At 73.4% G+C, this 56,904-nt stretch carries 46 protein-coding genes, 2 tRNA genes and 1 pseudogene (2 of these 49 cut by a window edge); 17 read left to right on the top strand and 32 right to left on the bottom strand.

Features of this window, described 5'->3' with window-relative positions; genetic code table 11:
* The 5 genes from QPK52_RS17440 to ehuB form a co-directional block, all read right to left on the bottom strand.
* On the bottom strand, positions 1-645 hold the 5' portion of the coding sequence (locus QPK52_RS17440) for an IclR family transcriptional regulator (RefSeq protein WP_410538414.1). 81 nt of this gene lie to the left of the window's left edge; 645 of the gene's 726 nt are visible here — the first part of the coding sequence; the start codon lies at positions 643-645; the stop codon falls past the left edge of the window.
* 307 nt (positions 646-952) lie between these two features.
* The gene (ehuA, locus tag QPK52_RS17445; RefSeq protein WP_410538415.1) at positions 953-1,768 is read right to left on the bottom strand and encodes an ectoine/hydroxyectoine ABC transporter ATP-binding protein EhuA; all 816 of its coding nucleotides are present in this window, start codon (positions 1,766-1,768) and stop codon (positions 953-955) included.
* Positions 1,758-2,408, bottom strand: a complete 651-nt coding sequence (gene ehuD, locus QPK52_RS17450; protein ID WP_410538416.1) for an ectoine/hydroxyectoine ABC transporter permease subunit EhuD — start codon at positions 2,406-2,408, stop codon at positions 1,758-1,760. The genes ehuA and ehuD overlap by 11 nt, the downstream gene beginning before the upstream one ends.
* On the bottom strand, positions 2,405-3,160 hold the full coding sequence (ehuC, locus tag QPK52_RS17455; protein WP_410538417.1) for an ectoine/hydroxyectoine ABC transporter permease subunit EhuC: 756 nt from the start codon (positions 3,158-3,160) through the stop codon (positions 2,405-2,407). Before ehuC ends, ehuD begins: the two co-directional genes overlap by 4 nt.
* Positions 3,157-4,017 (bottom strand): ectoine/hydroxyectoine ABC transporter substrate-binding protein EhuB, encoded by an 861-nt coding sequence (ehuB, locus tag QPK52_RS17460; RefSeq protein ID WP_410538418.1) that lies wholly within the window; start codon positions 4,015-4,017, stop codon positions 3,157-3,159. Before ehuB ends, ehuC begins: the two co-directional genes overlap by 4 nt.
* A gap of 229 nt (positions 4,018-4,246) precedes the next feature.
* On the opposite strand from ehuB, the gene QPK52_RS17465 reads away from it, so the two are divergent.
* The gene (locus QPK52_RS17465; RefSeq protein WP_093654195.1) at positions 4,247-4,747 is read left to right on the top strand and encodes a DUF3830 family protein; all 501 of its coding nucleotides are present in this window, start codon (positions 4,247-4,249) and stop codon (positions 4,745-4,747) included.
* Here the strand turns inward: QPK52_RS17465 and QPK52_RS17470 are convergent.
* Positions 4,728-6,281, bottom strand: a complete 1,554-nt coding sequence (locus QPK52_RS17470; RefSeq protein ID WP_410538419.1) for an amidase — start codon at positions 6,279-6,281, stop codon at positions 4,728-4,730. The genes QPK52_RS17465 and QPK52_RS17470 overlap by 20 nt on opposite strands.
* Positions 6,278-7,300: a D-2-hydroxyacid dehydrogenase gene (locus tag QPK52_RS17475; protein ID WP_410538420.1), complete on the bottom strand. Its 1,023-nt coding sequence runs from the start codon at positions 7,298-7,300 to the stop codon at positions 6,278-6,280. Before QPK52_RS17475 ends, QPK52_RS17470 begins: the two co-directional genes overlap by 4 nt.
* A gap of 236 nt (positions 7,301-7,536) precedes the next feature.
* Here QPK52_RS17475 and QPK52_RS17480 point away from each other — a divergent pair, with 236 nt between their 5' ends.
* From QPK52_RS17480 to QPK52_RS17490, 3 genes are all read left to right on the top strand, one after another.
* Positions 7,537-8,481, top strand: coding sequence for an aspartate/glutamate racemase family protein (locus QPK52_RS17480; RefSeq protein WP_410538421.1), 945 nt, complete (start codon positions 7,537-7,539; stop codon positions 8,479-8,481).
* Between the two features lie 96 nt (positions 8,482-8,577).
* Entirely contained in the window at positions 8,578-9,372 is a 795-nt protein-coding gene (locus QPK52_RS17485; RefSeq protein ID WP_410540367.1) for a decarboxylase, read from the top strand.
* 75 nt (positions 9,373-9,447) lie between these two features.
* Positions 9,448-10,602 carry an LLM class flavin-dependent oxidoreductase gene (locus QPK52_RS17490; RefSeq protein ID WP_410538422.1) on the top strand — a complete coding sequence of 385 codons (1,155 nt, stop codon included), beginning with the start codon at positions 9,448-9,450 and terminating at the stop codon, positions 10,600-10,602.
* On the opposite strand, the gene QPK52_RS17495 is transcribed toward QPK52_RS17490, so the two are convergent.
* Positions 10,572-12,341, bottom strand: a complete 1,770-nt coding sequence (locus QPK52_RS17495; RefSeq protein WP_410538423.1) for a putative bifunctional diguanylate cyclase/phosphodiesterase — start codon at positions 12,339-12,341, stop codon at positions 10,572-10,574. The two genes, QPK52_RS17490 and QPK52_RS17495, sit on opposite strands and share 31 nt — an antisense overlap.
* A 538-nt stretch (positions 12,342-12,879) precedes the next feature.
* Here QPK52_RS17495 and QPK52_RS17500 point away from each other — a divergent pair.
* Positions 12,880-14,100 (top strand): M6 family metalloprotease domain-containing protein, encoded by a 1,221-nt coding sequence (locus tag QPK52_RS17500; protein ID WP_410538424.1) that lies wholly within the window; start codon positions 12,880-12,882, stop codon positions 14,098-14,100.
* A 132-nt stretch (positions 14,101-14,232) separates the two neighbouring features.
* On the opposite strand, the gene QPK52_RS17505 is transcribed toward QPK52_RS17500, so the two are convergent.
* The 6 genes from QPK52_RS17505 to QPK52_RS17530 all read right to left on the bottom strand — a co-directional run bounded on the left by QPK52_RS17505 (position 14,233) and on the right by QPK52_RS17530 (position 19,615).
* Positions 14,233-14,306 (bottom strand) — tRNA-Lys (locus QPK52_RS17505).
* The gene (locus QPK52_RS17510) at positions 14,297-14,944 is read right to left on the bottom strand and encodes a hypothetical protein (protein WP_410538425.1); all 648 of its coding nucleotides are present in this window, start codon (positions 14,942-14,944) and stop codon (positions 14,297-14,299) included. The genes QPK52_RS17505 and QPK52_RS17510 overlap by 10 nt, the downstream gene beginning before the upstream one ends.
* A 209-nt stretch (positions 14,945-15,153) precedes the next feature.
* Positions 15,154-15,516, bottom strand: coding sequence for a hypothetical protein (locus tag QPK52_RS17515; protein ID WP_093654211.1), 363 nt, complete (start codon positions 15,514-15,516; stop codon positions 15,154-15,156).
* 105 nt (positions 15,517-15,621) lie between these two features.
* Positions 15,622-16,899, bottom strand: coding sequence for an AAA domain-containing protein (locus QPK52_RS17520; protein ID WP_410540368.1), 1,278 nt, complete (start codon positions 16,897-16,899; stop codon positions 15,622-15,624).
* Positions 16,900-17,021: 122 nt separating this feature from the next.
* Positions 17,022-18,557, bottom strand: coding sequence for a hypothetical protein (locus QPK52_RS17525; protein ID WP_410538426.1), 1,536 nt, complete (start codon positions 18,555-18,557; stop codon positions 17,022-17,024).
* Positions 18,557-19,615, bottom strand: a complete 1,059-nt coding sequence (locus QPK52_RS17530; protein ID WP_410540369.1) for a hypothetical protein — start codon at positions 19,613-19,615, stop codon at positions 18,557-18,559. Before QPK52_RS17530 ends, QPK52_RS17525 begins: the two co-directional genes overlap by 1 nt.
* A gap of 443 nt (positions 19,616-20,058) precedes the next feature.
* On the opposite strand from QPK52_RS17530, the gene QPK52_RS17535 reads away from it, so the two are divergent.
* Entirely contained in the window at positions 20,059-20,667 is a 609-nt protein-coding gene (locus QPK52_RS17535; protein WP_410538427.1) for a histidine phosphatase family protein, read from the top strand.
* A 22-nt stretch (positions 20,668-20,689) separates the two neighbouring features.
* Here the strand turns inward: QPK52_RS17535 and QPK52_RS17540 are convergent, their stop codons facing one another.
* Entirely contained in the window at positions 20,690-22,198 is a 1,509-nt protein-coding gene (locus QPK52_RS17540; RefSeq protein WP_410538428.1) for a hypothetical protein, read from the bottom strand.
* 185 nt (positions 22,199-22,383) lie between these two features.
* Between QPK52_RS17540 and QPK52_RS17545 the strand changes: the two genes are divergently transcribed.
* The 3 genes from QPK52_RS17545 to QPK52_RS17555 all read left to right on the top strand — a co-directional run bounded on the left by QPK52_RS17545 (position 22,384) and on the right by QPK52_RS17555 (position 24,761).
* Positions 22,384-22,779 (top strand): hypothetical protein, encoded by a 396-nt coding sequence (locus tag QPK52_RS17545; RefSeq protein ID WP_410538429.1) that lies wholly within the window; start codon positions 22,384-22,386, stop codon positions 22,777-22,779.
* A 57-nt stretch (positions 22,780-22,836) separates the two neighbouring features.
* Positions 22,837-23,715 (top strand): spermidine synthase, encoded by an 879-nt coding sequence (locus QPK52_RS17550; protein WP_410538430.1) that lies wholly within the window; start codon positions 22,837-22,839, stop codon positions 23,713-23,715.
* A gap of 122 nt (positions 23,716-23,837) precedes the next feature.
* Complete coding sequence (locus QPK52_RS17555) at positions 23,838-24,761, top strand: FAD-dependent oxidoreductase (RefSeq protein ID WP_410538431.1); 924 nt, start codon at positions 23,838-23,840, stop codon at positions 24,759-24,761.
* Between the two features lie 54 nt (positions 24,762-24,815).
* On the opposite strand, the gene QPK52_RS17560 is transcribed toward QPK52_RS17555, so the two are convergent.
* Entirely contained in the window at positions 24,816-25,358 is a 543-nt protein-coding gene (locus tag QPK52_RS17560; protein ID WP_410538432.1) for a hypothetical protein, read from the bottom strand.
* A 96-nt stretch (positions 25,359-25,454) separates the two neighbouring features.
* Here QPK52_RS17560 and QPK52_RS17565 point away from each other — a divergent pair, with 96 nt between their 5' ends.
* From QPK52_RS17565 to QPK52_RS17575, 3 genes are all read left to right on the top strand, one after another.
* The gene (locus QPK52_RS17565) at positions 25,455-26,162 is read left to right on the top strand and encodes a response regulator transcription factor (protein WP_177213818.1); all 708 of its coding nucleotides are present in this window, start codon (positions 25,455-25,457) and stop codon (positions 26,160-26,162) included.
* 63 nt (positions 26,163-26,225) lie between these two features.
* Entirely contained in the window at positions 26,226-27,644 is a 1,419-nt protein-coding gene (locus QPK52_RS17570; protein WP_410538433.1) for an ATP-binding protein, read from the top strand.
* A gap of 107 nt (positions 27,645-27,751) precedes the next feature.
* Positions 27,752-27,964, top strand: a complete 213-nt coding sequence (locus QPK52_RS17575; protein WP_410538434.1) for a hypothetical protein — start codon at positions 27,752-27,754, stop codon at positions 27,962-27,964.
* Between the two features lie 193 nt (positions 27,965-28,157).
* Here the strand turns inward: QPK52_RS17575 and QPK52_RS17580 are convergent, their stop codons facing one another.
* The 4 genes from QPK52_RS17580 to QPK52_RS17595 all read right to left on the bottom strand — a co-directional run bounded on the left by QPK52_RS17580 (position 28,158) and on the right by QPK52_RS17595 (position 32,943).
* Positions 28,158-29,609, bottom strand: a complete 1,452-nt coding sequence (locus tag QPK52_RS17580; RefSeq protein WP_410538435.1) for a GH1 family beta-glucosidase — start codon at positions 29,607-29,609, stop codon at positions 28,158-28,160.
* Between the two features lie 76 nt (positions 29,610-29,685).
* Entirely contained in the window at positions 29,686-30,618 is a 933-nt protein-coding gene (locus QPK52_RS17585) for a carbohydrate ABC transporter permease (protein ID WP_410538436.1), read from the bottom strand.
* Positions 30,615-31,631 carry a carbohydrate ABC transporter permease gene (locus QPK52_RS17590; protein WP_410538437.1) on the bottom strand — a complete coding sequence of 339 codons (1,017 nt, stop codon included), beginning with the start codon at positions 31,629-31,631 and terminating at the stop codon, positions 30,615-30,617. Before QPK52_RS17590 ends, QPK52_RS17585 begins: the two co-directional genes overlap by 4 nt.
* A 28-nt stretch (positions 31,632-31,659) precedes the next feature.
* Positions 31,660-32,943, bottom strand: a complete 1,284-nt coding sequence (locus tag QPK52_RS17595) for an ABC transporter substrate-binding protein (RefSeq protein ID WP_410540370.1) — start codon at positions 32,941-32,943, stop codon at positions 31,660-31,662.
* 337 nt (positions 32,944-33,280) lie between these two features.
* On the opposite strand from QPK52_RS17595, the gene QPK52_RS17600 reads away from it, so the two are divergent.
* Positions 33,281-34,318, top strand: coding sequence for a LacI family DNA-binding transcriptional regulator (locus QPK52_RS17600; RefSeq protein ID WP_410538438.1), 1,038 nt, complete (start codon positions 33,281-33,283; stop codon positions 34,316-34,318).
* Between the two features lie 133 nt (positions 34,319-34,451).
* On the opposite strand, the gene QPK52_RS17605 is transcribed toward QPK52_RS17600, so the two are convergent.
* On the bottom strand, positions 34,452-36,197 hold the full coding sequence (locus QPK52_RS17605) for a glycoside hydrolase family 6 protein (protein WP_410538439.1): 1,746 nt from the start codon (positions 36,195-36,197) through the stop codon (positions 34,452-34,454).
* Between the two features lie 605 nt (positions 36,198-36,802).
* Between QPK52_RS17605 and QPK52_RS17610 the strand changes: the two genes are divergently transcribed.
* Both QPK52_RS17610 and QPK52_RS17615 read left to right on the top strand, forming a co-directional pair.
* Positions 36,803-39,763, top strand: a complete 2,961-nt coding sequence (locus QPK52_RS17610; RefSeq protein ID WP_410538440.1) for a glycoside hydrolase family 48 protein — start codon at positions 36,803-36,805, stop codon at positions 39,761-39,763.
* Between the two features lie 769 nt (positions 39,764-40,532).
* Entirely contained in the window at positions 40,533-41,117 is a 585-nt protein-coding gene (locus tag QPK52_RS17615) for a M23 family metallopeptidase (RefSeq protein WP_410538441.1), read from the top strand.
* 114 nt (positions 41,118-41,231) lie between these two features.
* Here QPK52_RS17615 and QPK52_RS17620 read toward each other — a convergent pair.
* The 3 genes from QPK52_RS17620 to QPK52_RS17630 form a co-directional block, all read right to left on the bottom strand.
* Positions 41,232-41,304, bottom strand: a tRNA-His gene (locus QPK52_RS17620).
* Between the two features lie 142 nt (positions 41,305-41,446).
* Positions 41,447-42,052, bottom strand: a complete 606-nt coding sequence (orn, locus tag QPK52_RS17625; RefSeq protein ID WP_093654239.1) for an oligoribonuclease — start codon at positions 42,050-42,052, stop codon at positions 41,447-41,449.
* 10 nt (positions 42,053-42,062) lie between these two features.
* Complete coding sequence (locus tag QPK52_RS17630) at positions 42,063-43,325, bottom strand: helix-turn-helix domain-containing protein (protein WP_410538442.1); 1,263 nt, start codon at positions 43,323-43,325, stop codon at positions 42,063-42,065.
* A 762-nt stretch (positions 43,326-44,087) separates the two neighbouring features.
* On the opposite strand from QPK52_RS17630, the gene QPK52_RS17635 reads away from it, so the two are divergent.
* Positions 44,088-44,609 (top strand): universal stress protein, encoded by a 522-nt coding sequence (locus QPK52_RS17635; protein WP_093654243.1) that lies wholly within the window; start codon positions 44,088-44,090, stop codon positions 44,607-44,609.
* 259 nt (positions 44,610-44,868) lie between these two features.
* On the opposite strand, the gene glmS is transcribed toward QPK52_RS17635, so the two are convergent.
* From glmS to QPK52_RS17655, 4 genes and pseudogenes are all read right to left on the bottom strand, one after another.
* Positions 44,869-46,695: a glutamine--fructose-6-phosphate transaminase (isomerizing) gene (glmS, locus tag QPK52_RS17640; RefSeq protein ID WP_410538443.1), complete on the bottom strand. Its 1,827-nt coding sequence runs from the start codon at positions 46,693-46,695 to the stop codon at positions 44,869-44,871.
* A 99-nt stretch (positions 46,696-46,794) separates the two neighbouring features.
* Positions 46,795-47,070: a hypothetical protein gene (locus QPK52_RS17645; RefSeq protein ID WP_410538444.1), complete on the bottom strand. Its 276-nt coding sequence runs from the start codon at positions 47,068-47,070 to the stop codon at positions 46,795-46,797.
* Between the two features lie 144 nt (positions 47,071-47,214).
* Positions 47,215-48,147, bottom strand: coding sequence for a DUF4429 domain-containing protein (locus tag QPK52_RS17650; protein WP_410538445.1), 933 nt, complete (start codon positions 48,145-48,147; stop codon positions 47,215-47,217).
* A gap of 494 nt (positions 48,148-48,641) precedes the next feature.
* Positions 48,642-49,214 (bottom strand): annotated as a pseudogene (locus QPK52_RS17655) (N-acetylmuramoyl-L-alanine amidase); the annotation flags it as partial.
* Positions 49,215-49,561: 347 nt separating this feature from the next.
* Between QPK52_RS17655 and QPK52_RS17660 the strand changes: the two are divergent.
* A complete protein-coding gene (locus QPK52_RS17660) occupies positions 49,562-52,198 on the top strand; it encodes a SpoIIE family protein phosphatase (protein WP_410540371.1) in 2,637 nt (878 codons plus the stop codon).
* 130 nt (positions 52,199-52,328) lie between these two features.
* Here the strand turns inward: QPK52_RS17660 and QPK52_RS17665 are convergent, their stop codons facing one another.
* The 4 genes in view from QPK52_RS17665 to QPK52_RS17680 are tightly spaced (at most 14 nt apart) and all read right to left on the bottom strand, a layout consistent with a single transcriptional unit that may run on beyond the window.
* Entirely contained in the window at positions 52,329-53,492 is a 1,164-nt protein-coding gene (locus QPK52_RS17665) for an acyl-CoA dehydrogenase family protein (protein WP_410538446.1), read from the bottom strand.
* 5 nt (positions 53,493-53,497) lie between these two features.
* Positions 53,498-54,514 (bottom strand): hydroxymethylglutaryl-CoA lyase, encoded by a 1,017-nt coding sequence (locus QPK52_RS17670; protein WP_410538447.1) that lies wholly within the window; start codon positions 54,512-54,514, stop codon positions 53,498-53,500.
* Complete coding sequence (locus QPK52_RS17675) at positions 54,511-56,628, bottom strand: acetyl/propionyl/methylcrotonyl-CoA carboxylase subunit alpha (protein ID WP_410538448.1); 2,118 nt, start codon at positions 56,626-56,628, stop codon at positions 54,511-54,513. Before QPK52_RS17675 ends, QPK52_RS17670 begins: the two co-directional genes overlap by 4 nt.
* Before the next feature lie 14 nt (positions 56,629-56,642).
* Positions 56,643-56,904, bottom strand: the final stretch of a protein-coding gene (locus QPK52_RS17680; protein ID WP_410538449.1) for a carboxyl transferase domain-containing protein. The gene runs 1,370 nt beyond the window's last position; the window shows 262 of its 1,632 coding nt (coding positions 1,371-1,632); its start codon lies beyond the right edge, outside the window — the gene reads right to left on this strand; the stop codon is at positions 56,643-56,645.

Consider the following 56,904-nt stretch of genomic DNA (forward strand, 5'->3'; position numbering starts at 1 on the left):
GACCGGCAGGCACACCCCCAGGGAGCCGACGGCCGATCCCGCGGTCACCGGCACGGCCGCGCAGACAGAGCCGACCTCGTACTCCTGCAGGTCCAGGACCGGTACGGTCGGCGACTGCCGTTCCAGGAGGCTCAGCAGCACCCGCTCGTCGGTGATCGTGCGCGGGGTCAGCCGGACGGCCCGGTGCCGGGAGAGGTGGTCCCGGCGCGCGTCGTGGTCGAGCTGGCCGAGCAGGCACTTGCCCAGCGCGGTGGCGTGCCCGGCGGAGCGGAAGTCCGGACGCTCGGGCGGAGCGGGGTGGCGCGGGCCGTCCGCGTATCCGACGATCTCCACCTCGCCGTCGCGGTAGCGGCCGAGGTAGACCGCCGCGCCGATGGAGTCCCGCAGCCGGGCCAGCGTCCGCCACAGCCGCTCGCGCAGGGCCCGCTCCCGGCCGCCCGCGCCCGTGCCGCCGAGCAGGACCAGCGCCTCGCCCGCCACGTACGAGCCGTCGTCCAGCCGCTCGACGTACCCCTCGCGCAGCAGTGTCCGCAGCAGACCGGCCAGCCGCGCGGGCGGCAGCCCCGTCCGGGCGGCCAGCCGCACCTCGTCCACGCCGTCGCGGTCTCCCACGACCGCCTCCAGGACGCGCAGGGCGTGCCGCACCGAGGGAGGGCGTACGGAACCGGGCGCGGACCGTACGGGCTGTACGGGCGGGTGGTGCTCCGGGGCCGGGAGACGCTTCGGGAACGGCTCGGGGCAGGGATCCCCGGGTGAGTGCAGCAGTGTCACGGTGCCCCCTCGGGCGGGTGACCGCTCGCGGTGCGACACCCGCCCGAGGGTCACCGGGTCTTCGGGTGCGGGGCGGCCGGCGGCCGTACGCCGCCCCCGCACAGAACACTGGCCCCCCGCCCGCTTCCCGAAACATGTTCGAAGGCGGACGGGCGGGAGGGCCGGGCGCGGTGCCGCGCCGTCAGAGGATCGCGCTCAGGAACTCCCTGGTGCGCTCGTGGTCGGGGTCGTTGAAGATCTTCTCCGGCGGGCCGGACTCGATCACCTTGCCCTCGTTGAACATCAGCACGTCGTCGGAGATGTCGCGGGCGAAGTTCATCTCGTGGGTGACCACCAGCATGGTGATGTCGGTGGTGTGCGCGATGTCCCGCAGGACGTCCAGCACCCCGGCGACCAGCTCCGGGTCGAGCGCGGAGGTGACCTCGTCCAGCAGCAGCACCTTGGGCCGCATGGCCAGTGCGCGGGCGATGGCCACGCGCTGCTGCTGGCCGCCGGAGAGCTGGGTGGGGTACTTGTCGACGTGCTCGGTCAGCCCCACCATCTCCAGCAGCTCGCGCGCCCGCTGCTCGGCCTCGTCCTTGCCCATGCCCAGCACGTGGACGGGCGCCTCGGTGACGTTGCGCAGCACCTTCATGTTGGGGAAGAGGTTGAACTGCTGGAAGACCATGCCGATCTTCTTGCGCACCTCGCGGACGTGCTTCTCCCCGGCGGGGACGAGCCTGCCGCCCTTCTCCTCGTGGGTGAGGTAGTCGCCGTCGACGGTGATGGTGCCCTCGTCGGGCCTGAGCAGGGTCATCAGCAGCCGCAGGATCGTGGTCTTGCCCGATCCGGAGGGGCCGATGAGGGTGACGTGCTTTCCGGCGGAGACGCTGAACTCCAGCTGGTCCAGGACGACGTGGTCGCCGAAGCGCTTGGTCACCTTGTCGAAGCGGATCAGTTCGCGGCCGTCCGCGGCAGTGCTCGTGGTGGCGTTCTCACGCGGGGTGTCAGCGGACAAGACGACGCTCCAGGGCTCGGATGAGGAGGGAAGCCGGGTAGGCGATGACGATGAAGGCGATGCCGACGACGGTGATCGGCTCCAGGAACCGGAAGGTCTCGGAACCGTAGGCGCGCGCCTCGCCGAGCATCTCGAAGGCCCCGATGATCGCGATCAGCGGCGAGTCCTTCAGCATGGCGATGACGTAGTTGCCCAGCGCGGGCACCACGCGGCGGATCGCCTGCGGCAGGATCACGGCCGTCCAGGTGCGCACCGGCGGCAGGCTGAGCGCGGTGGCCGCCTCCCACTGCCCCTCGGGCACACCGTCGATGCCGGCCCGGTAGACCTCGGCGGTGTAGGTCGAGTAGTGCAGGCCGAGGCCGATCACGCCCGTCACCAGTGGGGACATGGCCGGCCCCCACTCGGGCACCACGTAGAAGAGGAAGAAAAGCTGCACCAGCAGCGGGGTGTTGCGGATGAACTCGGTGACCGCGGTCACCGGCGTCCGGATCCACGCCCTGGAGGAGCGCTGTGCGACGGCCCACACCAGACCGAGGGTGAAGGCCAGCAGGGACCCCAGCACCAGCGCCTGGAGGGTGACGAGCACCCCGTCCCAGAAGCGCGGCATGAAGTCCGCGACGACGTCCCAGTTCCAGTTCACTGATTACCCCCCGGGGTGCCCGCGGTGGCCGTCCCGGTGACGGGGTCGGCGGTCTTCGTCCGGCGGCGCAGACCGCCCAGCAGCCCGGTGCCCGGCGGCGGCGCCTGCCCGATACCCGCCTTGGCCTTCCGCTCCACCAGCCGCATGGCGCGGGTGATGAGGAAGGCGAGCACGAAGTACATCACCAGCAGGAGCGTGTAGATCGGCGCGCTCTCGTTGGTGGTGAAGCGGATCAGGTTCGCCGCGAAGGTCATGTCGGCCACGCTGATGACCGAGACCAGCGCGGTGCCCTTCAGCAGCTCGATGGCGAGGTTGTTGAAGGGCGGGACCATCTCCGGCCACGCCTGGGGCAGTTCGATGCGCCGCAGCCGCTGCATACGGGTGAAGCTCAGCGCGATGCCCGCCTCGCGCTGGGCCGGGGAGACCGCGGCCAGCGCGCCGCGTACGACCTCCGAGCCGTACGCGCCGTAGGTCAGGCCCAGCGCCAGCACGCCCGCCCACATCGGGACGAGCTGCCAGCCGAAGGCGATCGGCAGCGCGAAGAACAGCCAGAACATGAACACCAGCGCCGAGGCTCCGCGGAAGATCTCGAAGTAGGCGCCGGACAGGAAGCGGACGATCCACAGCGGGGAGGTCCGCAGGACTCCGACGACGAAGGAGACGGCCGCGGCCAGCGCGGCGCTGTACACCGTCACCTGGATGGTGATCCAGATGCCGGGCAGCATGTAGGACTCCCACAGGCCCCAGGTCATGACGCGCACAGCTCCTTCGCGGTCAGGTCGGTCATCTCGTCCTCGGTGAAACCGAAGGGCCGCATGATCTCCAGCAGCTCACCGCTCTCCTTGAGCCTGCGCAGCTCCCGGTTGAACGCGTCCCGCAGCACCGTGGAACTCGGCCTGAAGGCGAAGCCGCCCGCGCCGATGGCCGGTTCGCCGTCCACCATGGGCTGGAAGGGCTCGGTGGACTCGGCCCGGTTGCTGCCCTCCACCACCAGGCGGACGGTCAGCGAGGTGCCGGCGAAGACGTCCGCCCGGCCCTGCTCGACGGCGGCCAGTCCGGCGACCTGGTCGGGCAGGATCAGCATCTCGTCGCGGGGGACACCGGCGGCGACCGCGTAGTCGATCTCGGCGTAGGCGGTGCCGGTCGCCATCCTGGCGCCCGTCCGGACGATGTCCTCATAGGTGTTCAGCCCCTTGGGATTGCCCTTCGGGACGATGAACGCGTCGAGCATCACGTATTCGGGGTCGGCGAAGATCACCTGTTCGCAGCGCTGGGGATTGATGTACATGCCCGCGGAGACCACATCGAACTGCTGCGAGCGGAGTCCCGGAATCAGCGAACCGAACTCGGTCGGAACGGGGACGACGTTCTCCACACCCAGCCGATTGAAGATGACCTTCGCGATCTCCGGCGCCTCACCGGTCAGTTCGCCCTGGTCGTTGATGTACCCGTAGGGGACCTCACCTGCGATGCCCACCCGCACGGTGTTCTGGGCCCGGATGCGCTCCAGCAGGTTGCCCTCGCCGGCCTTCCCGGTGGTGGGGACCCGGCTGCATCCGGCCACGCCGATCGTGCCCGCCGCGCCCAGCGCGCCGAGACCCGCCAGCATCGCGCGGCGGCTTATCCCCCGGACGGGTCTCCTCCGGTCACCGGGGCTTTCTCCGATGTCTGTTTTTCCTGTCTCGTTCCTTTGTGGTGGAGCCATGGGCGCGCCACTACCCCGATCAAAGGAAAATATGCCCGCTGTTTCCGGCCCTTGATGCGGCCGTTGCGGTGTTGACGGCCGGGCCCGGCCGCTGCGTCAGTATTGAGAGGGAAATCGACGGACAGGAGCCGAAATGGCAGACCGTTTCATCGAAGTATCGCTCGACAAGCGAGGGGTGAGCTGCACGGCGAAACTGCTCGACGACCGTGCTCCCGTCACCTGTGACGCGGTGTGGAACGCCCTTCCGCTGGGCGGTGACGTCTACCACGCCAAGTACGCGCGCAACGAGATCTACACACTCCTGCCGGCGTTCGCCCCGGCCGAGCCGCCGCTGGAGAACCCCACCATCACGCCCATCCCCGGCGACCTGTGCTACTTCACCTTCACCGACGTCCAGCTCGGCACCTCCTCCTACGGGTACGAGGCGGAGGCGGGGCACCGGGGCAGGCCGACCGTGGTGGACCTGGCCCTGTTCTACGAGCGCAACAACCTGCTGATCAACGGCGACGCCGGCTGGGTTCCCGGGATCGTGTGGGGGGCGGTGGTGGACGGCCTGGACCGGATGGCCGACGCCTGCCAGGACCTGTGGCGGGCCGGGGCCCTGGGCGAGAGCCTCAACTTCCGGCGGGCCTAGGCACCGGGCGGGATACCGGACCGGGCGCCGGTTCCCGGCCCGCACCGGAAGCGAGCGCCGGGGGCGCCGGGGGCGGCGGAACGTCGGCGGCCCCCGCCTCGTACAGCGCGTGCGCGGCGCGCAGCACCAGCGCGTCGGCGTGCCGTGCGCCCACCAGCTGCACCCCGATCGGCAGCCCGCCGCCGTCCACCCCGCAGGGCAGGGACGCCGCGGGCTGCTGGGTCATGTTGAACGGGTAGGTGAACGGCGTCCAGCCCGTCCAGCGGGTGTACGGCGAGCCCGGCGGCACCTCCCCGCCCAGCTCGAAGGCGGTGACCGGCAGCGTCGGGGTGACCAGCAGGTCGTACTCCGTGTGGAAGGCGCCCATCAGCCGGCCCATCGACATCCGCACGTCCACCGCCGCCAGGTAGTCCAGCGCGCTGTAGGCCGCACCCTGTTCGCACACCTCCCGCAGGCCCGGGTCCAGCAGCGCGCGCCGCTCGGGGTCCAGATGCTGGGTCACCCGGGCGGCGCCGCTGAACCACAGGGTGTGGAAGGCGTCCAGGGAGTCGGGCAGGCCCGGGTCGCGCTCCTCCACCCGCGCGCCCAGCCCCTCCAGCGCCTCCACGGCCCGCCGCACCGCCGCCGCCACCTGCGCGTCCACCTCCACCCGGCCGCCGAGGTCGGGGGAGTAAGCCACCCGCAGGCCGGCGACCCCGCCGCCGAGGCCGTCGCGGAAGCTGCCGGGCACCGGTCCGAGCTGCGACCAGTCGCGGGCGTCCGGGCCGGTGATCACGTCCATCAGCAGTGCCGCGTCCCGTGCGTCGCGGGTCATCGGGCCGACGTGCGCGAGCGTCCCGTAGGCGCTGGCCGGGTACAGCGGCACCCGCCCGTACGTCGGCTTCAGCGCGAAGATCCCGCAGAAGGACGCCGGGATGCGGACCGAGCCGCCGCCGTCGGTGCCCAGGCTCAGGGGCCCGGCCCCCAGTGCCACCGCGGCCGCGCTGCCGCCGCTGGACCCGCCCGCGGTGCGCCCCGGGGCGTACGGATTTCCCGTCGCGCCGTGCCGCGGGCTGTCGGTGACGCCCTTCCAGCCGAACTCCGGCGTCGTCGTCTTGCCCGTGAACACCGCCCCGTGCTCGCGCAGCCGCGCCACCGAGGGGGCGTCCTCGTCCCAGGGGCCGTCCGCGCAGACCGTCCACGAGCCGCGCAGCGTCGGGCCGCCGCGCAGCAGCAGGATGTCCTTCACCGACACCGGGACCCCGTCCAGCAGGCCGGCCGGCTCCCCGCGCCGCCACCGGTCGGCGGACTGCCGCGCCTGGTCCATCGCCGCCTCGGCGTCGATGCGGACGAACGCGTTCACCGCCGGCTGGACGCGCTCGGACCGCTCCAGCACGGCGCGGACCGCCTCCACGGGGGTGAACTCCCCGCGGGCGTAGCCCTCGACGAGCCGGGTGGCGGTCAGGACCGTGAGGTCGGCGGGGTCGGCGGGATCGGCCGGGTGGGCCGGGCGGGCCGGGGCGGTGGATCCGGTCGGGCGGGTGGGGCCGGTCATGGCGCGCTCCTGTCCGGGACGTAACCGAGCTGTTTGTCCACGACGTTGAACAGGGGCTCGCCCGCCGCCCAACGGTCGAAGTTGTCGCAGAACTGCCGGGCGAGGTCGTCGCGCCAGCCGACGGTGTCGCCGCTCATGTGCGGTGACACCAGCAGGCCGGGGACGTCCCACAGCGGGCTGCCGGAGGGCAGCGGCTCGTCGGCGAAGACGTCCAGCGCCGCCGCCGCGATCCGGCGCGAGACCAGCGCCTCGACCAGGTCCTCCTGCACCACGTGGGCTCCGCGCCCGACGTTGACGAAACGGGCCGTCGGCTTCATCCGGGCGAAGGCGGCGGCGTCGAACATCCCGGTGGTCGACTCGGTCAGGGGCGCCGCGCACACGACCCAGTCGGCGGAGGGGAGGAGGGTGTGGAGCATTCCACTGGCGTGAATCCGGCCGAATTCCGGATCGCCGGACCGTTCCCTGCGCCCCACGAGTTCCACTTCGACACCCAGTGCCATGAGTGTGCGGCCGATTGCCCGGCCGATGGGACCCGAACCTACGACAATCGCGTGAGTTCCGGCCAGCCGCATTGTCTCCCGGTGCTGCCAGCGCCGCTGCCGCTGCAATTCCCAACTGCCGCGAAAATCCTTGGCCAAAGCCAGGACGAGACCTGCGACGTATTCGGCGATGGGCTGGTCGAAGACCCCCCGCGCATTGGTGACCACCGTCTTCGAGTCGACCAGTTCCGGACAGCTCAGCAGCCGGTCGACCCCGGCGCTCGCGGTGTGCACCCACTCCGGCCGCCGGCCCGGCCCGGGCCAGGCGCGGCGTACGGCGTCGGAGGCGAAGTCCCAGACCAGCAGCACGTCCGCGGCAGGCAGCAGGGAGGCCAGCGAGTCCCCGTCGGCGTACTCCACCCGGGCGCGCCCCGAGAGGCGCTCCAGATTCGGCGGGTTCGGCAGGTCGCCGCCGGAAACGCCGGGGGAACCGAGAACGCAGAGAACGGGGACGCCGGCTCGAACAGTCGTTTCTGACATGGGCGGAAAACCGTTTCGCAACGAGGGGGCAACGAGGGCGGGGAAGTATCGGAGCCGGACGGGAAGAGGGCCGGAGCACCGTACGGACGCACGGACGGACGGAAGGATTGACCACGGTAGGGACCTGTAACTACCTTCGTCAACGAAGGCATCTGTCCCGGCGTCCCGGCTGTCCTCCGCCGGCTTTTCCCCCGTCAACGGCCCTTGGCCGCCCCTACCCTCTTCAAGGGGTGCTCATGGATGTCTCGTTCCTCGGCGGTCCGCATCCGCAGCGCGGAGTCGGTGTCGTCGCCCCCTTCGACTTCGCACTCGACCGCGAACTGTGGCGGTGGGTCCCCGACGACGTCTCCCTCCACCTGACCCGTACTCCGTTCGTCCCCGTCGAGGTGAGCCTGGACCTGGCCCGGCTCGTCAGCGAGCACGAGACGCTGCGGGAGGCCGTCCAGGCGCTGTGCGCGGTGGCGCCGGAAGTGTTGGCGTACGCCTGCACCTCCGGCTCCTTCGTGGGCGGCACGGGCGGGGAGAGGGCCATGTGCGCGGCCATGGAACTCTCCGGGGAAGTCCCCTCCCTCACCACCTCGGGCGCCCTGCTGGAGGCGCTGGAGGAACTCGGCGCGCGGCGGGTCGCCGTCGTCACCCCGTACACCCGGTCGGTGACCGACTCCCTGGAGGCCTTCCTGGGCGAGGCCGGGATCGAGGTCACCGGCCGCAGCTATCTGGGGCTGACGCGGGAGATCTGGCGGGTGCCGTACCGGGACGTGGTCGACATGGCCCGCGAGGCCGTGGTGGACGCGCCCGACGCCCTGTTCATCAGCTGCACCAACCTGCCGACGTACGACGTGATCCCGCAGTTGGAGGCGGAGCTGCGGATGCCGGTGCTCTCCGCCAACCAGGTCACCGTCTGGTCGGCGCTGCGCCGCATCGGCAAGGAGGCGGTCGGCCCCTACCAGGCGCTGCTCGACCCCGTGGCCCGGCGCGGCCCGGCGTCCATGTCGTCCCTGCCGCCGGGGCCGCCCGTGATCCCGGACGGCGCGGCGGAGTTGGGGAGCGCCGCGGGGGTGCCGGGGCCGTCGGCCGAACGGGAGCCGGAGCCCGCGGTAGCCGGGACGGAGCCGGAGGCGGCCGAAGGCGCGGAGCCGCCGCCCTTTCCCGACGACCCGGGCGGACTGCCGCTCCTGTGACCCGCACCGCGGCCCCGCCGCCGCGGGGAGGGGACCACCGCAGAGGAAACCGAGGAAGAGGAGGACCGGATGGACTGGACGGGCCGGACGGGCCGGATGGAAGAGGCGGAACGGGCAGAGCGGGCGGAGCGGACCGCGGACGTCGTCGGTTTCCTCTATCCCGGGCACTCCGCCGAGGACGAGTACCCCCGGCTGGAGGCGATCCTCGGCGAGGTCGCCGCCTCCGTCCGGCTGCCGCTGGTCCACACCGACATCGGCGAGGACGCGCACCGCGTGGACGCGCTGCTGGAGATGGGGTCCACCGCCCGTCTGTCGGCCGGGACCGGGCGGCTGCGCGAGCAGGGCGCCCAGGCGGTGGTGTGGGCGTGCACCAGCGCCAGCTTCGTCTTCGGCTGGGACGGGGCGCACGAGCAGGTGCGCGAACTCTCCTCGGCCGCCGCGCTCCCCGCCTCCAGCACGTCCTTCGCCTTCGCCCACGCCGTACAGGCGCTGGGGGCCGAGCGGGTCGCCGTTGCCGCCACCTACCCCGAGGACGTGGCCGAGCACTTCAGGGCCTTCCTCAAGGCGGCGGGCGCCGAGGTGGTGTCGGTGCGCGGCGCCGGGATCGTCACCGCCGCGGAGGTCGGCACCTGGGGCCGCGAGGAGGTGCTGGCACTGGCCCGCGCCGGCGACCATCCGGACGCCCAGGCCGTACTGCTGCCCGACACCGCCCTGCACACCGCCGCCTGGATCCCCGAGCTGGAGGCGGTGCTGGGCAAGCCGGTGCTCACCGCCAACCAGGTCACCGTCTGGGAGGGGCTGCGCCTGCTGGACCGCACGGTCTCCTGCCCGGCGCTGGGGGCGCTGTTCGACGGCCGGGCGCTCGCGGAGCCGCTGCTCCTGCGGGAATAACGGGCGGGCCGTGCGGGCTGTGCTCTTCCGGCGCGGACGTTCCGCGGCACACGCACCACGAGGAGGCAGCCCGCGATGGACCCGGTCAAGGACGCGGACGCGAGGAACGGCGGACAGACGGGCGGACACGTCGGTGACCCGGTGAGGGGCGCCGCGCAGGGCACCGCGCCCGTCCCGCTGTCCGTGCTCGACCTGGCCACCGTCGGCGCCGGCCGCACCGCCACCGACGCCCTGCGCACCTCCGTGGAGATCGCGAAGCTGGCCGAGAGCCGGGGCTACCACCGGCTGTGGGTCGCCGAGCACCACTCCATGCCCGGGGTGGCCAGCTCGTCGCCCGCCGTCATCCTGGCCCACCTCGCGGCACACACCGAGTCCATCCGCCTCGGCTCGGGCGGGGTGATGCTGCCCAACCACGCGCCCCTGGTGATCGCCGAGCAGTTCGGCACCCTGGAGGCGCTCGCCCCCGGCCGCATCGACCTGGGCCTGGGCCGCGCCCCCGGCACCGACGGGGCGACGGCCGCCGCGCTGCGCCGCACCGACCGGCCGCACGAGGCGGCCGACGACTTCCCGCGGCAGCTGGCCGAGCTGATCAGGTTCCTCGACGACGACTTCCCCGACGGCCATCCCTACGCCCGCATCCACGCCGTCCCCGGCCCCGTGCAGGGCCGCGTGCCCGGCGGGGTGCAGCCGGCGGACCGGCCGCCGGTGTGGCTGCTGGGCTCCTCCGGCTTCAGCGCGCAGCTCGCCGGGAGCCTGGGCCTGCCCTTCGCCTTCGCCCACCACTTCTCGGCGGCCAACACCCTCCCCGCCCTGGAGCTGTACCGCTCCTCCTTCCGCCCCTCGGACGTGCTGGACGAGCCGTACGCCCTGATCGGCGTCTCGGCCCTGGCCGCCGAGGAGGAGAGGGAGGCGCACCGCCAGGTGATGACCGGCGCGCTGTCGATGCTGCGGCTGCGCACCGGGCGCCCCGGCCTGGTGCCCACCCCCGAGGAGGCCGAGGAGTACGAGCGGGGCATGGGCGAGCTGGAGCGCGACTTCGTGCGCGGCTGGCTCGCCAACGTGGTGTACGGCACGCCCGGGCAGGTGCGCGACGGTCTCGATGCGCTGGCCAAGCGCACCGGGGCCGACGAGCTGATGATCACCTCGCAGTCCCACGGGGCACCGGCGCGGCTGCGCAGCTACGGGCTGATCGCCGACGCCTACGGACTGCCGTCCGCCACCAGCAGCTGACTGATGCGGTCCGGCGGCACCGGCTTGGAGTAGTGCCAGCCCTGGCCGGTGTCGCAGCCGATCCGCCGCAGCCGGTCGGCCTGGGCCGGGCCCTCGACGCACTCGGCGGTGACCGTCAGCCCGAGGTTGTGGGCGAGCTGGACCAGCGAGGTGACGATCGTCTCGTCGGCCGGGTTGAGGGAGCGGGCGGTGCGGAAGCCGCGGACGAACGTTCCGTCCAGCTTCAGCCCGCGCACCGGGAGCCTGCTGAGATAGGCGAGGTTGGAGTAGCCGGTGCCGAAGTCGTCGATCGCGATGCGCACCCCCATGTCGGACAGCGCCTGGAGCGCCTTCAGCGGCCGTCCCGCCGAGCCCATCACCGCCGACTCGGTCAGCTCCAGCTGGAGCAGCCCCGGCGGCAGCCCCGTCTCCTCCAGGATCGCCGCGACGTCGGCCACCAGGTCCGAGTCCCACACCTGCCGCACGGCCACGTTGACGCTGACGTACAGCGGCCGGCCGGGCTGCTGCAGCTGCCAGCGGCGGGCCTGGCGGCACGATTCGGCCAGGATCCAGCGGCCCAGCGGCACGATGGCGCCGTTCTCCTCGGCCAGTCCGATGAACCGGTTGGGGGCGAGCGTGCCGAGCCTCGGGTGCCGCCAGCGCACCAGCGCCTCCACCCCGGTGAGCGTCTCGTCGTGCAGGGAGACGATCGGCTGGTACTCCAGCGCGAACTCGCCGCGCTCCAGCGCCGGACGCAGGGTGCTGGACAGCGCCTGGCGGGTCATGCGGTGGGCGTTGCGCTCGGGGTCGAAGAGCGTCCAGCGGGCCTTGCCGTCGGCCTTCGCCCAGTAGAGCGTGGTGTCCGCGGCCTGCATCAGCTCCGTGGCGGTGGTCCCGGCGGCGGGCCGCTCCACCACACCGATGCTCGCGGAGACCGCCAGCCGCTGCCCGTCCAGGTCGAACGGCTGCTGGAGGGCGGCGAGCACCTGCTCGGCCAGCTCGGTCAGCGGCTGGGTGCCGGTGGACGCCTCGGCGAGCAGGGCGAACTCGTCGCCGCCCAGCCGCGCCACCAGGTGCCCGCCCGGCTCGGCGCACCTGCGCAGCCGGTCGGCGACCGCGTCCAGGAGGCGGTCGCCCACCCGGTGGCCGAGGGTGTCGTTGACGGCCTTGAAGCCGTCCAGGTCCAGGTAGCACAGCCCGATCCGGCCGGTGGTGGACTCGGCGAGCGCGGTGGACAGCCGCTCGAAGAACAGGGACCGGTTGGGCAGTCTGGTGACCGGGTCGTGCATCTGAAGATGGCGCAGCCGCTCCTGGAGGTCGCACCGCTCGCTGATGTCGGCGACGGTCAGCAGGGCGGTGCCGCGGCGCCGCCCGGACCGTGCGGCGGGCTCGCCGGTGGGCACCACGGTGACCCTGGCCCACACGGAGCGGCCGTCCCCGTGCTTGAGGCGGCGGGTGCAGCTCATGGAGTCGCTGCGCCCCTCCAGCACGGCCTGGCACTCGTCGCGGGCCCGGTCGTCGATGCCGAGCCCGGTCAGGGCGGCGACGGGGGTGCCGGCGAGCTCGGCGGCGGGGGAGCCCAGAAGCTGACCGAGCGCGTGGTTGGCGGCCAGGACGCGCCCCTCGCCGTCGATCACCGCCATCGCGAGGCCGGCGGCCTCGAAGGCGGTGCGGTAGTCCGCCGGACCGAGGGGAGGGCCGGAGGGCGGGCCGGGAGGGGCGGGCGCCCGGAAGCCCGCAGGATCATCACTCTCGGTCACGGCGGGGGTCGTCGTGCCCGGACTGTCACCCGGTTTCCTGCCCGGTCCGTCGAGTGGTCCATTCACCGATCGCTCCCGCGGGGGACTCGTCTCGTGTAGGTGGCCCGGGCGGCGGGCCGGTGGTCGTCGTGGGGGTGTCCGCCCTGGAAATGTGCCGATCATAGAGGCTTATCGGGCGGTCGAGCCAGTGTCGCGCGGAGTGTTCCGGATCCGTGCGGCGGACTCCTGGGACGCATTTTCGAGCGGCTGATCGTTCCTGCGCGGCAGCTTCCCGCAGGCGACCGATGATGACCGATTGTTACGCACGGTGATCCTGTGGGGTCTCACTCGTACGGCTTAGCGGAACGGGGCACGCGGGCACAGGAAGGCACACAGTGGGTGCCGTGCCCCTCCCCGGGGGCGCCGTGCCCCGACACCACCGCGGGAGGACGATGTGCGGCTTACGCGCAGGGCCGAGTGGACCGGAGGGGGGCGGAACGAGCCCGTGTTCCGGCCGGGCGGCTCCTGGCCGGGCCCCCGGTCCCGCAGGACCGGGGCGGTGCTCACGGCGTTCTCCGCACTGGTCGGCACCAGCCTGGTCACCGGACCGGTCGCCGTCGCGGCCGGCGCCGACTCCTGCGCCCTGGAACGCACCGCACTCCACCACTCCGAGGGCCTGGACACCTGGAACCCGGCCTACCCCCGGCCCCTGGGAGAGCTCGACGCGCTGATGGTCTTCCTGTCCTTCCCCGAGGCCCGGCCCGCCACCTCGCCCCGTGCCCTGGCCGCCGACTACTTCCCCGACACCTCGGACTTCTTCGAGCGCGCCTCCTACGGAGCGTTCGAGCTGCGCCCGCACGTGACCCCCCGCTGGTTCGAGATGGCCGCCGACTCGCGGGCGTACGGGATACAGCGCGACTGGGAGCCGGACCTGCGCGGCGCCTACCTCCACGACGCCGTCGCCGCGGCCGACCCGCACGTGGACTTCGGCGACTACGACATCGTCTACCTCGTCGCCGACCCCGACGCGCCGGGCGTGAACTCCGACGCCACCAAGGTCGTCAACCTCGAGGAGCCGATCACCGTGGACGGCGTCGAGCTGCACCGGGTCGTGACGGTCTTCGAGAAGAACCCGCCGGACCGCAACGTCCTCGCCCACGAGACCCTGCACATCTTCGACCTGCCCGACCTCTACCACCAGCCCGAGGACGGCGACGGCGACTGGGACACCCACGTCGGCGACTGGGACATCATGGGCAGCCAGTTCGGGCTCTCCCCGGATCCCTTCGGCTGGCACAAGTGGAAGCTGGGCTGGCTGGACGGCGGCCAGGTCGACTGCCGGGCCGAGGCCGGCACCAGCCGGCACACCCTGCGGGCGATCAGCGCACCGGGCGGCGGCGGACCGGGCGGCGGCTCCGACACCCGGCTGATCGCGGTCCGCACGGGGCGCGGCGAGGCGCTGGCGATCGAGGCGAGGGAGCCCAGCGGCAACGACGTCACCTCCTGCACCAGCGGCGTACTGGTCTACCGGGTGCGCAACGACGTCCCCTCGGCGCAGGGCCCCGTCAAGGTGGTCGACGGCCACCCCGGCACCGGGGCGTGCGACCGCGTCTCGGTGTACCCGCCGCTGGCCGACGCGCCGCTGGGCCCGGGGGAGGACGTGGACGTGGACGTGGACACGGGCACGGTGCGGGTGGAGGTCGTGGACCGCACCGAGCGGGGCTGGCGGGTGGAGGTCACCGTGCGCGGAGTGCCGGGCCCCGGCCCCGGGATGGTGTGAGCGGGCTCCGGGATCCCGCCGTCCGGGCCCGCTGCCCTGGAGTCCCGGGCGGCGGAAGCCCGGAGCCGGAGGCCCGTACGCGGGTGTGACGCCGGAAGGCCCCCGCTTCCGCGGGGGCCTTCCGGTTGTCTGTACGCCGCCAGGGACTCGAACCCCGGACCCGCTGATTAAGAGTCAGCTGCTCTAACCAACTGAGCTAGCGGCGCCTGTTGACGTGGTAAACCTTAGCACCCTGATCCGAGGGAGCGGAAATCGGTTGATCACGGCCGCCGGCGAGCCCCCGGCCGCCCTCGCGGACGGCCCGCACGCAGGCCCACAGCAGCGCCTCGGTGCCCGGCAGCCAGGGCTTGCGGACGTCCGGGGCGACCAGCCAGCGGGTGGTGGGCGGGCAGCCCTCGCCGGGCACCGGCGGAGGGATGGTCACGGCGTCGCCGAGGCCGTAGCACAGGAGCGGGGGGATCGTTTCCGCAGCGCCGCCCGTACCGTCCGCGCGGCCGCCGGTCCCGGTCCCGGCGGCACCCTCCGGGGCGGACGAGCCCCGCCACTCCCGCCAGCGCAGCAGGGCCGGCAGCCGCTGGGCGGTGCCGGGCTCGGCGAACAGGAGCATCCGGCCCGCGTGGAGCGCCACCGGGCCGGTGCCAGGCCCGGAGGTCCACAGCCGGTCCAGCATCCGGCGGCCGAACAGCGTGCCGACGCTGACCACGTCGAAGGCGGTACCGCAGGGCAGGGTGCTCGGGGCGCCGGGGCGCACCGCCCACAGGGCGTGGACGCTGCGCGGGAAGGCGCTCGAGGAGGCGAGCCACTCGGCTCCGGCAGGGGTCACATAGGCGGCGGGATCACTCATGCCCCCAACATCTACCGGCAACCTGTGTACCGTCCCTGGAAATCCGCGAAAACGGGACGCGGCGCGGCGGCGTCGGGTATCTTCCGCACCCGCATATGCCCCGGGCGTAGCCGTGGCCGCCGCAGTGGCCGCCGCAGTGGCCGCCACCGCGGTTCACCGCATCCCGGCCGTCCCACGTCCGCCGTCACCCCGCGCGGCACCCCGCGCCGTCACTCCGGGGTGCGGTCCCGCATCAGCTCGCGGCCGAACTCGATCATCTTGCGGGCGTAGTCGGCCGTCCACTCGGCCCGCTCGGCGATCGCCTCGTCCGGCAGCCGGTCGAAGCGCCTGGGGTCGGCGAGCTGCGCCGCCGCCACGGCCTGGAACTCCATGGCCCGGTCCGCCGCCGCGCGGAAGGCCAGCGCCAGTTCGGTGGCGCGGCCCAGCAGCTCGCGCGGATCCTCGATGGACTCCAGGTCGAAGAAGTGCTCGGGGTCCGCGGCGGCGTCCGGCGGCTCGAAGAGCAGCGGTGCGGGGCGCCGATGGCGCGGCTCACCGCCGCGCCGTTCCGGAGCCGGATTCGGCTCGGGCATGGAGATACCTCCGTCGGTCGTGGGCAGCGTTCCATTGTCCATCCTCGTGCCCGCCCGGCGCGGGTCCGAGCGACCGGCCCCTCCCGGCCGCCCCGTGCGGGGCGCTCACCAGGGCACGGTGTGCTCCGCCAGATGGGCCAGGACCGCGTGGTTGGCCTCCCAGCCGTCCGGGAACTTGACCGTGACGCCGAGCTGGACCGGCTCGGCGGAGGGGTACTCGTCCAGCAGCTCGGGGACGCCCGCCCGGCACACCACCACACAGGCGTGCCGGTGGCGCGAGGCCAGCACGCACAGCCGCCCCGTCTCCAGGTGGAAGGCCGTGGCGTCCGGGCGGCCCGACAGCGGATGGAGCACCACCGTCACGTCGAACTCGCGGCCCTGGAGCCGGTTGGCGGTGTCCACCGCGACATCCGTCACACCCAGGGAGGCCAGCGCCGCGCGGACGGCCGCCGCCTGGTCGCGGTGGGCGGTGCCCACCGCGATCCTCTCCGCCGTCACCGGGGAGGGCTCCCCGGAGCGTCCGCCGAACGCCTCGCCGCCTCGCTCCAGCAACCGCCGTACCACCGCCGCCACGGCCGCGACCGCTTCCGGGTCGGTACGCGGGGTGTGGCGGGCGGGCAGCTCCAGCAGCCCCCATCCGGAACCGGCCGCCTCGTCCAGCACCCTGTCCACACGGGAGCCGTCGGAGGGCACCGTGAACTCCAGCCGCCGCTCGCCCGGCCCGGTACCGCTGCGGAACGGGGTGTAGGGGTAGAACGCCCTCGACACCAGCGGCGCGGCCGAGGCGGGCAGCCGCCAGGAGACCGGCAGCCGGTGCACGGGAAGGCCCGGGTTGTGCGCCAGCAGCGTGGTCACGGCGCTGGCCGACGGGTCGTACGACAGCCCCGCCCACTGCTCGGCGCCGACCTGGCTGAACGGGTCGAGCTGGCCGGGATCGCCCACGAACAGCGCCCGCTCGAAGAGCCCGGCCACCGACAGCAGCGCGTCGGAGCGCATCTGGTACGCCTCGTCCACGATGGCCTGCTCCCACGGCCCGGCGCCCCTGACGTGGGCCCACTTGGCGGCCGTGGAGACCACCACGTCCAGCCCGGCCAGATCCGCGGCCTTCGACGACTTCACCACCGACGGGTGGCGGTCCAGCACCGGGGAGTAAGGCTGCGCCTCGCTGCTGTGCAGCCGTCCCACCGGCAGTTCCGGTTCGGCGGTCGCCAGCCGGTCCACGAGGTCGTCGACCTGGGCGTTGGTCTGGGCGACGATCATCAGCGGGCGGCCCGCGGCGGCCAGCTCCCGGGCGGCGCTCACCACCAGTGTGGTCTTGCCGGCGCCGGGCGGCGAGTCCACGACCACACCGCGGTGGGCGCCCGAGAGGACGTCGCGCAGGATCGCGCCGGTCGCCGCGGCGGCGGCCGCACCCGGGTCGGGCGCTGCGCCGGTCCCGGCCCCGGCTCCGGTTTCGGTCCCGTCGGGGGATGCGGTGCCGGCGGGGGCGCCGGCCGGGGTGCCGCTCACAGCAGGTCCTCCGGCGTCACGGGGTCGGGCGCGTCCAGGGCGTCGGGGTCGGGCGGGCCGCCGTGCGTCCACGGCGTCTCCTCCGGGTCCGGCAGGTCCGGCCCGCCGCGCGGCGCGTGCTCGAACAGCGTCCAGCACACCGTCTCGCCCTTCTCCGGCACCGAGCCGGCCTCGGGCTCCCTGCCGCGGCCCATGCCGCCGATCAGCCGTACCGTCAGCAGCCCCGGCTCGGGGGATCCGGCGAACGTCCCCGGCTGCGGCTTCCCGCTCTCCAGGGCCCGGTGCAGCCGCTCGCCCCCCTCCAGGTGCGGCCGGTCGGCGGTGCGGACGGTGACCAGCGGGCGCGGCATCGGACGCTTCCCCGACGAGTACGCCATCTCCACCTCGACCACCTCGCCCTCGAACGCCTCCCCGGCCATCCGCCGCTCCGCCATCACCAGCGGGTCGTCCAGCGCCTCCTGGGCGGCCAGCTCCGCCTGGGCCGTCTCCCGGGCGGCGAGTTTGCGGGCCGCCGTCACCGCGTCGTCGCGCCTGGGCTGCGGCGGCTCTCCGGCGCGCACCCGGTCGCGGTGGGCGGTGTAGGACCAGCGGTCCCGCTTCCAGCGGTCCGCGACGTGCGCGCCCGGCGGCAGCGCGCGCAGCAGGTCCAGGCCCTGCCACACCGCGTCCCAGGTGGGCCGCAGCTGGGAGGCGACCAGTTCGCGGATCTCCGCCTCGGCGCCGGGCAGCCCCGCGTCGTACCGCGCGACGGCCGGGGCCAGCCTGCGGTTGTCGAAGGCCGGATCGGTGGCCGGGCCCGCGGGCGGGGTCAGCAGCAGCCCGTCGCGGTCGCGGGCCAGCTCGGCGCGGAGGGCGGCCTCCGCGCCCGACTCGCCGTCCCCGGCGGTGATCCAGGCCAGCAGGGCGCCCAGGTGCTGGTCCTCCAGGCGGCTCTGGCCCGTGGCCCAGTGGCGGCCCAGCACTTCGGTGACGGCCAGCAGCAGGGAGGAGCCCGGCACCCGGGCCCGCTCCCCGTAGTGCGTCAGCCACCGCCCCAGCAGCGGCAGCCGGGGCGGGGCGGGGTGGGCGGCCTCCGGGTCCTCCTCGGCGGTGCGGCGGAAGCGCATGGACCGGCCCAGCAGCCGTACGTGGTCGACGCCCGCGGCGCTGGGCACGACGAGCTGCGGCGCGTCCGCGCACAGCTCGACCTCGACCTTCGTCCTCCTCCCCGTCTCCGGGTCGGTCTCGGAGCGCTCGACGAGCTCCACCCCGTCCTGCGCGGACTCCAGATGGGGCAGTACGGCGTCGGCCAGTTCGGCGAGGAAGGCGAAGCGCAGTGTGCGGTCGCGCGGCTGGGGCACGACCAGCAGGCGCGGCGCGTCCCGGTCCGTCCCCACCATCGCGCCCAGCGGGGCGCCGGCCTCGCCGGCGGTGGTCAGCGGCACCAGGACCAGGGGCCGCTCGGCCAGGTGCCGGTGGCGCACCGTCGCCACGGGCTGTGCCCGGCCCGTGGCGGCTGCCTCGATCCGGGCCAGGGTGGTCACCAGCGACATCAGGACCTCCCCGCGGCCGCGAGGGCCTCGGCCCGCAGCAGGGCCGCGCGGCGCAGCGCGGCGGCGGCCGGGTTCGCGGCGGCCTCTTCCGGAGGGCCGTCCGCGGTGTCGCGCGCCTCGTCGCGGGCGGCCGTCAGGACCGCTCCGACCGTGGCCAGTCCGCCCAGTTCCCCGCGGACCTCGCGGCCCAGCACCTCCACCGCGCCCCCGGACCGGGCCCGGTCCCGGCAGTGGAAGGCCAGTTCACAGGTGGACAGGCACTGCGGCGCGTAGGCGGCCGGAACCGACTCGACGGAACCGGCCAGTTCGGCGGGCGGGCGCGCCGGGTCGAAGGTGGCGCCCTCGGGCAGCGCGGCGGCGATCTCCTCCAGCCGCGTCAGCCGGGCGAGCTGCCGCCGGGTGGTGGCGATCTGCCTGCGCAGGTCGACCGCCTCGGCGGTGGGCAGGTTGGAGAAGTCCTTCGGGCAGACCAGCAGCGCCCGCTCGTCCACCCGGCCGCCGAGCGCCTTCAGCGCCAGGGCGTAGACGGCCGCCTGCCGGGCCGCGGCGCCGACCTTGGCCGGATCGGCCGAACCGTCCAGGATCGGGAAGGACTTGATCTCCACCACCGTCCAGCGCCCGTCCGGGTGAACCGCCACCGCGTCGGGTTCCAGGTGGACGGGGGATCCGGCCACGTCCAGCCGCACCATCGGGTGGTCCAGCAGCGTCCAGCCGCCGTCGGCCGTCGCCCGCTCCAGCGCCTGCCGGGTGCGCTCCGCGCGCCCGGCGGGGCCGGGCGCCGACAGGTCGGGTACGGACACCCCGCCCGGTTCGGGGGCCGGGGTGTCCGCCGCGGCGGTGCGCGCGTGGACCAGTCGCATCAGTTCGGCGCCGCCGTCCCCCTTCACCCGCGCCTCGAAGGCGTGGCCGCGGACGAACGCGAACTGCGACTGCCCGAAGGGCGCGGGGGAGCCCAGAGCCTCCGCCAGCGCGCCCTTGTCCACCCCGGCGCCGTCCAGCAGCGCCCGGCGGCGGCAGCCCGGGTTGGCGGCCAGCGCGGCGAGCGCCCGCGCGTCCATCGGCCGGGGTGCGACATCGGCGCCGCGCAGCTCGGCGAGCCGCCGGCGCAGGGCCGTCGTCGGTTGGCTGTCGGAGTTGTGGCTCACCCGCGGAAGTGTGACATCCGCCTGTGACACATGTGGAGTTGAGGTCGCGCCGAACCGGTGGCGTACGCCACCGGTTCGGCGGCGTACGCGCCGTGGACCACGGCGGTCAGCGGCAGTTCGGCCCACCACCGAAGCCGTGCGCGGGCCGTCGCGGACACCCCCCGGCTCCCGCGGCCGGCCGCACCGCACGGCCCGCACGGCCCGCACGGCCCGGACGGCCGTACGGCGGTACGGACGCGGGGAGGGGAGGAGGACGCGAGGGGAGCGGCAGGGGGTCGAGCGGTGCGCGGGCCTGGCGCGCGATGATGGTCGTGAGCCCGGCGGCGGCGCCGGGAGCCCCTTTCGAAAGGCATGGAATGGCAGCGCGCATCCTCGCGGTCCGGCACGGCCAGACCGCATGGTCCCGGTCCGGGCGGCACACCGGCCGCACCGACGTCCCCCTGCTGGAGGAGGGACGCGGCATGGCGGAGGCGCTGGGGGAGCGGCTGCGCGGCGCACCCTGGGAGGGGCTGCCGGACGCCGAGGTCCGCACCAGCCCGCTGTCGAGGGCCAGGGAGACCTGCGACCTGGCGGGTTTCGGGGACCGGGCCGCCGACTGGGACGCGCTGCTGGAGTGGGACTACGGCGCGTACGAGGGGCTGACCCCGGCGGGCATCAAGGAGCGGGCGGGCCAGGACTGGCTCATCTGGCGCGACGGCGTGGTGGACGGCGAGCGCCTGGAGCAGGTCGCCGCCCGCGCCGACGAGGTGGTCGCCTGGGCGCGGTCGGCGGAGCGGGACGTGCTCGTCTTCGCGCACGGCCATCTGCTCAGGGTGCTGGGCGCGCGCTGGCTGGGCCTGGACCCGTCCTTCGCCGCGCGGCTGCGCCTGGACGCGGGAGCGCTGTCGGTGCTGGGCTGGGCGTACGGGGAGCCGGCCGTCGAGAGCTGGAACGACCGGGGCCACCTGGACCTGCCGGGGAGGTGAGGAGGGCCCGATCGGGCCGCCGTCAGGCCGACCGGGCGCCCGCGGCCGGCTCGGTCCGCCCCGCCGGTCCCGCCGGTCCCGTCCGCCCTTCCCGTTCGGCCAGGCGGTCCAGGAAGTCCGCGACGGCCGGGACGCCCCGGTGGTGGCGCAGCCGCCGGGCGGTGCCGTCGAGCATCCCGCTGACGCGGGAGGAGCGCACCTGCCCGAGCAGGTCCAGCACCCGGCCCGCGGACCCGGCGGCCTCCTCCACCTCGCCCCCGCCGGCGAGGTCGTCCGCCAGTTCGGCGGTGAACAGGGCGGTGTTGCGGGCGAAGTGCGAGTCCTGGAGGACCACCGCACGGCGCGCGCGGCGTGCCGCGCGCCCCCATTCACCCAGCGCGGCCCAGCACTGCGCCTCCAGCCCGTTCAGTTCGGCCTCGCCGTAGAAGGTCATCCACTCCGGGTCGGCGTCGCAGGCGCCGCGTTCGAACAGCGTCCGCGCCCGGCCGATCGACTCCTCGCAGGCGGTGCGGTCCGCGAGGAGGGCCCAGCCGCCCGCCTCGCGCGCCGCCAGCAGCGACAGCAGCCGCGCCGAGCCCAGGTGGCGGGCGATGTGCTGCCCGGCCTGCGCGGCCCGTACCGCCTCCCGGGGGCGCCCGGCGTCGCGGGCGAGGAAGGAGGTGTTGCAGAAGGCGTGCGCCTCCAGGGCGGGGTCCCCGGCCACCCGGGCGATGGCCAGGGCCTCGGCGTAGTGCGGGCGGGCCTCGGCGAGACGGCCCGAGTCATGGGCCAGCCAGCCCACGGAGAGGGCCAGTTCACCGGTCCCGGAGTGCAGCCGGTCGGCGGTCGGCTGCCGCCGGGCGCCCGCGTCCAGCAGGTCGTACGCGGCCCGCAGCGCGCCGCCGGCCCGGCGGTAGAGGCCGTCGGCGCCGTACCGGTCGTCGAACAGCCGGATGTCGCGCACCGTCTCCTCCACGGCCGCGGCCTCGGTCCCGCCGGGCCGGCCGCTCCGGGCGGCGGCCGGGGCCGTGGCGGCGGCCGGGTGTGCCAGGGGCCCCAGGGACACCGCCGCCACGGCGGCCGGGCCGCCGGTCATGAACGCGCGACGCAGCACGTGGCTCTCCTCGTCGGTCGGGCGATCGTCCGGGCTGTGGACCGGATCGCGGGTCGGGCAGGGCGGCTCCGAGTGGGTGGAGCCGGGGCGCATACGGGCGTCTTCGGGCGCGCCGGCGGTGTCGTACGCCCCCCGTCCGCGCGCGGTGCGCCCGCGAACCGCCTGACGGGGCTCGAAGCCCAGGTCGGTGAGCGAGTACCCCGGGTACATGTGCAGGAACACGCGCTCGTAGGCGTAGTTGGGGCAGCGGATCTCCCCGGCCTCCACCCGCCCGACGTACCGGGCGTCGCAGGAGACGTTCTCGCCTATCTCCCGGGCCGCTCTGCGGACGGCCGCCGCGAACTCCCCGGGCGAGAGCCGCCCGCGCAACCGCCGGAAGGCCAGATTGGGCTGGCGGCCCGGACCCGCCGGCGCTGAGGGTGACGGTGACGACGCCATGGCCGGGACCGTACCGGCTGCCTCACGGAAGATACGAGATGTTTTGCCGACAAACGGGATATCCAACACGTGATCTGCCATGAACTGCCATCCTTTGCGGCGGCATTACGCCGTAGCGGTTGACAGACCGGTTCGTTGAGCCTCGTGTAGCGAACGTGGAGGACGACCCAGGAGGAGGTTCCCCCGTGCTGGACACCGGCTGCGAGACCGGCGGCGGTCCGCCGTCCGCCGGAGTGCCGGACGCGCCCTGCGAACTGGTGACCGTGCCCGCGCGGCACGGCCTGGAGGCCGTCGACATCCTGCGCCTGCGCGAGAGCGTGGGCCCGGTGCTGCACGACGGCGCGGGCGGCACCCTCGGCTTCCTGGTGCCGCCCGGCACCGCGGAGGACTGGGACCTGCCGGGCAGCGTCTGCGCCCCGGCCCACCGCCGCTCCGGCCGCCCCGCCGGCCTGCCGCCGGCCGGCACCGGATGGCTGGTGCCCCCGGAGAGCGCGCAGACGGGCACCACCGAGCCCGCGCGGCTGCGCGCCGCGCTGAGCGAGGCGGCCCGGACGATCGCCGCCGCCGAGGGCGGCGCCTGAGGGAGCGGGCGCGGTCCCACGGGGCGCGGGTGGGCCGCACGGGTGATACTTGACCGTGTGGCGAGGAACGGGCGGCGGCGCGAGGGCGGCAGGCGGACCAGGGAGCCGGTGAGCGAGCCGGTCGACGGCGGACTGGCCCAGCTCCTGCCGGACCCGGACCGGCCGCGCGCCTGGACGCTGCTGCTCGACGGCGCGCCGCAGTCCCATGTGGACCTCGACGACCCGGCGTACCTGGAGTTCGAGTACCAGCGCAGGATCGGCCACCTGATCGACCTGGCCGCGCCGCCCGGGCAGCCGCTGCGGGCGGTGCACCTCGGCGGCGGCGGGCTCACCCTCGCCCGCTACACCGCCGCCACCCGGCCGCGCTCCACCCAGCAGGTCTTCGAGGCCGACGCCGCGCTGACCGCCCTGGTCCGCCGCGAGCTGCCGCTGGAGGGCGCCTGGCGGATAAGGGTGCGCGGCGGCGACGCCCGTGCCGGGCTCGCCAGGCTCCCCGAGGGCGGGGCCGACCTGATCGTCGCGGACGTCTTCGGCGGCGCCCGCACCCCCGCCCACCTGACCAGCGGGGAGTTCCTCGCCGAGGTCCGCCGTGTGCTGCGCCCCGGCGGGCTCTACGCCGCCAACCTCGCCGACGGGCCGCCGCTGGCCCACCTGCGCGCGCAGGTCGCCACCGCCGCCGCCGTCTTCCCCGAACTGTGCCTGATCGCCGACCCCGCCGTGCTGCGCGGGCGGCGCTTCGGCAACGCCGTCCTGGCCGCCTCCGACCGGGCGCTGCCCGTCGCGGAGCTGACCCGGCGCGCGGCGGGCGACCCGCACCCGGGCCGGGTCGAACACGGCCGCGCGCTGGCCGACTTCACCGGAGGCGCCGCCCCCGTCACGGACGCCACCGCCACCCCCTCCCCGCAGCCGCCCGCGCGGGTCTTCCACCGGCGCTGAAGCCAGGCCCCGGCTCCGGCACCCGGATCCGGCCCCCGGGACCGGCACGGAACCCGCACCCGGATCCGGCCCCCTGCGGCGAATCCCCGCGCCGCACGAGGCTCCGGTGCTGGAATGTCCCCATGACCACCACACCGCCCCGCACCGGCGACACCGACCTGGTCGTCGTCGGCGGAGGCCCGGCGGGCTGCGCCGCCGCCCGGACGGCCGCGGGCGTGGGGATGCGCTCGGTGCTGGTCGAACCGGACGCCTTGTGCCGCACCCTGGCCCGCATCCCGGTGCTGGACAACGTCCTGGGCGGCTTCACGAGCGGCCCGGAGCTGGCCGGCGCCGTCACGGCGGACCTGGAGCGGACCGGGCCGTGCCGCCTCGAACTCGGCCGCCGCGTCACCCGGATCCGCGCCGGCGACGACCGGGTGACCGTCACCCTGGACTCCGGCGGCCGCCTGACGGCCCCGTACGCGGTCCTGGCCACCGGCGTCGGGCCGCTCCGGCCCGCGGACGCGCCCTGGATCACCGCCCCGGCCGGCCTCGCCCCGCCCCCGCTGTGGGAGGTGGAACCCGGACGGGCCGAGGGCCGCACCCTGCTCGTCCTCGGCGGCGACCGCCCGCTGGGCACCTTCCTGCGCGCCAACCCGGACACCGGCACCCGTCTGCTGGTGGCCCACCCTCCGGGCGACGACTACAAGGTGGAGGAGATCCGCGACGACCCCCGCGTCACGCTCCTGCCCGTCGGGCACCTGGTCCTGCGGACCGGCGGGGAGGCGGCGGTCACGGCCGAGACGACCGGCCGCGACGGCGGGCGGGCCGTGGTCCGCGCGGACGCGGTCGCCGCCAACATCGGCAGCGCCCCCGCCGCCCCGGCCGGCGACCTCGTCCGCGACGCGGCGGGCTACTGCCCGCCGGAGCGCCAGCACCCCCGCGTCCTGGTCGCGGGCGATGTGCGATCGTCCCGCTTCCAGCGGATCATGACGGCCATGGGCTCGGGCGCCGAGGCCGCCCTGCGCGCCTACTACGCCGGCCGGAATCCGCCCGCGGGGGCCTGAGCCGGCCCCGGGCGGCACACCGTGGGGAGTCCCGCCGCCCCGGCCCCCGGGCCGTCAGCCCCCGTGCTCGTCGACCGTCACCTGCGGCCGGGAGCCGTGCCAGACGCAGAAGACCGACGACGACTCCTCGCCCCGGCTGAAGGTGACCCGTATCCACCCGCTCTCCTGCCAGACCCGCATCTCCCAGCCGGGATTGGGGGTGGCGGAGACCAGGCCCGCCGAGTCCCGGCCCAGGTCGAAGGCGACCCGGCCGCCGCGAACCTCGCGGCTCTCCACGTTCCCGGACCCGCCGCCGGCGCGCGTGGCGCCCCCGCCCGGCCCGGCGTCCCGGCGGGCCCCGCCGGAGCCGCGCGAGACGGAGGGCCTGGACGCCTCGGGGGAGTGGGCGGTCGAGGAGGGCCTGGGCCTCCGGGTGGAGGCGGTCTCCGGCTCGGGGCGCGAGGCGGACGGCGCCGGTGCGCCCGAGGTGATCGGCAGCGCCCGCGGCAGGTCGTACGCGGTGCCCGACACCACGGTGTGCACGCCGAACCAGGACAGGGTCACCGCCGATCCGGTGGCCAGCACCCACGCGCCCGCGTGAACCAGTCCTCGTCGCATCCCGCGCACCCTAGCCGCTTTCGCCGCGCGCTCGCGGCCGTGCCGCTCCGTCCGGTGCCTCCTTGGCATGTCCGCGTATGCCGTAACGTGCCGCCCATGGCACGTGTGCTCGTCGTCGAGGACGACCAGTTCGTACGCTCCGCCCTGATCAGGCACCTGACGGAGGCATCCCACACCGTGCGCAGCGTCGGGACGGCCCTGGAGGCGCTGCGGGAGGTCGCGCACTTCGGGTTCGACGTGGTGATACTCGATCTCGGGCTGCCCGACCTCGACGGGGCCGAGGCGCTGAAGATGCTGCGCGGGATCACCCAGGTGCCCGTGATCATCGCCACCGCGCGGGACGACGAGGCGGAGATCGTCCGGCTGCTCAACGACGGTGCCGACGACTACCTGGTCAAGCCGTTCTCCGTGGAGCACCTTTCCGCCCGGATGGCCGCCGTGCTGCGCCGCGCCGGCACGGGCGCCGCGGCGGGCGCGGAGGCGGACCGGGCGATACGGGCCGGGGGACTGGTCATCGACCCGCTGCGGCGGCAGGCCGAACTCGACGGACGCCCGCTGGACCTGACCCGCCGGGAGTTCGACCTGCTGGCCTTCCTCGCGCAGCGCCCCGGGGTCGTCGTACCGCGCAGGGAGCTGCTGGCGGAGGTCTGGCAGCAGAGCTACGGCGACGACCAGACCATCGACGTCCATCTCTCCTGGCTCCGCAGGAAGTTGGGCGAGACCGCGGCCAACCCCCGCTATCTGCACACACTGCGCGGTGTGGGGGTCAAACTGGAGCCCCCGCGGGAGTCCTCGCGGGGATGAGCCCGGCCGGGGCCGCGGGGCCGCGGGGGAACGGGGCGGCCGAGGGAGAGGAGAGGGGGGCCCATGAGACGGGCGCTGGTCAAGGTGTGCATCGCCGTGACCGCGATGGTCGTGGTGGCCTTCGCCGTGCCTCTGGCCCTGGTGGTCAAGGAGATGGCCCGCGACCGGGCCTTCACGGGCGCCGAGCGGCTGGCCGCCTCCGTCACCCATCTGCTCGCCGCCACCGGGGGCGACCGGGGCCCGCTCCAGCGCGGGCTGGCCAGCATGCCGGCGCAGGCCGCCGGGCGGATCGCCGTGTACGCGCCCCCGGGCCGGGAGGACGGGAGCGCCGAGATCGGTGAACGCCGGGTGGACGAGGGGAGGTTGCGGTCCATCGCCCCCCTGGAGGGGGCCACCGTCGTGCCCGTCGAGGGCGGCTTCGCGCTGCTCCAGCCGGTCGTCACCGAACGGTCGGCCGTCGTCGAGGTGTTCGTGCCCGAGGACGAGGTCACGGGCGGTGTCGCCACCGCCTGGCTCGTCCTGGCCGGTACCGGCCTCGCGCTCGTCGTCGCGTCCGTCGTCATCGCCGACCGGCTCGGCACCCGCATGGTGGGCGCCGCCGAGCGGCTGGCCGGGGCCGCCAGGGAGCTGGGCACGGGGCGGCTGGCGGTGCGGGTCCCGGTGGAGGGACCCGCCGAACTGCGCCTGGCCGCGGCCGCGTTCAACTCCATGGCGGACCAGGTCGCCCAGTTGCTCGCCAACGAGAGGGAGCTGGCCGCCGACCTCTCCCACCGGCTGCGCACCCCCCTGACCGTGCTCCGTCTCAACACCGCCTCGCTCGGCGACGGCGACGCCGCCGAGCAGACGCGCGCGGCCGTCGCGCAGTTGGAGCGGGAGGTGGACCACATCATCCGCACCGCGCGCGAGCAGCGGTCCCAGCCGGCGGACGCGCCGGGCGGCGGCGCCTTCTGCGACGCCTCCGAGGTGATCCGGGAGCGGATGGACTTCTGGTCCGCGCTGGCCGAGGACGAGGGCCGCGAGGCGGAGCTGGCCGGGGTCGGGGAGCCGGTGCGCGTCCCCGTGGCCCGCGCCGACCTCGCAGCCGCCCTCGACGCGCTGCTCGGCAACGTCTTCCGCCACACCCCGGAGGGCACCGCCTTCGCCGTGGACGTCCACCGTGCGGCCGCCGGCGACTCGGTGATCGTGCTGGTCTCCGACGCGGGGCCCGGCATCGACGACCCGGACGCGGCGCTGCGGCGCGGCCACGGCGACGGCGGTCCCGGTTCGACGGGCCTGGGCCTGGACATCGTGCGGCGGGTGGCGGAGTCCACCGGCGGCGACGTGCGGATCGGACGCTCGGTGCTCGGCGGGACGGAGGTGCGGCTCCTGCTGTCCTCGGACGGAGGGCACGCCCACGGAGCGAGCCGCCGGCGCGGACACGGAGTGCGACGGGGCGTGCGCCGAAGGTGGCGGTTCCTCAGCCGTTCCGTAGACCGGCCTTAAGGGAGCCATAAGTTCCCGGACACTTGTCCGGAACGGGCGGTTCGCCGGAATCGCTCTCGCTAGCGTGCTCCCTGTCCACGTTCCCCACGGATCGAGGCAGGAGCGCAATGAGGAGTATCGCCGCACAGTGGCGCCGCCCGGGCGGGCGGCGGCAGCCGATCGCCGACGCGGCCGTGGCGGCGATCGTGGCGGCCGGCGGGCTGGTCCTGGCCGGTACGGCGACGGCGGAGCCGGGTCCCACACCGTCCGCCGCGGCGACCGCGCACCCGTCCGCCGCGGCGGACGGAGCGCGGCAGGGCGCCGCGCCGTCTCCCCGCTGACTCCCGGCCCGGTCCCCACCGGCCTTCACCGGCTTTCACCGGCAGGGGCCCCGGCCCGCACGAACCAGCCACCCCCCACGACAGGCGGGGCGCAGCGGTCTCCACCCCCACACCCGCTGCGCCCCGCCCAATTCCCCCGGGCCGGTCTGCCCCGGTCAGGCCCTCCGGTCAGACCGCCCGGCCGCCGGGGACCTCAGTCGGCCACCGGGTCTCCCACCGGCTCCTCCAAGGCGTCCGGCGTCCGGAGTGCGGGCAGCTCGCCGGTCCGGGCGACCTCGGCGTACCACCGGGCGCTGGACTTGGGGATGCGGGCCAGGGACTCGAAGTCCACGTACACCGTGCCGAACCGCTTGCTGTAGCCGTACGCCCACTCGAAGTTGTCCAGCAGGGACCACAGGAAGTAGCCGCGCACGTCGGCGCCGTCGGCGATCGCCCGCTGGACGGTGCCCAGGTGGCTGTGGAGGTAGGCGATGCGGTCGGGGTCGTGGACGGTGCCGTCGGGGGACGGCTTGTCGTCGCAGGCCATGCCGTTCTCGGTGATGTAGAGCGGGATGCCGCCGGTCTCGCGGTGGTAGTGCATGAGCAGGTCGTGCAGACCGGTCGGGTCGATCGTCCAGCCCATGTCGGTGGTCTCGCCCGGGGTCTGGTGGAAGGCGATGTCCTCCGCGGCCGGCCAGGGGGACTGCTCGCCGCCGCCGTGCCCGTCCCGGCGCGGCAGCTTCCGGTCGGCGGAGGCCGAGACCAGGGTGGGGGTGTAGTAGTTGATGCCCAGCGCGTCCAGCGGCTGGTGGATGTCCGCCAGGTCGCCGTCCTTGACGAAGCTCCAGTCCGTCAGGCGCGAGGTGTCCTGGATCAGGTCCTCGTCGTACACCCCCCGCAGCATCGGGCCGTCGAAGATCCGGTTGGCCAGGGCGTCGATGCGCCGCCTGGCGTCCAGGTCGTCGGGGTCGTCGGTGAGGGCCCGGACGGCGGCCGGGTTGATGCTGACGCCGATCTGCGCGCGGCCGGGGAGGGCGGCGCGCAGGGCCTGGGTGCCCAGTCCGTGGGCGAGGTTGAGGTGGTGGGCGGCGCGCAGCACGTCGGCGTGGTCGGTGCGGCCGGGGGCGTGGACGCCCGAGCCGTAGCCGAGGTAGGCCGAGCACCAGGGCTCGTTGAGGGTGGTCCAGCGCTCCACGCGGTCGCCGAGCGCGCCGGCGACCAGGGAGGCGTACTCCGCGAACCGCTCGGCGGTGGCGCGCTCCGGCCAGCCGCCCGCGTCCTCCAGCTCCTGCGGCAGGTCCCAGTGGTACAGCGTGATCCAGGGGGTGATGCCCTTGGCCAGCAGCTCGTCGACCAGCGAGCGGTAGAAGTCCAGGCCGCGCTGGACGGCGGGACCGCGGCCGGTGGGCTGGACGCGGGACCAGGAGATGGAGAAGCGGTAGGCGTTGAGGTTGAGGTCCGCCATGAGCTGCACGTCGTCGCGCCAGCGGTGGTAGTGGTCCACGGCGACGTCACCGGTGTCGCCCCCGAGCACCTTGCCGGGGGTGCGGCAGAAGGTGTCCCAGATGGACGGTGTGCGGCCGTCCTCGTCGGCCGCGCCCTCGATCTGGTAGGCGGAGGTGGCCGAGCCGAACAGGAAGTTGGCGGGGAAGGAGGATTGGCTCATATGGGAGCGCTCCCATCAAAGGTTGTACGGAAGGGGGATGACGTGGGGGGCTGAGAGACGGGGAACGGGCTGCCGGTCAGCCCTTGACCGCCCCCTGCATGATGCCGCCGACGATCTGCTTGCCGAAGACGGTCAGGATCAGCAGCAGTGGCAGGGTCCCCAGCAGCGCGCCGGCCATGATCACCGACTGGTCGGGTATGTAGCCGCGACCCAGACCGGTCAGGGCGACCTGGACGGTCGGGTTCTGCTGGGTCAGCGCGATGATCGGCCAGAAGAAGTCGTTCCAGGCCATCACGAAGGTCAGCATGCCGAGCACCGCCATCGCGGGCCGGGCGGCGGGGAAGACCACGTGCCACACGATGCGCAGACTGCTGGCGCCGTCCACCCGCGCGGCCTCGATCAGCTCGGTCGGCAGAGCCTCCAGCAGGTACTGCCGCATGAAGAACACGCCGAAGGCGCTGACGAAGGTCGGCAGGATGACGGCCTGGAGCTGGTTGGTCCACTCCAGCTCCGCGATCGCCATGAACAGCGGTACCACGCTGAGCTGCGGCGGCACCATCATGGTGCCGATCGTCAGCATCAGCAGCAGGTTCCGGAAGCGGAACCGCAGTTTGGCGAACGCGAATCCGGCGATCGTCCCGAACAGCACGGTGCCGATCGCGATGGACCCGGCGACGATGGTGGTGTTGAGCAGCGCCAGGCCCATGTTGGCGTCGGTCCAGGCGATGCCCAGGTTCTTGAAGAGGTTGCCGCCGAACCAGAAGGGCGGCGGCATCTCCGCGAGCCGGGTGTTGTTGCGGGAGGCCGCGACGGCGGTCCAGAACAGCGGGAAGAGCGCGATCACGGTGACGAGGATCAGCACCGCGTACGTCAGTTTGCCGCCGTGCAGCGTGCCGCCGGCGCCGCCGGCCCGCCCCCGCGTGCGGCCGCGGCCGGTGCGGTGGCCCGTCCCGCCGGGCTCGGGCGCCGTCCGCGGGGACGTCGCGCGGTCGGAGTCCAGCACGCTCATGAGCGCCTCCTCGCGGTCTTGCGGCCCAGCTCCCGCTTCTGCATGCCGCGCGAGATCAGCCAGTTGACCAGCGCGATCAGCACCAGGATCAGGAACATCATCCAGGCGATGGCCGAGGCCCGGCCCAGGTGCAGGTTGACCCAGCCCTGCTCGTACAGGTACAGGCCCAGGGTCTGGTACTGGTGGGCCGGACCGCCGTTCGCGCCGCCGCCGGGGTTGAACAGCAGGGGCTCGCCGAACAGCTGTGTCGCGCCGATCGTCGAGACGACGACCGTGAACAGGATCGTCGGCCGCAGCGCGGGGATGGTGACGTGGACGAACTGCTGCCAGCGCGAGGCGCCGTCCAGCGCCGCCGACTCGTACAGGTCCTTGGGCACCGCCTGCATGGCGGCGAGGTAGATGAGGGTGTTGTAGCCGGTCCAGCGCCAGATCACGATCGCGGAGATCGCGAGGTGGGAGGTCATGCCCTCGTGCCAGTTGACGGGGTCGATGCCGACGAATCCCAGGAACCAGTTGATCATGCCGTAGTCGCGGCCGAAGAGCACGACGAAGACGAGGGTCGCCGCGGCCACCGAGGTGGCGTAGGGGGCGAGCATGGCAACGCGGTAGAACGTGGCGCCGCGCAGCTTGTAGTTCAGCAGGTGGGCCAGCCCGAGCGCGATCAGCAGCTGGGGCACGGTGGAGATGATCCCGATGCTGAAGGTGTTGCGCAGGGCGTTCCAGAAGAACTCGTCCTCCAGCAGCCGGGTGAAGTTGTGCAGCCCGGCCCACTCCATGTCGGTGGGGGCCGTCAGCGACACCTTGTGCAGTGACGCCCAGCCCGTGTAGAGCAGCGGGAAGAGGCTGAAGGCCCCGAAGAACAGGAAGAACGGGGCGATGAAGCCGTACGGACTCCACTTCACGTCCCGCTGGTACCAGCGGCTGCGGCGTGCCCGCCGCCGGTCCTCGCGGGAGGAGGGAACGTGTTTGTGGCGCGGGGCCGCGCCCCCCTGCTTGACGGGGGGCGCGGACACCGGCGAACCGGTAGTGGTCACTTGTCGATCACTCGTCCAGGGCGTTGTCGACTGCCTTGGTGGCCTCTCCCCAGGCCTTGCCGGAGGACAGACCGCTGCGCTCCATCTGGAGGAGGCCGCTGCGGGTGATGTTCTCCTGGATGACCTGGTCCTTCGGGCCGATCACCTGGGTCGGGATGCCCTCGGCCGCCTTGGAGAAGATCTCACCGATGGGAGCGTCCGAGAAGTACTCGTGCGTGGCCTCGGAGACCTCGGGGGTCTCGTACGACTTCGGGGCGCTGGGGAAGCTGCCGCGCTCGGCGAAGAGCTTGGCCTGCTGGGTGGGGGCGGTCAGCCAGGCGGCGAGCTTGATCGCCTCCTCCTTGTTCTTGCTGCTCTCGGGCACACCGAGGAAGGAGCCGCCCCAGTTGCCGGCCTTGGGCGCGGGAGCGACGTCCCACTTGCCCTTGGCCTTCTCGCCGCCCTTGTCCTGGATGTAGCCGAGCATCCAGGCGGGGCAGGAGAGCGTGGCGAAGGTGCCGTTGTTCATGGCCTTGTTCCACGAGTCCGTGAACAGCTCGTGCTTGTCGGTCATGTCCTCGGAGGCGGCCTCCGCGGCGACGTCCCAGGCCTCCTTGACGTCGGGGTTGGTCTTGTAGACGACCTCGCCCTGCTCGTCGTAGTAGCGGGTGGCGCTGGAGGAGATGGCCGCGTTGTACAGGCCGCTGGCGGAGTCGACCCACTTGACGCCCTTGGGGGCGTCGCCCATGAACTTCTTGCCGGTGTCGAGGTACTTCTGCCAGTCGCCCTCCCACAGCTTCCCGACCTCGTCGCGCTCGGTGGGCAGGCCGGCGGCCTCGAAGTGGTCCTTGCGGTAGCAGATGGCCATCGGGCCGATGTCGGTGCCCAGGCCGATGGTCTTGCCGTCGGCGGTGGTGGCCTGGTTCCACTTCCAGTCGAAGTAGTCGTCCTTGGAGACCCCGCCGGCCTCGGACAGGTCGACGAACTTGTCCGCCTGGGTCTGGACGACCTCGGCGATGTTCGCCACCTCGATGCCCTGGATGTCTGCGAGGCCGCTGTTGCTGGCGAGGCGGGTGAGCAGCTGCGGGTAGTAGTTCTCGTTCCGCTCGACGACGGTCTGCTCGATCTTGACCTTCGGGTTGAGCTTCTCGTACTCCTCGTAGAGCCCGGCCTCCTTGAAGCCGAAGGTCCCGAAGAGGCCGACGGTGATGACGGTCTTGCCCTCGCTGTCGGTTCCCCCGGCCTTGTCGCCCGAGTCCTCGTCGCTCGCGCATCCGGCGAGCAGGCCGGCGCCGATGGCCGCGGCGGCCATGACGGCCACGGCCCGGCGGGTGGTGCGGGTCTTGCGCACTGCGTCCTCCTAGCGCCCTGACGTTTCACTCCCGGCCGTGGAAGGGTGTGGGGGACCGCGGTGACGGATGGTGCTGCGGCTCGGGTGGGAACGTGTGGCTTCTGTATGGGTCAAGTCCTTTGGGAGCGCTCCCAGACGTGATGAGTTGAAGAGTCGCGGGTCCCTGGCGCGGGTGTCAAGGGAATGGACACACTGACCCGGCGCAGTTATCCGGCTGTTAGCTTCGGTGGCTGATCGATACTGGTGCAAGGGCCGACCGGCCCTTGCGGTCGAGCCCGTACACCCTGGGGAGGCGGTCATGACAGTGAGCGGAAGGCGGGGCCAGCGGCCCACTCTGGAGCAGGTCGCCGCCTACGCGGGGGTGGGCCGCGGCACCGTCTCCCGGGTGATCAACGGCGCCGCCAACGTCAGCGACCAGACCCGCAGTGCCGTCCAGCAGGCGATCGCCGAACTGGGCTACGTGCCCAACCGGGCCGCCCGGGCACTGGCCGCGGGCAGTACCGACGCGATCGCGCTGGTCATCCCCGAGGCCGAGACCAGGCTTTTCGCCGAGCCGTACTTCTCCGGCATCATCCGCGGCGTCAGCACCGAGCTCGCCGACACCGACATGCAGCTGCTGCTGACCCTGATCCGCACCCCCAAGGAACGCGACCGCTTCGCCCAGTACGTCACCGCCCACCGGGTGGACGGTGTGCTCCTGGTGTCCGTGCACGCCGACGACCCCCTGCCCGACCTGCTGGAACGCATCGAGATGCCCGCGGTCCTCAGCGGCCGCCGCAGCGGCGACGAGTCGGTGCCGTACGTGGACTGCGACAACACAGGCGGCGCCCAGGCCGCGGTGGAGCACCTGATCGGCCGCGGCCGGCGCGCGGTGGCCACCGTCACCGGGCCGCTGGACATGTACGTGGCCCAGTGCCGCCTCCACGGATACCGCGACGCGCTGCGCGCCGCGGGTCTGGAGGAGGACGGGCGGCTGGTCGCCGACGGGGACTTCACCGAGGAGGGCGGCCGCCGTGCCATGGGGGAGCTGCTGTCGCGGCGGCCCGATCTGGACGCGGTCTTCTGCGCCTCCGACGTGATGGCCGCGGGCGCCCGCGCCGTGCTGCGCGAGTCGGGCCGCCGGGTGCCCGAGGACGTGGCCCTGGTCGGCTTCGACGACTCGGCCGTCGCCCGCCACATGGACCCGCCGCTGACCAGTGTGCGGCAGCCGCTGGAGGAGATGGGCCGGTCGATGGCCCGGGTACTGCTGGAGCAGATCGAGGGCCGCAAGGCGGGCCGGGCCGACCGCTCCAGCCGGGTGCTGCCCACGGAACTGGTCCGCCGCGCCTCCTCCTAGACGCCCCGGCCGGTCCCGCGGACGCCGGACGCCGAGACGCCGAGACACCGCGGACACGGCGAAGGGGCCGGCCGGCGTACCGACCGGCCCCCTTTTCGAGCCGTCCTACCGCTGTCGCGCGATCAGCAGGTGATCAGTTGACCGGCGGGTAGGCGTTGCGCAGCAGCTCCTCGAACTGGGCCTGGAACCAGTGGCCGGAGACCGGGGCGTTGGGCAGGGCACCGGACTTGCTGTTGCCGTTGCGGGCGTTGCCCCCGTAGTTCGGGTCGCACATCTGGTCGGCCTTCTTGCCCTCGTCGTTCGGGATGTCCTCGCTGGCGCCGTCGGACTCCCCCGGGGGCTTGATCCACGCGTAGGCGTCGATGCCCGGAGCGGGCGCGGCCTTCGGCCGCTCGCCGAGGCCGGCGCCGGCCTGGTTGCACCAGTTGCCGGTGTGGATCCGGCGGTCGATGCGGCTGCCGTCGACGAAGGCGTCCAGGCTGGTCTTGGCCGCGGGGGCGCTGGGCCGGTTCGGGCCTCCCCAGCCGTTGCGGGAGGTGTCGATGATCACGCCGACGTCGGAGCGGAAGCCGGCCTTGACCGCCTCCTCGCGGAACGCCTGGGCGTAGGACTGCTCGTCGACGTAGCGGTTCCAGTCGACCCACTTGGACTGGCGGACCGAGGTGCCGTTCACCGAGTCGTTGATGGTGAAGTGCGGCTCCTTGAGGGCGCCGTAGTTGGCGACGTTGGCGGCGAAGCCGGCCACGTTGTTGACCGTGGAGCCCTCGGAGGTGGCGGCCTGGTGGAGCAGCTTGGCGGTGGGGGCGAAGTTGTCGTCCCAGCCGAGCCAGCCGTGGTGGCCGATGTCGATGTAGTTGTAGACGTTCGGGATCGCGCCCAGCTTGGCCAGCGCGTAGCCGACGCCCTTGACGTAGTTGCCGTTCGCCAGCATCGTGTCGCAGTTGGCGGTGGCGGTCGGGCGGCTGCCGACGTTGGTGATCAGGTTCGGCAGCGAGTCGATCTCGACGATGTTGATGATGCGCAGGTTCGCGTACTTCGGGTCCGACAGGATCGCCGCGATCGGGTCGATGAACTGCCGCTTGTACTTGTCGATCTCGGTCGGGCCGAGTTCGCCCTGGGAGGCCAGGGCGGCGCAGTCGCGGCCGGGCAGGTTGTAGGTCACCATCTGGAGCGCGGTGGCGCCCTGCGCCAGGGCGGCGTCGAGGTGGTCGCGCAGGCCCATGGTGTTCTCGCCGGCGGAGCCCGAGGTGATGGCGGAGATGCGGTCCAGCCACACGGCGGTCGGCTGGTTGGCGATCGCGGCGCCGCCGCTCTGGCGGGCCTGCCTGGACCAGTCGGGGTTCACGTACAGCTTGGCGCCCGCGTACGGGTTGTCGACGCGGTTGCCGGGAGTGCCGGGGTCGCCCGGGTCACCGGGGTCGCCGGGGTCACCGGGGTCGCCGCTGTCCACGTTGCAGGTGGTGCCGTTCAGCTTGAACGTGCTGGGCGCCGGGTTCGAGCCGGAGTACGTGCCGTTGAAGCCGAAGTTCGCGGAGCCGCCCGAGGACAGGCTGGAGTTCCACGAGGGGGCGGTGACGGTCACGTGCGCGCCGCTCTGGGCCACGGTGGCGTTCCAGCCCGAGCCGGCCTTCTGGTTGCCCGCGTAGTCCCACTCCACCTTCCAGTTGCTCAGCGTGGAGGTGGCGTTGTTGGTCACGGTGACCGAGGCGGTGAAGCCGTTGCCCCAGTCGTTGACGACCTTGTAGTCCACGGTGCAGGCGGGCGCCGCCACGGCGGTGCCCTGCATCATGCCACCCGCGCCGAGCGCGCCGACCATCAGCGCGCTGGCGGCGAGTAACGCCGTCCGGCGCCTGCGCGCCGGCTTAACGGTGCCTGTCATGCGATCTCTTCCTCTTCCTTCCGGTGTTTCTCCGGATGACGACGGAGCCCAGCTCCGCGTTCGGGGGGGTGCGGTCGTGTCACGGGTGTGAGACCCGGGAGAGGGGCCTTCCGTCGCGGTGGGGAACGACCGCCGTCGTGGTGCGGAGCGGGGCCCCGCTCCGCACCCGCCTCCGGGCACGGCCTCCCGGAGCGTGCTCCGGGATCGGTGCCGGGGGAGGAGAGGGGGCGACCGGGCAGGGCCGGCCGGCCGGCGCGGCGGTGAAGGGCGGCGGTGGGCGCCGCGGTGCTGGTCAGCGCCCGGGGGCGCGGTGGGGGGTACATGAAGCGGCTCCTGGTCGGTCGAACGCGCCGTCCCTGGCGCACGACTGTGGAAGCGCTCCCACTGGTTGAAGGAGAACGTAGCGCCAACTTCCGGTTGTGGCCAGAGTGCGTTCAGTAATTGGCGGATCGAATTTCTTCGACAGGGTCATCTCGTTCAGACTCTTGACAGGTGTCATGTCCACCTTGACTCTTGGGAGCGCTCCCACTGGTTTCAGTTCCTCAGCCCGTGCGCCTTCGGGCGCTGCTCTCCCCACCCCCCGAGCCGCGAGGAGGGAACCCCGCATGCGCGTGTTACCGGTACCGGAGGTGCCGCCGAGACCCCCGAGAGGCAGGGCCAGGAAACTGCTGGTCGCGGCCACCGCCGCGATCTCCCTGCCACTGGGCATGAGCTCGGCGCTCAGCGGGACGGCCCAGGCCGCGGCCATCCAGTGCAGCGTCGACTACACGAAGAACGACTGGGGCTCCGGCTTCACCGCGAACGTCACCATCACCAACCGGGGCTCCGAGGCCATCGAGAACTGGACCCTGACGTACGACTACAGCGGCAACCAGAGGCTCCAGCAGGGCTGGAACGGCCAGTGGTCGCAGTCGGGCAGGACCGTCACGGTCAAGAACCCGGCCTACAACACGAGGATCGCCTCCGGCTCGGCCGTCACCGCCGGCGCCAACTTCAGCTACAGCGGCACCAACGCCGACCCGACCTCCTTCTCGGTCAACGGCACCCGCTGCGGCGGCAACCTCTCCGCCCCCACCGCCACTCTGACCAGCCCCAGGGCGGGCGCGGTCTTCTCCGCGGGCGCCACCGTCGCGCTGGCCGCCGACGCGCGGGCGACGGAGCCCGGGGCCACCATCGAGAAGGTCGAGTTCTACAGCGACACCGAGCTGCTGGGCGCAGACACCACGGCCCCCTACTCCTTCGACTGGAAGGACGTCCCGGCCGGCAACTACTCGATCTACGCCGTCGCCCACGACTCCAACGGGATGTCGGCCGAGTCCACGCCCGTCGGCGTCGAGGTGACCGACGGCCCCGCGGTGGTCGCCACCCCGGCCCAGCTCGGCGTGCGCCAGGGGGAGACCGCCCGGTTCGCCGTGAAGCTCTCCAAGCGGCCGTCCGCGAACGTGACGGCGACGGTGGCGCGCACCGGCGGCAACAGCGGGCTGTCCGTGGCGGACGGCGCCTCGCTCACCTTCACGCCCTCCAACTGGGACACCCCCCAGAACGTGACCATCGCGGCCGACGACACCGGCTCCGGAGCGGCGACCTTCACCGTCAGCGCCCCCGGCCACGACGCGGCCGAGGTGACGGTCACCCAGCTGTCCAACTCCGGTGACGCGGGCGAGTACGAGGACCGCTTCCTGGAGCTCTACAACAAGATCTTCGACCCGGCCAACGGGTACTTCTCGCCGGAGGGCATCCCCTACCACTCCGTCGAGACGCTGATGGTCGAGGCCCCCGACCACGGTCACGAGACGACCTCCGAGGCGTACAGCTACCTCATCTGGCTGCAGGCCATGTACGGCAAGGTCACCGAGGACTGGGGCCCGTTCAACGAGTCGTGGCAGATCATGGAGGACTACATGATCCCCACGAAGGCCGACCAGCCGACCAACAGCTTCTACGACCCCTCCAAGCCGGCCACCTACGCCGCCGAGCACCCGACCCCGCAGGACTACCCGTCGGTGATCGACGGCAACGTCCCCGTCGGCAGGGACCCGATCGCGGCCGAGCTGCGCAGCGCCTACGGCACGAACGACATCTACGGCATGCACTGGCTGCAGGACGTGGACAACGTCTACGGCTACGGCAACGCACCCGGCAGCGTCTGCCAGGGCGGCCCGGACCACGAGGGCCCGTCGTACATCAACACCTTCCAGCGCGGCTCCCAGGAGTCGGTCTGGGAGACCGTGCCGCAGCCCACCTGCGACGACTTCACCTTCGGCGGGCCGAACGGCTACCTGGACCTGTTCGTGAAGGACAGCTCCTACGCCAAGCAGTGGAAGTTCACCAACGCCCCTGACGCCGACGCCCGCGCCATCCAGGCCGCCTACTGGGCCGAGATGTGGGCCGAGGAGCAGGGCAAGAAGTCCGAGATCTCCGCGACCCTGTCCAAGGCCGCGAAGATGGGCGACTACCTGCGCTACGCCTTCTTCGACAAGTACTTCAAGAAGATCGGCAACTGCACCGGTCCCGCGTCCTGCCCCGCCGGCACCGGCAAGGACAGCGCGCACTACCTGCTGTCCTGGTACTACGCCTGGGGCGGCGCCACCGACACCAACGCCGGATGGGCCTGGCGGATCGGCAGCAGCCACAACCACTTCGGCTACCAGAACCCGATGACGGCCCACGCCCTGACCACCGTCCCGGAGCTGCGCCCCAAGGGCTCCACCGCGGTGTCGGACTGGGAGAAGAGCCTCCAGCGCCAGGTCGAGTTCTACCGCTGGCTGCAGTCCGCCGAGGGCGGCATCGCGGGCGGTGCGACCAACAGCTGGGAGGGCGACTACGGCACTCCGCCGGCCGGCACCCCCACCTTCTACGGCATGTTCTACGACGAGAAGCCCGTCTACCACGACCCGCCGTCCAACCAGTGGTTCGGCATGCAGGCCTGGTCGATGGAGCGCGTCGCCGAGCTCTACCACGAGACCGGCAACGCCACGGCCAAGGAGGTCCTGGACAAGTGGGTGGACTGGGTCCTGTCCGAGGTGACCGTCAACCCCGACGGCAACTACCAGATCCCGTCGACGCTCCAGTGGTCCGGAAAGCCCGACACCTGGAACCCGTCCAACCCCGGTGACAACTCGGACCTGCATGTGACGGTCCGCGACTACACCACCGACGTCGGTGTCACCGCGGCCCTGGCCAAGACCCTGATGTACTACGCCGCCAAGTCCGGCGACGAGGAGGCCAGGACCACCGCCAAGGCGCTGATGGACGCCATGTGGGACCACCACCAGGACGCCATGGGCATCAGCGTCGAGGAGACCCGGACCGACTTCGAGCGGTTCGACGACCCGGTGTACGTCCCCTCGGGCTGGACCGGCACCATGCCCAACGGCGACAGGATCGGCTCCGACTCCACCTTCCTGTCGATCCGCTCCTTCTACCAGGACGATCCGCAGTTCAACAAGGTGGAGAGCTACCTGAACGGCGGCCAGGCGCCGACGTTCAACTACCACCGCTTCTGGGCCCAGGCGGACGCCGCTCTCGCCCTGGCCACGTACGCGGACCTCTTCGGCGACGAGTAGCCGCCCGAGAGAGGTGAAGCCGGCCCCCCGGTCCGGTCTGGTCGACGGCGGCCGCACCGGGGGGCCTTCCAATCCGCACCACCGGCGGCACCGGCACGAGCGGTGCCGCCGGCCGGTGACGAGCCGGAGCGGTGGTCCGTCCGTCCCCCGCCTCTCCACCGCCCGGCCGCACCCGACGGCCGCGGCCGTCCGCACCGGTACCGGGATCGCCCCCGGCGCCGGTACGCCGGACGGCCGCGGCCCCGTCCGTGCCCGTCCGCCGGCCGGGGAGGCGGGACGCGGGGTCCGCCTCCCCGGCCCGCCCGCCCGCCGTCGCGGTCGGCGGTCGGCGGTCCGGCGGCCGGTGGACGGCCGGTGAGATCCCGGCCGTGACCGCAAACCTCCCGCCGGGCAGGCCCGTTCGGCCCGTGCCGGCCGTCACGCCTCCCCGCGTCCGCCTCCGCCGCCCTCTCTCCGTTCTCCCTCCGCCCTCCCCCGGCATTCCGGCGCGGCGGGGCCGGAAGGTGACCGTGTGCCAGGCGGCCCCCGGCGGGCGCAGCGGACCGCGGGGGGTGCCTGCCGGGTGGTTTAGTCCATTCACCTGTAAGGGGATTGTCGCCCGACGGACCGTCCGGAACCGCAACCGCGCCCCCCGGAAGGCGGGTTCACACCCCCGGACCCGGCCGGCGCTACGCCGTTCGGCGGCCCCGGAGGCGGCCGCGAAGATGCGAGAAGGCTCCGGCTGACGTGTCCTCACATCTATGGCACCGCCGAATGGGAGGTCGAAGCGATGGCTACACAGGGTGGACGTCGGCAGTGGACGCCGGACCGGCGCGGACTGGTGCTGCGCGGTGCGGCGCTGGCGGCGCTCGGAAGCGTCCCGTTCCTGGCGGGAAGGACCGGAGGGGCCGACGGCGGCGACGCCGTCCCGGCGGCCTTCTCGGCCGGGCAGGAGGCGGTCCTGGGGCGCTGGGCCCGGCCGGTGGTGGGGGACTACCGGGTCTCGGCCGCCTACGGGATCCCCGGCAACTGGCAGGCGGGCCATCACACGGGCATCGACTTCGCGATGCCCGTCGGCACTCCCGTCTACGCGGTCGGCGCCGGCTCCGTGGTCTTCGCCGGTGAGGCCGGCGCCTACGGGAAGGCGGTGACGGTCAGGATGGACGACGGCTACTACGCCCTCTACGCCCATCTGTCGCGGATCTCGGTGAACGGCGGGGAGCGGGTGAAGGCGGGCAGCGTGGTGGGCAACTCCGGGGCCACCGGCCGGGTCACCGGCCCCCACCTCCACTTCGAGGTGCGCAGCAAACGCGGCTACGGCTCGGACGTCGACCCCGTCGCCTACCTCGCCCGGCGCGGGGTGCAGCTGCTGTGACCCCCGCCACGGCCTTCGGGGCGTGGTTCCCCGCCGTGTTCCCACGGTGTTCCCGTGACTCGGCGGACGACGAAGGCCCGGCCTGCTTCCGCAGGACGGGCCTTGATCGTTCAGGGTGAGTAACGGGACTCGAACCCGCGACATCCTGGACCACAACCAGGTGCTCTACCAGCTGAGCTATACCCACCATGACCGGTGCTCGTGGTGCTTTCCGCACCGGCCGATAAGAGTGTACAGGGTCGTGGACCATGCCCGCGCACCTTCGTCCCGCGTGGCCCCGCGGAGGGCTCCGCAGGCGCTCCGCGGACGGTCCGCGGGGGCCGGGCGCCTCAGCCCGCGGCGGGCAGCACGTGCCGGGCCGCGATCCTCCGCGCCGTCTCCGAGTCCGGACCGGGCGCCGGGACGAAGACCGCCTCGCGGTAGTAGCGCAGTTCCGCGATGGACTCCCTGATGTCCGCGAGCGCCCGGTGGTTGCCGCTCTTCTCCGGGCTGTTGAAGTACGCCTTCGGATACCAGCGCCGGGCCAGCTCCTTGATCGAGGAGACGTCGACGATCCGGTAGTGGAGGTAGTCCTCCAGCGTCGGCATGTCGCGCATCAGGAAGCCGCGGTCGGTCCCGACGGAGTTCCCGCACAGCGGGGCCCGGCCGGGCTCGGGGACGTGCTTCCTGACGTACTCCAGGACCCGCTGTTCGGCGTCCTCCAGCGTGGTGCCTCCGGCCAGCTCGTCGAGCAGGCCGGAGGCGGTGTGCATCTCGCGGACGACGTCGGGCATGGTGTCCAGTGCCTCGGCGGGCGGACGGATCACGATGTCCACCCCGTCACCGAGCACGTTCAGCTCCGAGTCGGTGACCAGCGCGGCCACCTCGATGAGAGCGTCTTCGGACAGCGAGAGCCCGGTCATCTCGCAGTCGATCCACACCATGCGATCGTTCATGCGCTCCAGCCTACGGGGCCCGGCCGGGCATACGGCCCCGCTGTGAGGGCAGCCGGGGGGTGTAGGTGTCGGATTCCGGTTTGCCGTACTCACCCCGTATGCTCCGCTCCGTCCGGTCGGCGCGTTCCCCCCGCTCCCCTCGGTCCCCCCTCTCCGCGCGCGCCGCGTGGGCCGTGCCGTGCGCGGTGGACTCGGCCGCGGCGTGGTCGGCGCGCGCCTCGGAGGCGCGCTCCCCGTCCCCGCCGCCCTCCGGTCTGCCGGTGCGCGCCCGGTAGGCCGCCCGGTACGCCGCGGGGGACGCGCCGAGCTGCCGCCGGAAGTGGCCGCGCAGCGCGACCGGCGAGCGGAAGCCGCAGCGCCCGGCGACCTCGTCGACCGAGTAGTCGGAGGTCTCCAGCAGCCGCTGCGCCTGGAGCACCCGCTGGGTGATCAGCCACTGCAGCGGCGCGCTGCCGGTCAGCGAGCGGAACCGGCGGTCGAAGGTCCGCCGGCTCATGTAGGCCCGCGCGGCCAGCGTCTCCACGTCGAACTGCTCGTGGAGGTGCTCCAGGGCCCAGGCCACGACCTCGGCGAGCGGGTCGGTGCCGATCTCCTCGGGTAAAGACCTGTCCAGGTAGCGCTCCTGACCGCCGTTGCCGCGCCGGGGCGGTACGACGAGGCGGCGGGCCAGGGCTCCCGCCGCCTCGGCGCCGTGGTCGGTGCGCACCACGTGCAGGCACAGGTCGATGCCCGCCGCGGTGCCGGCGGAGGTGAGGATGTCCCCGTCGTCCACGAACAGCTCGCGCGGGTCGACGTGGACCCCCGGGTAGCGCTTGGCCAGCGTCGGCGCGTACATCCAGTGCGTCGTCGCGGGGCGGCCGTCGAGCAGCCCGGCCGCGGCGAGCACGAACGCGCCCGTGCACAGGCCTATGATCCGCGCCCCCTCCTCGTGCGCCCGCCGCAGGGCGTCGAGGGCCGCCGGGGGCGGTGGCTGGGTGATGGAACGCCAGGCGGGCACGACGATCGTGCCCGCCCGGGAGAGCGCCTCCAGGCCGTACGGAGCGGTCAACTCCAGGCCTCCCGTGGTGCGCAGGGGTCCCTCTTCGCCCGCGCACACCAGAAGGCGGTAGCGGGGAACGCCGGCGTCCTGCCGGTCGATGCCGAAGACGGACAGCGGGATGGAGCTCTCGAAGATCGGGCCGCCGCCGAAGAGCAGTACGGCGACGATCTCGCGGCGGCGGCGCGCGGCCAGCTTGCGCGTCGTCCCAGGGCCGTGCGTTGGCTCCTGGCTCATGGAACTAAGCCCCCCTCAGTCGTCGCGTCCTTCCGGTCCTGCACGTTTCCCCCGCCGTGGTTAGCCAAGATCGAATCTACTGTGTCTGTCGAGGCTGACGGGACAAGTTCACCACTCACCGCTATGTCGACATGACAACTTGGCGTGAAGCGTTCGATCACGAAGCGTTCCACTCGTCGGCGCCCCTGGGAAGAACGCCTCGCTTCGTGGCCGTCTGTCCGCGGGGTGCACTTGTTCGCCTCGATTCTCCCCGCCCTGGTGGGCGGTGCGGGGTCAGCCTCTGGCAAGTTGTGTACCACGGCTGGAAGTTGGCCGAAAAGCGCAGGGGTTCAGAAAGCGGCAACCGGAGCCCCGGGGGCGTACGCCGCGCACCGGGGGGCGGACTGTCGTCGGTGCCATCCGCCTCTGTGCGCCCCCGCGCCGGTGCGGCCGTGACGACCCCGGCGCGGACCTGGGACGGACCCGGTGCCGGCCCGGCGCGGAGCCGGTGCGGGCCGCCCCGCGCCGCCGCGGGCGGCGGCGCGGGGCCGTGCGGCCGGGCCCGCCGGAAGGGGGTGCTCCGGAAGCCCCGGGCGGTCCCGGGAAGGCGCGGAGGAGGGGGCCGGGGGCCGCCCCGGCATTGCGCAACGCTTTCCGCTCCGGCATGCTGCACCGGCAGTGACCGCAGCCTCTGGGCAAGGGGGGAGTGCCGTCGTACCCTCAGGGGTATGGGCTGAGGAACATGCTTCCAGGACGTATTCCTAGGCACACGTGACGTAACCGATGGCTGGACACGAGATCCCCGACCCCGCGGACCGCAAGCGGCTCGCCGATCCGGCGGCGACGCCCCGGGCGGCGGACGAGACGCGCCACTCCTGCGATCCGGCGTTCCGGCACGGGGTCGTGGTGGGATTCGACGGCTCGGTCTCCAGTGAGCGGGCCCTGGCCTACGCCATCGGCATGGCGAAGCGCTCCGACTCCGGGCTGATCATCGTCCACGTCGCCAACCGGCTTCCGACGACCGTGTGGGCGGGCTGCGAGCCGCCGGTCTTCGTCGACGTCCCCGACCACCGCACCGAGGTGCTGGGCCTGGAGCTCGCCTGCGCGGACCATCTGTCCGAGGTCCCCTGGATCCTCGTCGAGCGCGGCGGCGACATCTGCCACGAGCTGGAGGAGGTCGGCTGCGAGTACGAGGCCGACGCCATCGTCGTGGGCTCCACGCACGGCCTCGTCGGCCGGTTCTTCGGCTCGGTCGCGGGCCGTCTCGCCCGCCGCGCGCGGCGCCCGGTCGTCGTCATCCCGTAGCGCCCACTCCACCACGCCCTTTCCAACTCGCTCCGGACGAAGGCGAGTCGGCGAATCCATCCCCGCCCGGAGGTGGATTGTGCGCTTGTGACGGGCATACAGACAGCAGCGTGCCGCCGCGCGGGAGGTGACGGTCCCACGCCGCGGCCCACCGCCGGCGTGACGGGCGACGCCGGCGCAGGGAGGCGGTCCCCCCGTGCGCCTGGTGGCACGCGCGGGGGGACCGCCCGCGCTTTCCGCGGCCGGGAGCGCTCCCGGCCTACTCCACCGTCACGGACTTCGCCAGGTTGCGCGGCTTGTCGATGTCCCGGCCCAGGGCCAGGGCCGTGTGGTAGGCGAGGAGCTGGAGCGGGACGCCCATCAGGATCGGGTCCAGCTCCACCTCGTTGCGCGGCACCACGATCGTGTGGTCGGCCTTCTCCTGCTCGGAGTGCGCCACGGCCAGGATGCGGCCGCCGCGGGCCCGCACCTCCTCCAGCGTGGCGCGGTTCTTCTCCAGCAGCTCGTCCTCGGGCAGGACCGCCACGGTCGGCACGGCGGGCTCGATCAGGGCCAGCGGGCCGTGCTTGAGCTCGGAGGCCGGGTACGCCTCGGCGTGGACGTAGGAGACCTCCTTGAGCTTCAGGGACGCCTCGCGCGCCACCGGGTAGCCGCGCACCCGGCCGACGAACATCATCGACCTCGCGTCCGCGTACTCCGCCGCCAGCTTCGCGATCTCCTCCTCCCGCTCCAGGATCCCGGCGATCTGGCCGGGCAGCCTGCGCAGACCGGCGATGATCCGCCGGCCGTCGGCCACCGACAGGTCGCGGATGCGGCCGAGGTGGAGGGCGAGCAGCGCGAAGGCGACGGCGGTGTTGGTGAAGCACTTGGTGGACACCACGCACACCTCCGGCCCGGCGTGCACGTACACCCCGCCGTCGGTCTCGCGGGCGATGGCCGAGCCGACGACGTTGACCACGCCCAGCACCCGCGCGCCCTTGCGCCGCAGCTCCTGGACGGCGGCCAGGGTGTCGTAGGTCTCCCCGGACTGGCTGACGGCGACGTAGAGGGTGTCGGGGTCCACCACCGGGTTGCGGTAGCGGAACTCGCTGGCGGGCTCGGCGTCGGCGGGGACCCGGGCCAGCTCCTCGATCAGCTGGGCGCCGATCAGGCCCGCGTGGTACGCCGAGCCGCAGCCGAGGATCTTCACCCGTCGCACCCCGCGCGCCTCGCGGGCGTCGAGGTTGAGGCCGTCGAGGCGGACGGTGGCGAAGCGGTCGTCGATCCGGCCGCGCAGCACCCGGTCCACGGCGTCGGGCTGCTCGGAGATCTCCTTGTGCATATAGGTGTCGTGGCCGCCCATGTCGTACGACTGCGCCTCCCACTCCACCGTCGTGGGGACGGCGGAGGTGCGGCTGCCCTCGGTGGTGCAGGTGCGGTAGCCGCCGGCCTTGACGGTGGCCATCTCGCCGTCGTCCAGGGTGACCACCTGGCGGGTGTGGGAGACCAGCGCGGCCACGTCGGAGGCGACGAACATCTCGTGCTCGCCGATGCCGAGCACCACCGGCGAGCCGTTGCGGGCCACGACGATGCGGTCGGGGAAGTCGGCGTGCAGGACGGCGATGCCGTAGGTGCCCTCGATGTGGCGCAGCGCCTCGCGGACCCGCTCCTCCAGCGTCGGGGCCTGCGAGCGGCCGATGAGGTGGGCGAGGACCTCGGTGTCGGTCTCGGAGGCGAACTCCACGCCCTCGGCGGTCAGCCGCGCGCGCAGCTCCTCGGCGTTGTCGACGATGCCGTTGTGGACGACGGCCACACGGCCGCCGGCGTCCCGGTGCGGGTGGGCGTTCTCGTCGCTGGGGGCGCCGTGGGTGGCCCATCGGGTGTGGGCGATGCCGGTGGTGCCCGCGAAGCGCTCGGGCAGGCGCGCCTCCAGCTCGCGTACGCGGCCCTTGGCCTTGACCGTGCGCAGGCCCGCGGCCCGGCCGGTGCCGCTGCCGTGGACGGCGATGCCGGCGGAGTCGTAACCCCGGTACTCCAGGCGCTGGAGGCCTTCCAGCAGCAGCGGGGCGGCGTCGCGCCCGCCGATGTATCCCACGATTCCGCACATACGGGTCCTCAAGGCTATCGGTCGGTTCGTTCCGGGCGCCCGGTCCGCGGGCGCCCGGTCCTTCGGCGGCCGGCCGGCACCGCGGTCGGCGGGCGGCGGTCAGCCGTAGACGATGCGGCGCAGTTGCCGCAGGGAGAGTCCGGGCGGGGCCACCGCGCGGTGCGGCAGTTCGGCCGCGATCCGCTCGAAGATCTCCTGGTTCGCCAGCCCCCGGGACTGCAGCTCGCGGTGGCGGCGGCGCACGAACTCCTCGACCGTCTCGTCGAAGTACGCCAGGACGTCCAGGACCACCCGGGCCGCCTCGCCGCGCCGGAGCGGCGTGGAGCGGACGAGGTGGTCCACGAGGTCGTCATGGGCCGAGGGGCGTTCGAGCACTCGTAGATACTGAGGCCCGCACTCGCTCTTGTGCAAGAAATCTGCCCGATATCGGGCAGGGGCGGGGCCGAAGGGGGAAGTGGGGGCCGAGGCGGCCCGGTCACCGCCCCTCACCCTCCGCCGTCTCCCGCCGCTCTCCCGCTGTCAGAAGCGGCGCAGTACGGCCTGCTTGGCCGCGGTGAACTCCTCGTCGGTGAGCACCCCGTCCCGGCGCAGCTCGCCCAGCTCGCGCAGCCGCCGCAGCAGGACGTCGTGATCGGCCCCCTCGGAACCGGAGCCGTACTGGGAACCGGAGCCGTGCTCGGAGCCGGAGCCGGCCTCGGACCGCGGGCCGTCCGCGGGCGGCAGGGCGGGAGCGGAGGCGGAGACCGAGGGGTGCGGCAGCCGGGCGGTGACGGCGGCGGCCAGCAGCACCGAGCTGACGTCCTTGGCCTGCCGAACCCCCCACAGCACCAGGCAGTTGGGGTCGTGGTCGGGCTTGAGGACGGCGTGCGAGCCCTTGGGGTGGAAGCGCACGAAGCCGTTCTCCAGCCCGACCGCCGGGGACCACTCCACACCCGCCAGCTCGTGCAGCGCGAACGTCCGCGGTCCGGCGGAGGACTTGCTCCCCTCCGCCATCCAGTTCCAGTCGATCCGCACCCGGTCCCCGTCGAAGGAGGCCGTCCCGTCGGTGCCCTGCGCCGTCAGCGGCACCGGCGGGCCGGGCAGCAGATAGCGGTCGCACGGCTCGGCGACGGGCACCTGCTCCAGCAGCAGGGCGTTGCGCAGCTCGTCCGCGAAGTACTCGGCGACCCCGGCGCGGTCCGGCTCCACCTCGAGGCTGTACGGGTCGGCGGCGTCGGGCAGCCGTCCGCCCGAGGCCTGGAGGAGCGGGTCGGCGCCGTGCCGCAGCCGCAGACGCAGCCGGCCGGCCTTGCGGCCGGGCTCGTAGGCGATCCCCGACACCGCCTCCAGCGGCACCGCCACCTCGCCGAGCAGCCTCCGCAGCCTGTGCACGCTCTTGTGGTGCCCCGGCACGATGCGCACCGTGCCGCCGTCGAACGTCCAGTTCCCCGCCCGCTGGAGTATCTCGGTCATGCGGTGATTGTCTCAGCCGCCGGACCGGAACCCCGCCCGCCGGCCCCGGTGCGCACCGGCCCCGGCGTCCGTCACTCCCAGTAGAGGCCGCGCAGACGTGAGGTGGCGATGGTCACCGGGGCGTCGTCGTTCGGATCGGCGGGGTAGTAGGCGGCCTCGAAGCGCAGCTTCTCGCCGCGCGCGATGCTGCCGGAGTGGTGGAAGTCGGCGTAGGTGTTCCCCGAGGTGCCGACGCGCTCGATGATCCCGGACTCCCAGCGGGTGCCGTCCGGCCGCAGGTGGTAGAAGCGGCCCTGGATCGTGGACCCGGCCGGGAGGGCTGCGGTGAGGTGCGCCATCACCTGGTAGCGCGTCGCGCCGGTCAGGATGTCGGTGCCCTTGATGTCGAGGGTCTTCCACTGCCGGGGAGCGAGCCGGATGTCGCTGGTCTGGTACTCGCCGATCACCTTGGGCACGTCGTCCTCCTCGCCCCGGTCCCAGCCGGGGCTGTGGTTCAGGCGCTCGCGTACGCGGGCGCGCATCGTGTTCATGGAGAAACCGCGCGGGTCGACCTTGCCGGGCTGCCACTCCAGGTGCCCGATCACGGACTCCGCCTTCCAGCCGTGGTGGCGGCACAGCGCGGCCGCGGCGCGTTCGATGGCGTCCAGCTGGGCCGCGGGCCAGGGGTCGCGGCCGTCGCCGAGGTTCTCGCACTCGAAGCCGTAGAAGTGGCGGTTGCCGTCGGTGTTCGCCTCGTTGTCCGGGGGCAGGGGTCTTTCGGCGATGACGGCGCGCAGGACGTCGTCGTCGCCCATGCCGGCGTGGTTGGCACGGCCGTGGCCGACCATGTGGACCCGCCCGTCCTTGGTGATCACGCCGTGGCACAGCGGACCCGGCAGCGTCGAGTAGCCGGTGCGGCAGATCTCGACCGTCCGTGCCGACCCGGAGGTCACGGTGTGGTGGATCATCACGCCGTGCACCGGCCCCCACGGGCCCTTGTGGTTGCGGTTGTGGGTGCGCCAGCTACCGACCTCGACGACTCTGAGCCCCTCTTTCCTGAGCGCGGCGACGAATGCGCTCGCGCCGATGGGAGTAGCCATGTGTGTTCTCCCGGTTACTTCTGGTGAGGTGCCTGTTCTCTTTCCTTACCCACTCCCGCGGGTGCGTCCGAAGGAGTGGCCAAGATTTTTTGAAACCCTTCCGCTCCGCTCGCGGTCGTGGCTCCCCCCGTCCGCGGACGGGGGCTGTTCGCCTCGAAACGGAGAACAGTGTTAAGAATGGGCATGTGATCGGACTTTCTGACCGATCTCGGGATTCACTGCGCCGACTGCTCGGTGCCCGGCGTTCACCAGTGGAACGGCATGAGGGCGGGAGGACGGGGGGCGAGGATCCCGGGGACAGGACGAGACGACCGCCGGAGCGGCACCCCGGCTCGCTGCTGGGCGTGCGCAGTCTGGCGGGCCAGGTGTTCGTCCTCCAGGCCGTCCTCGTCCTCCTGCTCGTCCTCGCGGCCGTGGCGGCCCTGGTGGTGCAGGCGCGCAACGACAGCACGCGGGAGGCGCGCAACCGGTCGGTCGCGGTCGCCGAGGGGTTCGCCGGTGCGCCCGGACTGCCGGCGGTGCTCGCGGGCGACGATCCCGCCGCCCGGCTCCAGCCGCTCGCCGAGGGCGTCAGGGAGCGGTCCGGCGTGGACTTCCTCGTGGTGACGGACACCGACGGGACCCGCTACACCCACCCCAAGCCGGACCGGATCGGGAAGAAGTTCGTCGGCAACATCGAACCGGCGCTGCGGGGCGAGGTCGTCACCGAGGAGATCGTCGGCACCATCGGCCCTCTGGTTCAGGCGGTCGTCCCCGTCCGGGACGCGGGCGGCTCGGTCGTGGGCCTGGTCTCCGCGGGCATCACCGTCGAGAACGTCGAGGGCACCGCCGGAGGCCAGTTCCCGCTCCTCTTCGGCGCCTCCGCGGGGGCGCTGCTGCTGTCCATGGCGGGCACGGCGGTGGTCAGCCGGCGGCTGCTGCGCCAGACCCGCGGTCTGGGTCCCGGCGAGATGACCCGCATGTACGAGCACCACGACGCCGTCCTGCACGCCGTCCGCGAAGGCGTGCTGATCGTCGGCGCCGACGGCCGGCTGGTGCTCGCCAACGACGAGGCGCGCCGGCTGCTGGACCTGCCCCCGGACGCCGAGGGCCGCCCCGTCGCCGACCTCGGACTCCCGCCGCCCCTCGGCGGGCTGCTGGCATCCGCGCGGGTGGCCGTCGACGAGGTCCACATGGCGGGGGAGCGGATGCTGGCCGTCAACCAGCAGCCCGTCGACCGCTACGGATCCCCGTCGGGCAGCGTGGCGACGTTCCGGGACACCACCGAGATGCGGTTGCTCTCCGAGCGCGCCGAGGCGACGGGCCGCAGGCTGCGGCTGCTGTACGACGCGGGCACGGGGATCGGCACCACGCTGGACATGGTGCACACCGCCGAGGCGCTGGCGCGGGCCGCCGTACCCCGCCTGGCCGACTTCGTCACCGTCGACCTGGCCGAGCCGGTGCTGCGGGGCGAGGAGCCCGCCGGCGAGGCGGTGGACATGCGCAGGGTGGCCACCGCGGGGATCCGTGAGGTCCCCTCCTTCTACGCCAGGGGGGACCTCATCAGGTTCGTCCCCTCCACCCCGCAGGCGCGGGGCTACGGGTCGGGGCAGGCGGTCCTGGAGGCCGACCTGACCGCCGCCCCCGGCTGGCAGGCACAGGACCCCGAGCGCAGCCGGGGGATCATGGCGGAGGGCGTCCACTCCCTGATCGCGGCGCCCCTCCAGGCGCGCGGCATCGTTCTGGGACTGGTCAACTTCTGGCGCTCCGAGAAGCCCGAGCCGTTCGACGGGGACGATCTGTCCCTGGCCGAGGAACTGGTGGCCCGGGCCGCGGTCGCCGTCGACAACGCCCGCCGCTACACGCGCGAGCACACCATGGCCGCCGCACTCCAGCGCAGCCTGCTGCCGCGGGCCCTGCCCGAGCAGGACGCGCTGGACGTCGCCTACCGCTACCTGCCCGCCCACTCGGGGGTGGGCGGCGACTGGTTCGACGTGATCCCGCTGTCCGGCGCCCGGGTGGCGCTGGTGGTCGGCGACGTGGTCGGCCACGGACTGCACGCGGCCGCCACCATGGGGCGGCTGCGGACCGCCGTCCACAACTTCTCCGCCCTGGACCTGCCGCCCGACGAGATCATCGGGCATCTCGACGAACTGGTGAGCCGCAGCGACCAGGAGGGGGACGGCGGGAGCGGGACGCCGGACGGCACCCACGGAATGATGGGCGCCACCTGTCTGTACGCGATCTACGACCCGGCCTCCCGGCGCTGTGTCATGGCCCGGGCCGGGCATCCGCCTCCCGCGGTCGTCCGTCCCGACGGCGCGGTGGAGTTCCCCGACACGCCCGTCAGCGCCCCTCTCGGACTGGGCGCGCCGCCCTACGAGTCGGCCGAGATCGAACTGGCCGAAGGCAGCCGGCTGGTGCTGTACACCGACGGGCTGGTGGAGGACCGGGCGCGTGACATCGACGCCGGGCTGGATCTGCTGGCGCAGGCCCTGACCGGGGCCGGCCGCTCCCCGGAGGAGACCTGCGACGCGGTGACCGGGGCGATGCTGGCCGGGCGCCCGCGCGACGACGTCGCCCTGCTCGTCGCCCGTACCAGGGCCCTGGCCGCCGACCAGGCGGCGTCGTGGGAGGTGCCCTCCGAGCCCGCCGCGGTCTCCGCCGTGCGCGAGGAGGTCGCGCGGCGGCTGGCCGACTGGGGGCTGGAGGAGACGGTGTTCACCACCGAGCTGATCCTCAGCGAGCTGGTCACCAACGCCATCCGGCACGCCACCGGGCCGGTGCGGGTCAGGCTGCTCAGGGTGGAGCGCAGTCTGATCTGCGAGGTCTCCGACACCAGCAGCACATCGCCGCACCTGCGCCGCGCGGCGACGACGGACGAGGGCGGACGGGGGCTGTTCCTGGTGGCGCAGCTCTCCGAGAGGTGGGGCACCCGGTACACCGGGAGCGGGAAGGTCATCTGGGCCGAGCAGCAACTGCCCCCGGCCTGACCGGCCTGACCGGCCTGACCGGTCGGCCCGTTCGACTGGCCCGTCCGGCCGGGTGTGCGGGACCGGGAGTGGGGGCGCCGTCGGCGGCGCCCCCACCCCACTTGCCCGTCCCCCGGCCCGGACCGCCCGATCAGGAGGAGGCGACGCCCAGCTCGCGGGCGATCAGCATGCGCTGGACCTCGCTGGTGCCCTCGCCGATCTCCAGGATCTTCGAATCCCGCCACATGCGGGCCACCGGGTACTCGTTCATGAAGCCGTAGCCGCCGTGGATCTGGGTGGCCTCGCGGGCGTTGGTGACCGCGATCTCCGAGGAGTACAGCTTGGCGATGGCCGCCTCCTTCTTGAACGGCTCGCCCGCCAGCAGCCGGGAGGCGGCGTCGCGCCAGGCGATGCGGGCGGTGTGGGCGCGCATCTCCATGTCGGCCAGCTTGAACTGGATGGCCTGGTTGGCCCCGATGGGGCGGCCGAAGGCGCGGCGCTCCCCGGCGTACCGCACCGACTCGTCCACACAGCCCTGGGCCAGGCCCGTGGCCAGCGCGGAGATGGCGATGCGGCCCTCGTCCAGAATGCGCAGGAACTGGGCGTAGCCGCGGCCCTCCTCGCCCAGCAGGTTGGCGGCCGGGACCCGGACGTCGGAGAAGGACAGCTCGCGGGTGTCCGAGGCGTTCCAGCCGACCTTGGAGTAGGGCGCGGCGACGGTGAAGCCCGGGGTGCCGGAGGGGACGATGATCGAGGAGATCTCCGGGCGGCCGTCGGGCTTGCGACCGGTGACGGCGGTGACGGTGACCAGACCGGTGATGTCGGTGCCGGAGTTGGTGATGAAGCACTTGGTGCCGTTGATCACCCACTCGTCGCCGTCGCGTACGGCGGTGGTGCGGGTGCCGCCCGCGTCCGAACCGCACTCGGGCTCGGTCAGACCGAAGGCGCCGAGCATCTCGCCCGAGCACAGCCTCGGCAGCCACTGGCGCTTCTGCTCCTCGGTGCCGAAGCGGTACACGGGCATGGCGCCCAGCGAGACGGCGGCCTCCAGGGTGATGGCGACCGAGGAGTCCACCCGGGCCAGCTCCTCCAGGGCCAGGCACAGGGCGAGGTAGTCGCCGCCCATGCCCCCGTACTCCTCGGGGAAGGGCAGGCCGAACAGGCCCATGCGGCCCATCTCGCGCACGATCTCGTAGGGGAACTCGTGGTTCTCGTAGAACTCCCCGATCTTCGGCGCGATGACGTCGTGCGCGAACTCCTCGACGGTGCGGCGCAGTTCCTCGTGCTCGGGGGAGAGGCGGTGGTCAAGGGACATGGCTGTCACTGCTCCTTGTGGGAGTCGCGGGAGACCTGGGTGCCCTGGGAGCCGCGGGTGTCGTGGGCTTCCCGGGAGGAGAGGGCGCGGACCGTGCGGGACGGGCTGGGCCGCCCCAGCCGCTCGGCCATCCACACGCTGGTGGCGGTGAGACGGCCGAGGTCGACCCCGGTGTCGATGCCGAGGCCGTGCAGCATCCACACCAGGTCCTCGGTGGCGAGGTTGCCCGTGGCGCTCCTGGCGTACGGGCAGCCGCCGAGGCCGCCGGCGGAGGCGTCCACGGTGGTGACGCCGTGCCGGAGGGCGGCCAGGGTGTTGGACAGGGCCTGGCCGTAGGTGTCGTGGAAGTGGACCGCGAGGCGGCCGGTGGGCACGCCCGCGTCGTTCAGGGCGGCCAGCAGGGCGGTGACATGGCCGGGGGTGGCCACGCCGATGGTGTCGCCCAGGCTCAGCTCGTCGCAGCCGAGGTCGAGCAGGCGGCGGCAGACGCCGACCACCTGTGCGACGGGCACCGGGCCCTCCCAGGGATCGCCGAAGCACATCGACAGATAGCCGCGGACCCCGGCGCCCGCCTCCTTCGCGCGGGCGACCACCGGCTCGAACATCGCCAGGGCCTCGTCGACGGTGCGGTTGAGATTGGCCCTGGCGAAGGACTCGGTGGCGCTGCCGAAGACGGCGATCTCGCGGACGCCGAGGGCCAGCGCCCGCTCCAGACCGCGCTCGTTGGGCACGAGCGCCGGCAGCCGTACGGCGTCGGCGCCCGCCCGGTCGGCGAGGTCGGCCACGGCAGGGAACAGCTCCTCGGCGTCGGCCAGTTGGGGCACCCACCTGGGGTGGACGAAGCTGGTCGCCTCGATGGTGCGCAGCCCGGCGTCGGCGAGCCGGCGGATGAACTCCGCCTTCACCCCGACGGGCACGGTCGACGGTTCGTTCTGCAGGCCGTCGCGCGCACCCACCTCGTGGATGCGGACGCGCTCCGGAAGCCCTTCGGCCGCAACGGCCATGGGCAGACCCTCGATCATCGCGCGGCCTCCTTCTCCGGCCCCGGCTTCTCCGACGGCGCCGGTGAATCACCGTCCGGCGCGGAGTCCTTCGGCTCGACGACGGCGAGCACCTGGTCCATGGCGACCGTGCTGCCCGCCGTGACGTCCAGTTCGGTGACGATCCCGTCGTAGGGGGCGGCGATGACGTGCTCCATCTTCATCGCCTCCACCACCAGCAGGCTCTGGCCGACGGCGACCTCCTCGCCGACGGCCGCCTTGACGACGGTGACCGTGCCGGGCATCGGCGCGGTCAGCGCGTCGGCGCCGTGCGCTCCCGCGCCGCCCCGCAGGGCCGCCTCGACCGGGTCGTGGTCGGCCAGGTGCCATCCCTGCCCGTCGCGGCCGAGCCAGCGGCTGCCGCCGAAGCGGGTGTGGGCGAAGGAGTGGGTCATCCCGTCCCAGGTCAGCAGCGCGCGGCCGGAGTCCCCGCCGGAATCCCCACCGCCCTGCGACCGCAGCGCGGCACTCACCGGTTCGGCGTCCCCGACGCGGACCTCGGCACCGTCGGCCCGCCCGCGCACCCGCACGGCCACCGGCTCATGGCCCGGTGCCCGCAGGTGGTGGACCGTCCAGGCGGGCTCGCCGCCCAGCCGCCAGCCGGTCGGCGTGGAGAACGGATCCGTCCAGCCGGCGGAGCCCCCCGCGGGGGCGGGGGGCGAAGGCTCCAGAGCGGCGTGCCGCAGCAGAGCCGCCGCCGCGTAGACCTCGTCCGGCACGGCCGACGGCAGCAGCGAGGCGGCGTCGCGGTCCACCAGGCCGGTGTCCAGCTCCCCGGAGACCACCGCCGGGTGGGCCAGCAGGGCGCGCAGGAAGGCGGTGTTGGTGTCCACACCCAGCACGGTCGTCTCCGCCAGCGCGGAACGCAGCCGCCGCAGCGCGGAGGCCCGGTCCGGACCGTGGGCGATCACCTTGGCGAGCATCGGGTCGTAGACGGTGCCCACCTCGGTGCCCTGCGCGAGCCCGGAGTCCACGCGGACGCCCTCGCCCGAGGGCTCCGAGAGCAGATGGACGGTACCGGCCGACGGCAGGAAGTCCACCCTCTCGCCGGTGGCGCGCGCCGTCTCCGCGCAGATCCGGGCCTCCACCGCGTGCCCGTTCAGGCGGACGTCCTCCTGGCCGAAGGCCAGCGGCTCGCCGGCCGCCACCCGCAGCTGCCACTCCACCAGGTCCAGGCCGGTGATCAGCTCCGTCACCGGGTGCTCGACCTGGAGGCGGGTGTTCATCTCCATGAAGCAGTAGGCGGCCGGATCGCCGCCGGGAACGATGAACTCCACCGTGCCGGCGCCCCGGTAGCCGCAGGAGAGGGCGGCGCGTACGGCCGCCTCGCCCATCGCGGCACGGGTGGCCTCGTCCAGCAGTGGGCTGGGCGCCTCCTCGATGATCTTCTGGTGGCGGCGCTGGAGGCTGCACTCGCGCTCGCCCAGGTGCACCACGGTGCCGTGGCCGTCGGCCAGGACCTGGATCTCGATGTGCCGGGGCCGGTCGATCCACCGCTCCACCAGCAGCGTGTCGTCGCCGAAGGCGCCGCGGGCCTCGCGCCGCGCGGCGGCGATCTCCTCGGCCAGCAGCGCTTCGTCGCGCACCAGCCGCATGCCCTTGCCGCCGCCTCCGGCCGAGGGCTTGAGCAGGACCGGGGTCCCGATCTCCAGCGCCGCGGCGGTCAGTTCGGCGTCGGTCAGTCCGCTGCCGCTGCTGCCGGGCACCACCGGCACCCCGGCGGCCCGCACCGTCTCCTTGGCGCGGATCTTGTCGCCCATCAGCTCGATGGCGTCGGCGGGCGGGCCGACGAAGACCATCCCGGCCGCCTCCACCGCGCGGGCGAAGGCGGCGTTCTCGGCGAGGAAGCCGTAGCCGGGGTGCACCGCCTGGGCGCCCGTCCGCCGGGCGGCCCGGAGCAGCCTCTCGATCGACAGATAACTCTCGGAGGCCACCGCCGGGCCGATCCGCACCGCGGTGTCCGCCTCCCGCACATGGCGTGCGTCGGCGTCCGCGTCGCTGAAGACGGCGACCGAGCGCACGCCCAGCCGCCGCAGCGTGCGGATGACGCGGACGGCGATCTCGCCGCGGTTGGCGACCAGCACCGTGTCGAACATGGAACGCATCCCCCTCACATCCGGAAAACGCCGTAGCCGGGCGCCGCGGGGTCCTTCTCGGGCAGCGGCGCGTTCGCGCACGCGGTGAGCGCGAGGCCGAGCACCGTACGCGTCTCCAGCGGGTCGATCACGCCGTCGTCCCACAGCCGCGCGGTGGCGTAGTAGGCGTTGCCCTGGGTCTCGTACTGCTCGCGGATGGGCGCCTTGAAGGCGTCCTCCTCCTCGGCACTCCACTCCTCGCCACGCGCCTCCAGCTGGTCGCGCTTGACGGTGGCC

The sequence above is a fragment of the Streptomyces sp. KL2 genome (assembly GCF_046529545.1).
Taxonomy (GTDB): Bacteria; Actinomycetota; Actinomycetes; order Streptomycetales; family Streptomycetaceae; genus Streptomyces; species Streptomyces radiopugnans.

Coding starts and splice junctions, on each gene's coding strand:
- ehuC (WP_410538417.1), bottom strand. CDS start 3,160: ATGACCTGGGGCCTGTGGGAGTCCTACATGCTGCCCGGCATCTGGATC.
- QPK52_RS17490 (WP_410538422.1), top strand. CDS start 9,448: ATGGACCCGGTCAAGGACGCGGACGCGAGGAACGGCGGACAGACGGGC.
- QPK52_RS17670 (WP_410538447.1), bottom strand. CDS start 54,514: ATGATCGAGGGTCTGCCCATGGCCGTTGCGGCCGAAGGGCTTCCGGAG.
- QPK52_RS17650 (WP_410538445.1), bottom strand. CDS start 48,147: ATGACCGAGATACTCCAGCGGGCGGGGAACTGGACGTTCGACGGCGGC.
- QPK52_RS17570 (WP_410538433.1), top strand. CDS start 26,226: ATGAGACGGGCGCTGGTCAAGGTGTGCATCGCCGTGACCGCGATGGTC.
- QPK52_RS17535 (WP_410538427.1), top strand. CDS start 20,059: ATGGCAGCGCGCATCCTCGCGGTCCGGCACGGCCAGACCGCATGGTCC.
- QPK52_RS17580 (WP_410538435.1), bottom strand. CDS start 29,609: ATGAGCCAATCCTCCTTCCCCGCCAACTTCCTGTTCGGCTCGGCCACC.
- QPK52_RS17560 (WP_410538432.1), bottom strand. CDS start 25,358: ATGCGACGAGGACTGGTTCACGCGGGCGCGTGGGTGCTGGCCACCGGA.
- QPK52_RS17610 (WP_410538440.1), top strand. CDS start 36,803: ATGCGCGTGTTACCGGTACCGGAGGTGCCGCCGAGACCCCCGAGAGGC.
- QPK52_RS17480 (WP_410538421.1), top strand. CDS start 7,537: ATGGATGTCTCGTTCCTCGGCGGTCCGCATCCGCAGCGCGGAGTCGGT.
- QPK52_RS17510 (WP_410538425.1), bottom strand. CDS start 14,944: ATGAGTGATCCCGCCGCCTATGTGACCCCTGCCGGAGCCGAGTGGCTC.
- QPK52_RS17575 (WP_410538434.1), top strand. CDS start 27,752: ATGAGGAGTATCGCCGCACAGTGGCGCCGCCCGGGCGGGCGGCGGCAG.
- QPK52_RS17470 (WP_410538419.1), bottom strand. CDS start 6,281: ATGACCGGCCCCACCCGCCCGACCGGATCCACCGCCCCGGCCCGCCCG.
- QPK52_RS17475 (WP_410538420.1), bottom strand. CDS start 7,300: ATGTCAGAAACGACTGTTCGAGCCGGCGTCCCCGTTCTCTGCGTTCTC.
- QPK52_RS17515 (WP_093654211.1), bottom strand. CDS start 15,516: ATGCCCGAGCCGAATCCGGCTCCGGAACGGCGCGGCGGTGAGCCGCGC.
- QPK52_RS17540 (WP_410538428.1), bottom strand. CDS start 22,198: ATGGCGTCGTCACCGTCACCCTCAGCGCCGGCGGGTCCGGGCCGCCAG.
- QPK52_RS17565 (WP_177213818.1), top strand. CDS start 25,455: ATGGCACGTGTGCTCGTCGTCGAGGACGACCAGTTCGTACGCTCCGCC.
- QPK52_RS17525 (WP_410538426.1), bottom strand. CDS start 18,557: ATGTCGCTGGTGACCACCCTGGCCCGGATCGAGGCAGCCGCCACGGGC.
- orn (WP_093654239.1), bottom strand. CDS start 42,052: ATGAACGATCGCATGGTGTGGATCGACTGCGAGATGACCGGGCTCTCG.
- QPK52_RS17675 (WP_410538448.1), bottom strand. CDS start 56,628: ATGTTCGACACGGTGCTGGTCGCCAACCGCGGCGAGATCGCCGTCCGC.
- QPK52_RS17530 (WP_410540369.1), bottom strand. CDS start 19,615: ATGGACGCGCGGGCGCTCGCCGCGCTGGCCGCCAACCCGGGCTGCCGC.
- QPK52_RS17635 (WP_093654243.1), top strand. CDS start 44,088: ATGGCTGGACACGAGATCCCCGACCCCGCGGACCGCAAGCGGCTCGCC.
- QPK52_RS17485 (WP_410540367.1), top strand. CDS start 8,578: ATGGAAGAGGCGGAACGGGCAGAGCGGGCGGAGCGGACCGCGGACGTC.
- QPK52_RS17665 (WP_410538446.1), bottom strand. CDS start 53,492: ATGTCCCTTGACCACCGCCTCTCCCCCGAGCACGAGGAACTGCGCCGC.
- glmS (WP_410538443.1), bottom strand. CDS start 46,695: ATGTGCGGAATCGTGGGATACATCGGCGGGCGCGACGCCGCCCCGCTG.
- QPK52_RS17555 (WP_410538431.1), top strand. CDS start 23,838: ATGACCACCACACCGCCCCGCACCGGCGACACCGACCTGGTCGTCGTC.
- QPK52_RS17595 (WP_410540370.1), bottom strand. CDS start 32,943: ATGGCCGCCGCGGCCATCGGCGCCGGCCTGCTCGCCGGATGCGCGAGC.
- QPK52_RS17465 (WP_093654195.1), top strand. CDS start 4,247: ATGGCAGACCGTTTCATCGAAGTATCGCTCGACAAGCGAGGGGTGAGC.
- QPK52_RS17600 (WP_410538438.1), top strand. CDS start 33,281: ATGACAGTGAGCGGAAGGCGGGGCCAGCGGCCCACTCTGGAGCAGGTC.
- QPK52_RS17615 (WP_410538441.1), top strand. CDS start 40,533: ATGGCTACACAGGGTGGACGTCGGCAGTGGACGCCGGACCGGCGCGGA.
- QPK52_RS17630 (WP_410538442.1), bottom strand. CDS start 43,325: ATGAGCCAGGAGCCAACGCACGGCCCTGGGACGACGCGCAAGCTGGCC.
- QPK52_RS17585 (WP_410538436.1), bottom strand. CDS start 30,618: ATGAGCGTGCTGGACTCCGACCGCGCGACGTCCCCGCGGACGGCGCCC.
- ehuB (WP_410538418.1), bottom strand. CDS start 4,017: ATGCTGGCGGGTCTCGGCGCGCTGGGCGCGGCGGGCACGATCGGCGTG.
- QPK52_RS17605 (WP_410538439.1), bottom strand. CDS start 36,197: ATGACAGGCACCGTTAAGCCGGCGCGCAGGCGCCGGACGGCGTTACTC.